The organism is Cohnella phaseoli (assembly GCF_003386235.1).
Taxonomy (GTDB): Bacteria; Bacillota; Bacilli; order Paenibacillales; family Paenibacillaceae; genus Cohnella; species Cohnella phaseoli.
In genome coordinates this window covers 57672-114622 of sequence record NZ_QRDZ01000031.1, presented here as the reverse complement: position 1 = coordinate 114622, position 56951 = coordinate 57672, and the positions used below count along the sequence as shown (strand labels likewise).

The window sequence follows — 56951 nt, the reverse complement described above, 5'->3', positions numbered from 1 at the left end:
GAATGGGTCATGAGTCTAGATGACCGGTCAAAATTCTTCTGGCCGAGAAAGAACGTGAAATAAAGAGCATAACTGCGACATGAGTCGGTTTGATATGGAAGACTCCGGAATTAGGGGGTCGCACCGTAATTGTGCCGAATATTGCCCATCATCTGAAAATAAGGCGGGATATCCGCTTAATTTCAAAAGTAAAGTGCGGCAAGAAAGTCTTGACAACGAATGTGTACTAAGGGCATAATACGCATGTGGTGTATGAACTACTTAGTACACACACTTAAGGCGATTGCGAGGTAGCGGAATGAGAACAGGCGGAGGCTGGGAGGAAGTCGAGTTCAACAGCCGGGAACCGGTCTATCTGCAGGTAGTACGGCATTTCAAAGAGATGATCGTCGCGGGGAAGCTGGGGGCCGGTCAGGTAATCCCTTCGCGGAGAGAACTGGGAACGCTGCTGAAAATCAACCCGAATACGGCGCAGAGATCCTACAAGGAGATGGAGGAACGTAAATTGATCGTAACGGAAGGAAATTCGCCAAGCCGAATTACGCGAGACGACTCCGTGCTACAGGCGATTCGCGCCGAGTTGCTGGGAGAAGCGGTTGACGCCTTCGTCGCGGCGGTCCGCAAGGTCGACGTTCCGGTCGACGAATTGCTTGATCTGGTGAAGAGCAAATACATAGAAGCGTTGTCCGTCAATCCTGCGCATGCCGATAAGGAAGGGAGCGGAGAACGGCTATGATCGAGCTGAAGGAGGTCCGCAAACGGTATCGCGGGCGCAACGTGCTGAACGGACTTAGCTTTACGGCGGAGAAGGGCAGCATCACTTGCCTGATCGGCATGAACGGAGCGGGCAAATCGACGATCATGAAGGCGATTATGGGCCTTGTTCCTATTAAGGAAGGCCAAATTCTCATAGACGGCAAACCGCGGGGAAAATGGATGTACGAGAAAGTCAGCTTCGTTCCGGATCATCTCACGATGCCGCTGGGTATGAAGATGTCGGAAGGGCTGACGTTTATGGCGGATTTCTACGAGAGCTGGAACGCGGAGCGGGCTGCCGAATTGATGCGTTTTTTCCGGCTCGAGCCCAAGGAGAAAATCGGCAATCTGTCGAAAGGGACGGCGGCGAAATACAATCTTGTGCTCGGACTGGCGCTGAATTCGGAATATGTATTGATGGATGAGCCGTTTTCCGGAATCGACTTATTCAGCCGGGAGATGATCGCTGATGTTTTCTCCAGCGAGTTGATTGAAGAACGCGGCGTTCTGTTGACGACGCACGAGATCGACGAGGTGGAGTATCTGATCGACAAAGCGGTCATTTTGCAGGACGGGAAAGCGGGTTTGGAATTCGACTGCGAAACGATGCGCAGCGAACAAGGCAAGTCGATCGTCGACGTGATGAGAGAGGTGTATTCGCGTTGAGGAACTACCTGAAGCTTCTGCATATAGAAATTCATCGGTTTCGATCTATATTGTTTGTTCTTATGGGGTTGACCGCGCTGGTCCAGATCTGCGCGATCGCGTTTAGTACCATTGGAGAGATAAATGAAAGAAACGCCTATTTTCAGCAAACGGGAAAACCGGCCGAGACTTTTTTCGCCGCTATGTCCTTCACCCGCATGGTGCAAAACACGCAATTCTGGTTTGCCGTTCCCGTCGGGCTCAGCATCGCCGTTCTGGTCATTTATGCGTTTCTAATCTGGTATCGCGATTGGTTCGGAAGAAGCACGTTCGCGTTTCGGCTTCTGGCGCTTCCTTCTGAACGCAGGAATGTTTATTTCGCGAAGCTGACCGCTATTTTAACATTTATATTCGCAATGCTCGGCTTTCAACTTCTGCTTATGCCCATCTGCAGAGCGGTCTTTACGATGATCGCGCCGGCCGATCAAATACAGCCTTCCTTTATCGCGGATGCGATTTTCGCCAATCAGGCGTTTAAGATTTTGCTGCCGCGTTCGTTTGGGGAATTTTTCGCCAACTATGGCTTGGGCATCATCGCGCTGCTTATTCTGTTCGCGTCGATTTTGCTGGAACGGAGCTATCGTTGGCTTGGCATCGCATTGGGGCTTGCCTACGCCGGCCTATGCGCCGCGTTAATGTTTTTTCCGCCTCTGGCGCTTGGCGCGGAATACTCTGTAGGTTATCTGTATACCGAAGAAATTTATGCGATTCAGATCGCGATTGACCTATTGATAGCTATCGTCTCGGTCTGGTTGGGATTGTATTTGTTGAAGAAAAAAGTATCGGTGTAAGGGGAGACGGCGAACGATGAAACGTTACATTTTGTCGATGGCGCTTGGCGTATTCGCTGTCGGCGCGATCGGGACGTATTACGCGTCCGGCACGGAAGGGGATGCGCCCCTATACAAGCTGGTTACGCTGGAAGGCGATGTTCAGGAAGCCGCCAATATGCAGCTGGGCGGCCACTATATTGGCGGAGTCGGATCAAAGGCTCTTGAGCTTACCGTCGCAGGAACGAAATACCAATTAGCGCCGTCGTTTTACGAGAAATATTTGCAGGATAACCGGTTTTTGACGACGCAGTACGAGGACATGAAGGCGTTGAAGCAGGAGCATCGGAATTTTATGCGAGGGAGAAGCAGCATCGACAGCTTCTATAGGGATTCGGATTGGGTCATCTATGCCGACGCCGTTCTTTACGATCCCAGCAGCGAATATGATTGGCGGTCGGAGCTAAGAATGGACGTCCTGGAAGAGGCCACAGGTAAAGTCGCCAAGCATCGGATCGATCTGGACGAATCGAATATCGAATGGTTCCGCGTGAACGACGTTCAGCGTATCGGCGACGAGGTGCATATTCTGGCTCAGGTGAGACAAAGAGCCAAGCTCCCCGAAGGAGGCTGGAAAAGTCTCTCTGAGGAATTTCGCGATTATGTCGTCGATCTCGGCAGCGGCAAGCTGCTTCGTCGGGACGTATTAATGTCGGAGCAACTGAAAGCGACTGCCGGCACCTCTGGAACCTCGGAGGCAGAGCCCGCGGCGAACGTGATCAGGAGCGACCTCAGCCTCTCCATCGCTCCCAGCGAGAGGACCTCCCAGCCTTCGGAATACGTCGTATTGCAGATGAGCCGAAGCAGTACAACTGGCGGCGAAGGAGTCAAAGAAAAGACGACACTCGTTCGCAAGTACGCAGTATACTCTTACCGAACCGGCAAGCTGACTCCGCTGCCCGAGTCTTCTACCGATATTAGTGCGTATTCGCACAGCCAGAGCGAACTTAACGGGGATATACTCACTGTTATGTATTTTGATAATCGGAGCTTGGCGATTGCTCGCTATAATGTCGCGACAGAAACGCTGGATCCAGACGAGCTTACGTTGACGGCGAAGCAGGCGGGCGGGCAGTCGATTAAGAGCGTAACTTTGGCGCAAGACCGCGTGTATGCTTTGCTTTCCTCGGAGGACTCGAGTAAGGCTGGCCTTGCCGACAGCAGACAGATTACGGCCGTCGTGCTGGATGCGGGCAGCGGAAAGACGTTGTACAGAGGAGAAGCCGCATACGAGGGGCCGGCAGACAAAGCCGAAGAGTTCCGCAAAAAACTGTGGTTGACCAACATTTATGCGAACCGTTCGTAACCTGAGAGGCACGCAGAGTTGGGAAGAGAGGATCGCGCTGCTTAGAAGGCTGGAGGAGGTCGGCTATTCGATCGCTTACTACGTACTGCGCTGCGAGGAGCTTGCCGAGGAAGCGACCCGGGCAGCGCTCCTACAGGCGGGCTCGGACCGAGAAATCAGCGAATTGCCAGCTGAGGCGCAGAGAGAGAAATTCTCCCGGCTGGCGATGAGCACGGCGATAGCGGTAAGGCGCGAGAAGCTGCTTCGCGAGGCCAAATAACGACCGTTTGGAAATTTACCGGAAATTTTATGGATTTACAATATGATTCGTATGAAATAGTTCGTATTAACGGTAACTTTATAGTTCGTCCGAGCGGTAACTGTATAGTTTGTATAAACGGCAACTTTATTGTTGTAGGAACGAGCGCATATTGTACGAATTCTTCATATAAGTGAGGTTCGAATAGCGCCTGTGGTTCGAATAGCGCCGGATTTCTGAAGTTTGTACGATACGTCATACAAATCGGTCGAGAGTGACGGCCAAAGGGTTGATTTTATACGATTTATCGCACAAAGTACCATAAACGGGGGCTCGAAACCGGACTTTTATACAAAGAATCGTACAAAAGGCTCGGAGGCCAAGCCCGCCAATGCAGAAAAGAGACTGTTCCCTAAGCAGAGTTGCTTATGGGACAGTCTCTTTTGTTTTATTGCTTGCGAATATGATAGACGCATTTGCGGTCGCCGGAGGCGAGGCAGTCGGAGCGAGTGACTTCCGCACCGAGCAGCGATTCGAACAGCTTAAGCTCGCAGGCGCAAGCCTGCTTGTATTTACCCGCGACCTGCGAAATCGGGCAATTGTACTCGGTGAGCCTGAACTCGTCTTCCGAATCCTGCTCCCAGGTTGCCATGTATCCGTTCTCGTTCTGAATGTCCGACAACGCGGCAACCTTCGCATCGAGCTCTTTGCCCGCCATCTTCGTTTCATACCGTTTCAACAGAGTCGCCTTGCGGCGCTCGAAGAGGAGGTTCACCATCGACTCTCCGGCTTCGTCTTCCAATTCCGTGAGCAAGTCGAGGGCAACGGTATGGTATTTCTTCGGAAAATAGTCGTCCGCCCGAGCGGTAAGACGATAGACGGCCGCAGGGCGTCCCATCGGCAGCCGGATCGTCGTCGATTCAATCAGATCGTCCCGCTCGAGATTGGAAATATGCCGCCTTACGGCCATGCCGGTAATGCCAAGCTGATCGGTCAGCTCTTTGGCGGTCAGCTCTCCGGACGTTTTCAGCATTTGCATAATTCGGTTGCGGGTAGACTGATCCAGATCTTCCTTCAATACGTCACCTCCCGGATCAACCGGCCGATCCGGCTGCGGTCAAATCATGTTCGGCGCAAGCCGACGAGCAGTATCCGCGATGCTCCTCTTCGCACTTGTCGCATACGAGATGCTGCAGATGGCAGGTATCGTCCGCACAATTGATATAGCGGTCCGTCTTCGTTCCGCAGTGATGGCATTCTCCGACAACCGTATGCTCGTCGGTCTGATTGATGCGCACCGAAATTCGTTCATCGAACACGTAACAGTTGCCGTCGAAGCCGCGCCCTTGCACTTCCGGATCCTTCCCGTAGGTCACGATTCCGCCGTCAAGCTGATAGACGTCGTTAAAGCCTTCGTTCTTGAGCACGGCGGTTAGCATCTCGCAGCGAATGCCACCCGTGCAATAGGTGAGAATCGGCTTGTCCTTGTGCTCGGTCAGATTGCTGCGAATCCATTCCGGAAATTCCCGGAACGTCTTGAGGTCCGGCTTGATCGCGCCGTGGAAGTGGCCGAGATCGAATTCGTAGTTGCTGCGGCCGTCGAGGATGATCACGTCGTCCTGCTGCATTTTCTCATGGAACTGCTTCGGCGTAAGACGCGCGCCTCCGTCAACGTTCGGATCGAGCTCCTTATCGTAACGCAAGGTGACAAGCTCTTTTTTATAGCGAACGAATATTTTCTGGAACGCATGCTCGTCGACTTCATCGATCTTGAACAGCAAATCAGAGAAGAGCGGGTGGGCATGCATGGCGGCAATATAGGCGTCGGTCTGCTCCGTCGTGCCGGAGAGCGTTCCGTTGATTCCTTGATCCGCGATCAGAATCCGGCCTTTAATGCCGAGCTCTTTGCAAAATTGCAGATGCTCCGCAGTGAACGCTTCGGCGTCCGGAATTTGAACATATTTATAGAACAAAAGAATGCGATAAGCTTTGGTAGACATGGTTAACACCTTTCCGTCGACTATTGCAATTAGCCGTTAGTATATTTATCGTAGCGGTTCCCTGCCACTTAGTCAACATATGCGTTTAATAAGTGGCATGGATGAATTTTCTGATCTAGGGAATAATTCGCGTATGTTATTTCGATACAGCCTGCCTTATGAGGAGGAAGATTCCATTGACCAAGCGACAATCGAAGCAGCCGGTGGACGAGTCGCGCCGCAAGTTCCTCAAGTACTCGGGCGCGGCGCTTGGCGGAGCGGTCGTCGGCGGCGTGATCGGCGGTCTTGTCGGCTCGAATCTGAACAAATCCGCGAAGGAAGCGCCGACCCCGCAAGAGTCGGAGGAGACTCCTACCGCTCGGGATCAGGATTACAATCATGCGCTTATGTTTTTCTCGCAAGAGCAGTTTCAGACGACGGAAGCCGCGGCCGAGCGCATTTACCCGAAGGACGACAACGGCCCGGGAGCTCAGGAGCTCGGCGTCGCCTTCTTCATCGATCACCAGATGGCCGGCGCATACGGCTTTAACGCACGGGAGTATATGTCGCCCCCGTTCTATAAGGCCGAGGCTTCTCAGGGCTACCAACTGACATTCAAACGGCGGGAGCTTCTGGCCCTCGGTCTGGACGCGCTCAACGAATACAGCGAACAGAAGCATAATAAGAAGTTCTACAAGCTGTCGCCGGAGGAGCAGGATGCCGTATTGACCGCTTTTGAGAAGGACGAGGTCGATTTGAAGGACGTGCCGGCTTCCGCCTTTTTTGCGATGCTGCGCAATTTGACCATCGAAGGCGCGTACGCCGATCCGCTTTACGGCGGCAATCGCAACATGGACGGCTGGAGAATGCGCAATTACCCCGGCAACCAGATGAGCTTTACGGAGGAGATCGAGAAGGAAGAGTTTATCAAAATGGAACCGCTCAGTCTGCGCGATCATCTGCAAACAAGTTAAGGAGAGAAGTTATGGCGAACAAGCTTCCTAAAGTCCCCGTCGTCATCGTCGGCATGGGGTGGGTGGGCGGCATTATCGCAGCCGAGCTGACCAAAGCGGGTATTTCCGTCGTCGGCCTGGAAAGAGGCAAAAGCCGCAGTACGCAGGATTATTACCACGTCCACGACGAGCTTCGCTACGCCTCGCGCTATGAGCTGATGCAGGATCTGTCCAAGGAGACGGTCACTTTCCGCAACACGGAGAAAATGCGGGCGCTGCCGATGCGTTCCTACGGCTCGTTTCTGATGGGAGATGGAGTGGGCGGAGCGGGCGTGCACTGGAACGGTCAATCCTACCGGTTTCTGCCGTACGACTTCGAAATTTACACGAAGACGGCGGAACGCTACGGCAAAAATAAAATTCCGCAGGACATGACGATCCGGGACTGGGGCGTCACTTACGACCAGCTTGAGCCGTATTTTGTCAAGTATGAGCAGATGGCGGGAATTTCGGGTCCTGCCGAGCTTCCCGAGCATCTTGGGAAAATGTCCAAGCCGTTTCCAACCCCGCCAATGAAAACGACGCCGGCGATGAAGCTGTTCACGGACGCGGCGACAAAGCTCGGCCTGCACCCGTACATCATCCCGTCGGCCAACCTGTCGCAGGATTATACGAATCCCGACGGAATCGAACGAGCGGTCTGCCAATATTGCGGCTTCTGCGAGCGCTTCGGCTGCGAATACGGCGCGAAGGCGGACCCGGTCGTCACCGTGCTGCCAGTTGCTCAGAAGAGCGGCAAGTTCGAGCTGCGCACGTATTGTAACGTGACGGAGATTATGCATGACGGGAAGAAGGCGACGGGAGTCAAATACGTCAATACGCTGACAGGCCAGGAATCGGTGCAACCAGCCGACGTCGTGGTGCTGGCCGGCTACGTATTTACCAATGTCCGTCTATTGCTGATGTCCAAGCTTGGGCAGCCGTACGATCCGAAGACGCAAAAGGGTGCGGTCGGCCGCAATTACGCCTATCAGACGAACGGGGCCGGCAGCTCCGTCTATTATGAGGACCGGGAGTTCAATTTGGCGATGGGCGCCGGATCGCTAGGCAGCTGTCTGGACGATTATAACGGCGACAACTTCGATCACGGCGACTTGAAGTTCCTTCACGGAGCGAACATCCGGTTTACGCAGACCGGACTGCGCCCGATTCAGTATCAACCCGCTCCGGCGGACGGACCGAGATGGGGACAGGCGTTCAAACAGGCAACGCTCCATAACGCCAACCGCATCCTCGGCATTTCGGGTCAAGGGGCAAGTATGCCTAACCGCTATCACTATCTGGATCTCGATCCGGAGTATAAGGACTCGCTTGGCTTGCCTCTCATTAGAATGACCTTCGATTTTCTCGATCACGATCGCGAGCTGGTGAAGTTCATCGCGAGCAAAACGAAGGAAATCGCCGATCAAATGGGCGGAACGAAAACGACGGTAAACGATACGATCAAACAGTACAATATCGTGCCGTACCAATCGACGCACAATACCGGGGGAACGATTATGGGCGCCGATCCGGATACGTCCGTCGTTAACAGCTATTTGCAGATGTGGGATGCGGAAAATGTGTTTATTTGCGGAGCGTCCAACTTTCCGCACAATGGCGGCTACAATCCGACGTCAACGGTAGGCGCGCTCGCCTACAGAGTCGCGGAGGGCATCGAGAAGTACATGAACAAAGGCGGTTCTCTCGTATGAGCGCCTCTCGGGGCGGGGAGACGGGGGAGCGCGCCGGGGCCGAATGGGTCGCGCATCTGACGGAGCTGCGCAGGCGGCTCATCTATGTCGCGGCCTGGTTCGTCGCTTCTCTCTGCCTGGGGCTGTATGTTTCTCCGCGCGTGCTCGGTTACGTGAAGGGTCATGTCGGGTCCGTAGAGGTAGATTGGAGCGTATTTTCGCTTACCGACGGTCTGGTCGTGTACATGAAATGCGCGCTGCTCGTCGGCGTTGTCCTGACGCTGCCGATGCTGCTCTACCATTTGTGGGCGTTCTCTCGCCCAGGCATGACCGAATCGGAGGCGAAGGGCACGCTCCTCTATGTTCCGGCATCGTTCGCCCTGTTCGTGGCGGGAGTCGGATTCGGATACGCCGTTGCGATTCCGATGATGATCCGCTTTATGATGAAACTGAACCAGAGTATCGGAGCGACGGAGGTATACGGCATTCACCATTACGTCAGCTTTCTTGTCAGCTTCCTGCTCCCGATGGGCATTGCGTTCGAGATGCCGCTGGCGATGCTGTTCCTGACGCGGCTCGGCTTATTGACGCCGGATAAGCTCAAATCTGCGCGCAAATATTCTTACGTCGGTCTGGCCATTCTCGGCTCGCTGATTTCGCCGCCGGACTTCGCTTCGCATCTGTCGGTTACGATTCCATTGATTGCGCTGTTCGAGATCAGTGCGTTTATCTCCGTCCGATATTACCGACGAAGAAGCTCGCTTATCTCGCTCGGTCAGGTCTAACCGCATATCGTTTCTATTCGATTACACAGGAGGGAGGTGTAGCCATGTTCAACAACATCGGCGTCTCGGGGCTGATCATCATTCTGGTCATCGCCTTGATCGTGTTCGGCCCGGCCAAGCTTCCGCAGCTTGGCAGAGCCTTCGGCGACACGCTGCGCGAATTCAGAAATTCCACCAAAGGGATCGTGGACGAGGACCTTGCGGACAAGCCCGCCGTTATCGAGATCGATAAAGCCAAAAGCTAGATAAACGACCTGCGCCGTTGCCGGGGCAGTCCCGATAGTCATGTTCAGTGACTAGGGGGCTGCCCTTTTACTTTTTTATCGTCGGCGATTTGTATAGAAATCTTTCAGATTTGCATTGTAGAATATTATGGGGGATTTTTGCCTTATCAGCTATTCAATCTTTTCCGAGCTTTACCGATGAGAGATGGAGAGAGCCGTTCGGCAGCTGTCTCGCATTCATTTTTACACTCCATATTAAAGGCAGGTAGTTGCATGCAGCATGTTCACGGTTCTTACGACACGGCCCTTGTTGTTTTTTCTTACATCGTTGCGGTAGTCGCTTCGTATACGGTATTGGATTTGGCGGGACGCGTGAGCGAATCGTCCGGCTTCAGCCGTTCAGTGTGGCTTGTGTTCGGCGGCGCTGCGATGGGAATGGGCATCTGGTCGATGCACTTCGTCGGGATGCTGGCGTTTACGCTAGACGTTCCCGTAGCCTACGACCTCACGCTTGTCATCGTTTCCGTTCTCGTTGCCATCCTTGCCTCCTACATCGCTCTTAAGATCGTAGGGCGAAAGCAACTGACGACGGGAAGCCTGATAGTCGGAGGGGTGCTGTTGGCAACCGGCATTTCGGCTATGCATTATATCGGCATGGCGGCTATGCTGATCGATATTACCTACGATCCGCTCTGGTTCGCGGCGTCTATACTCATCGCCCTGGTCGCATCGATCGCGGCTTTATGGCTTGCTTTCTATTTTCGCAAAGGGGGCGAAAGAGGGGCGGTCTGGAAAAAGCTCGGCAGCGGACTCATTATGGGCGGCGCCATCGTGGGGATGCACTATACGGGCATGTTTGCCGCGCAGTTCCATATCGGCAGCCATTCGGAGCTTGCCTCCGGTCTGCTGCTCGATCAGAAGCGGCTTCCTTATTTCATATCGGGAGGCACGCTGTTTACCCTTGGGCTTTCGCTGCTTGGCATCTATATCTCCAAACGCTTTTCCCACAAGGATTCGGAGCTCGAGTTGAAGTCGCACGAAATCCATCTTAAAAATCAGGAGCTGCAGCGCTTGAACGACCACCTGGAAGAGCTTGTCCGCGAACGTACGGCGCAGTTGGAGAAGGCGCACGACGAAGCGATACAGGCGAACCGGATCAAGAGCCAGTTTCTGGCCAATATGAGCCACGAGCTCAGAACGCCTTTGAATGCGATTATCGGCTACAGCGAGATGCTGGTCGAGGAAGCGGAAGAGCTCGGAGAGCCGGCCTTCGCCGCAGATCTGGAGAAGATCGGCAAGTCGGGCAAGCATTTGCTTGCGCTGATCAACGACGTTCTCGACATTTCCAAGATTGAAGCCGGCAAAATGGATGTTTATCTGGAAACGTGCGAGATTGGCGGCGTGCTCCAAGAGGTGCTGTCCACGGTTAAGCCGCTGGTTGAAAGCAACGGCAACCGGCTTGAGACGCAATGGGAAGAAGCAGCCATGACGACCGATGTTACAAAGCTGCGCCAAATCTTGCTTAATCTGCTTAGCAACGCCGCCAAGTTTACCAGCGAAGGTACGATTCGGATCGAGGGCCGCTGTATGGAGAAAAACGGGATTCAGGGCTATTCGATCCGCGTGACGGATTCCGGAATCGGGATGACGGAGGAGCAGATGGCCAAGCTGTTCCAGCCGTTTATGCAGGCGGACTCGTCCACGACGCGCAAGTACGGAGGGACGGGGCTTGGTCTGGCGATCACGCAGCGCTTCTGCGAGCTGCTTGGCGGCGACATTGCGGTGGAGAGCAAGCTCGCTGAAGGCAGCGCGTTCATCTGCTGGTTCCCGCTCTCGGCAGGCGGCGAAAGCCAACAGGCGGCATTGCAGTTGGATAAGCTGGAGGAGATGAGCGGCGAAGCCGAATTTATTGCCAATCAACAGCCGAGCATTCTGTTGATCGATGACGAGCCGGTCAACGGGCAGCTGATGCAGAAATATCTTGTCGACGAAGGCTGGTCGCTGGTGTTTGCCGAGAGCGGTGCGGAGGGCTTGCGGCTGACGAGGAAACTGAAGCCGAAGCTGATCTGCCTCGACATTCTGATGCCCAGCATGGACGGCTGGAGTGTGCTGTCGGAGCTTAAGAGGGATCCCGAGCTGCGGGACATCCCCGTCATCATTCTGTCGATGACCGACGACAAGCCGCTTGGCTATTCGCTAGGCGCTTCGGAATTTCTGACGAAGCCGCTGGACCGGGAACAGCTTGTGACCGTAATCGACAAATATTTATCGGATTCGGCAGGGAGATCCGTGCTTGTTGTCGAAGACGATGCGACGACAAGCGAGATGATGGTCAAGCTGCTGGGCAAGGACGGCTATTCCGTCGTAACGGCAGGCAATGGCAGACTTGCGCTGCAGCAGTTGGCGGCCGAAATGCCGGGGTTGATTTTGCTGGACCTGATGATGCCCGAGATGGACGGCTATCAATTTCTGGCCGAGCTTAGAAAACATAAAGAGTGGTCTACCATCCCCGTCGTTGTCGTGACCGCGAAATCGATGGGGGCGGAAGATAGCATGAGGCTTAACGGCTATGTAAAAGGGGTGCTGCAAAAAGGCTCGTTCGAGCCCAAGCAGCTGCTTGCGGAAGTTCGCCGGTATATGAACGATCAACAGGAGGTGGTTTGATGCATACGATTCTTCTGGTGGAGGACAACGAGCTGAATCGGGATATGTTATCCAGAAGACTCGTTCGCAAAGGCTACCGCGTCCTGACGGCCGAAGACGGACAAGTCGGCGTCGACCTTGCGACCGCCGAGCTGCCGGATGTCGTGCTCATGGACATGAGCCTGCCGGTCATGGACGGCTGGGAGGCGACGCGGACGTTGAAGAGCAACCCCAAGACGCGCTCTATTCCGGTCATCGCGCTGACGGCCCATGCGATGTCGGGAGACGAGAAAAAAGCCTACGAGGCCGGATGCGACGACTTCGATACGAAGCCGGTCGAACTTCCGCGGCTGCTCGGCAAGATCGAAGCGGCCCTGATCAAGACAGAATAGAATGGAGTGCGTGCGCCCATGGAGGCCAGCTCAGACGCGAAAATATTGATCGTTGACGATCAAGAGTATAATGTAAGCTTGCTGGAGCGCATATTGACCCGTGCGGGGTTTCGCCGCATACATAGTACGCTCGATCCGCTTGAGGTGCAGCGCATGGTTGCAGAAGTCGAGCCGGACATCGTCCTGCTTGATCTGCATATGCCCGGCATGGACGGTCTGGAGGTGCTGAGGCGAATCCGCGAGCAGGTAGGCAAAGACCAGTACTTGCCGGTTCTCATGCTGACCGCGGACACGACGTCCGAAGTGAAGCAGCAGGGACTCCAGGCCGGAGTCAACGATTTTCTCGCCAAGCCGTACGATCGGACGGAAGTTGTGCTGCGCATACGCAACCTGCTTCAGACGAGACAGCTGCATCTGCAGCTGCAGGAGCACAATCGAACGCTGGAAGAGAAGGTGGAAGAGCGGACGATGGAGCTTAGCAAAGCCCGGCTGGAGATGATTCTGCTCCTCGGGCGGGCGGCGGAATATCGCGACGATATGACCGGTCAGCATACGCAGAGAGTCGGCGAGCTATCGGCCCTAATCGCCAGGCGGCTGGGGTTCCCGGACAAGGACGTCGATCTGATCCGCAGGGCGGCGCCGCTGCACGATATCGGCAAGATCGGCATCCCCGACGATATTTTGCTTAAGCCCGGCCGCTTCGAGCCCCACGAATTCGAGCGGATGAAGACGCACACGACGATCGGCGCGGACATTCTCGAAGGCAGCTATTTCAATATTTTGCAATTGGCTCGCGTCATTGCGCTGTCCCACCACGAGAAATGGGACGGGTCCGGTTATCCCGAGGGCTTAGCCGGTGAGGGAATTCCGATCGAGGCGCGAATCGTCGCTTTAGCCGACTTCTACGACGCGCTTACGCACGAGCGTCCGTACAAACGAGCGTGGACGCCGCAGGAGACGCTGGAGGAAATCGTTCGTCAGCGTGGCGTTCACTTTGATCCCCAAATCGTCGACACGTTCGTGGAGCTGTTCCGCGAATGCGATCTCCATCAACTTATCGAGCTATCATCCTAACCTTAGCGGCCGATCCGGCCGCTTTTTTTTCATCGAATTGTAAGGAAACTGGCGCCCGGTCGTCTAATCTATGAGCAGTGAGCCGTTTGGGAGAGGAGGAGCAGCCATGGACGACAAAGCGCGAATCGAGCAGTGGTTTACAACATACGGGTCGGACATTCATCATTTTCTCGTGTATTACACGGGAAGGAGTCAAGCGGAGGATCTGGTGCAGGAGGTTTTCGTCAAGGCGCTTAAAGGAAGCCGGAAGTATCAGGGGCGGGCCAATCCGAAAACATGGCTCATCTCGATCGCCCGGAGAGTCGCAATCGACGAGTACCGAAAACGGCGAAGAAGCAGACTGCTGCCGCTGCGGCTGCTCGGCGAACGAAAGGCATCGGAAGCGACTCCGGAGGATTTGGCGATCCATCGTCAGGACATCGCGGATGTGTACCGAACGGTCATGAAGCTGAAACGGACGTACAGAGACGTATTGCTGCTGCGCATCATGCAGCAGCTGTCCACGACCGAGACGGCGGAGGTGCTCGGCTGGACGACGGCGCAAGTCGACGTGACGCTGCATCGCGCGATCCGCAAGGCAAGAAGCATTCACGGAGCGCTGGAAGGAGGCGTTAAACATGCAGAGACTATCAAACGGAGATAGCCGGATCGATCTGCTCAAGGAGCTGCCGCGAAGACCGCTCGAGCCGGCAGCGGAGCAAGCGATTTTACAAGCTCTTAGAGAGGAGGAGAAGCGAGGGACCGTCAAGCGAAAGCGAAGGACACGGCGCTATGCACTGCTGGCCGTTCCGGCTGTAGCGGCGTTGATCGCCTGGGGGCTGCTCTCCGGGGTAGTTAATCGTGCGGCCGACGGGCTCTTCGGGTCGCGGCCCGCCGTCATGCATACCGTAGAGCTCAGCCCGCTGTTCGACTTGCTGGATAAGGATGGGAGCGTCGTTTATCCGGACCGGTTAAGAGGGATACAAGGGAAAATTGCGTATTCCGAGTATTGGGGGGACTTCGTTGCGAATTCGGGTCACGCATTGTCCAAAATATTCTGGTACGTCTGGGGCGATCCCCAGCGATTAAACGGCGCTACGCTGGTCGCCACCGGGGTCGATCTCTCCACAGGCAAACAATTTCTGGTTAACGAAACGAAGCTGTCGGGTCCGATCTACGGCGCCGATGCTCATACGGTCACGCGGTTCAACAAATTCCCGAGCAAAGGGACGTGGCGAATCGACGTTGAAATCGACGGGGAGCCGTACGGTTCAATCGTCATTCATGTGAAGGATGAGTACATTCATACGAAATCCTCCAGCTTCCTCTTGTCGAAGGACGATGCGAAGGCGGGCTCGACGGAGACGACTTTGACCGTTAACGGGCACGATCTGGCGGATACCCTGGACGTTATCGTTCAGCCTGTCGGACGAACCGGCGAGGCGCGCAGACTTCATTTCGTCAAAACAGAGGAATATGTGCAGTCGGATGGCCTCGTTCCGGTTACCGAATATTCCGGCAGCCTGATCTTCGACGCCCCGGGCGAGTGGCGGATTGAGGTTCTCGGAGAGAAAACGGTTGTTGAAGTGCGTTCTTAGCCAGTGCCAATGTCCGGCATTGTTGCAGCTTTTGATTGACAACCGGCTCATTCCGGTTCTAAAATGTGAGTAAACACTCACTTTTATTGAGGGCGGAGGCTGAGCATATGGGGATTGCCGTTCAGGTGGAACAAGTCGGCAAAAGCTACGGCAAGAAGACGGTGCTTCAGGACGTGTCGCTGCAAATGCGACAAGGCCAGATTTACGGTTTGATCGGTCCGTCGGGAGCGGGGAAGACGACGCTGGTCAAAATGCTGGTCGGCATGGAGCGCGCCGATACGGGAGCGGTGAACGTACTGGGCCAAGCCAAGCCGAATCTGAAGCTGCTTCAGGACATCGGCTACATGGCGCAATCCGATGCGCTCTACACGGAGCTGACGGGTGAAGAGAATTTGAAGTTTTTCGCCTCCTTGTTCAAGCTGGGCAAGGAAGCAAGAAAAGAGAGGATCCAATATGCGGCGGGGTTGGTCAACCTGGCGGGGGAGCTGGGCAAGCGAGTGTCCGCCTATTCCGGGGGAATGAAACGGAGACTGTCGCTCGCCGTCGCCCTTATTCAGAACCCGCGTTTGCTCATTCTGGACGAACCGACGGTTGGCATCGATCCCCAGCTTCGCGTGTCGATCTGGAACGAGCTGCTGCGGTTAAAGCGGGAAGAGGGGAAGACGATCGTCGTTACGACGCACGTCATGGACGAAGCGGCCAGATGCGATTACCTTGCATTGGTTCGCGACGGTCGCATTCTCGCTTCGGGAACGCCGCAGGAGCTGTTGGCGCAGTACAAGGTGGACAATTTAGAAGGCGTATTTCTGGCGGCGGGAGGCTCGGGCCGATGAGAACGAGAGCGCTGATCGCCAGAATTTGCCGTCAGATGGTCAGGGACAAGCGAACGCTGGCGCTACTATTCGTTGCGCCGCTGCTTGTATTAACGCTGATGTATTATATACTGAACGGAGGAGAGGCGAACGAGCCGAGACTGGGGATCGTTCATGGGGACTCTGCTCTTCAGGGAATGCTGGAGAAGGCGGGAATCGTCGTTGTGCCGGTGTCCGACGCTTCCGCCGGAACAATCGAGGAGCACAATCTGGATGCCGTGTTGACGGTGGATGGCGGCCGTCCCGCCCTGACGCTGGAAAATGCGGATCCGACGCAGGCGAAGGCACTGCGGATGAAGATTGGACAGATCGCCGCGCTGCAGTCGCTGGCCGGTCTCGGACTTCCGATGGAGGCGGCCGGCCAGTCGGAGATCGAAACGAGCTATATTTTCGGAGGTCCGGAGTCGTCGTTTTTCGATGTGCTTAGTCCGATTCTTGTCGGGTTTTTCGTTTTCTTTTTCGTCTTTCTTATTTCTGGCATCGGACTGCTCAGAGAGCGCACGACCGGTACGCTGGAGCGGCTGCTGTCCACGCCGATCCGCAGAGGAGAAGTGTTGACCGGTTACTTGGCCGGATACGGCATTTTCGCCGTCATCCAGACGGTGATCGTCGTCGTGTACGCGGTGAACGTGCTCGACATTCCGCTGGCGGGCTCGATCTGGAACGTTCTGCTCGTGAATCTGCTCGTCGCGCTCGTTGCGCTGTCGCTCGGCATTTTGCTGTCCACGTTCGCTTCGTCGGAATTTCAGATGGTGCAGTTTATTCCGGTCGTCGTCATTCCGCAAGTTTTTTTCGCGGGTATCCTGCCGCTGGACGGGATGGCGGACTGGCTGCAGGCGCTGGCGGTCGTAATGCCGCTCTATTACGCGGGAGACGCGCTGACGGGCGTCATGTATCGGGGCGAGGGCATCGGAGACATCGTGTCCAATTTGCTTGTGTTGGCCGCATTCGCCGCCGTCTTTATCGCCCTGAACGTATTTGCGCTGAAGAAATACCGTAAGTAAAGGAATGAGTGTATGTCTTCCAACAGTATTTTTGATCGAATGATCGCTTCCGCCAAGCAGTCGAAGAAGGAGACGGCCAAACAGCAGCGCATTGTGCAGAGCGCCATTGCGCTGTTCGCGGAGAAGGGGTACGCCAATACGTCGACAAGCGAGATCGCCAAGCATTCCGGAGTTGCGGAAGGGACGATTTTCCGCCATTACGGCACGAAGGAAAATCTGCTGCTGGCGATGATCGTGCCGTTTCTGAAGGAGTCGCTTCCGGCGATCGCGCAGGAGGTGTTCGAGGAGGTTCATCCGGCCAAACACGACCGCTTGGAGCAATTTCTTCGCGTCATGTTTTTGAATCGGCTGCGTTTTCTAAGGGAGAACAAGGAGATATTTCGCGTTGTCGTCAAGGAATTCGTCTACCGTGATGAGTTGCGCAGCGAGCTGATGGGGCATATCAACCGCGAGCTAGTCGGTTATCTGTTTCAGGCGATCGATCATTTCAAGGCGAAGGGGGAGTTGCCCGAGCTGCCGAACGAACGGCTGCTGCAACTGATCTTCCCCTTTATTTTCAGCAGATTTGTGCTGCGCTTTGCGTTGGCCCCGGAGGAGCCGCCCGGCAGCGACGAGGAGGAAGCGGATCTTGTTGTCGGTTTTATTATGCGGGGCATCGAGTCGCTTCGCTAAAATGAGGAACAGCCCAAGACGGCGGCGGGGAAGCCGGCCGACTTGGGCTGTTTCCTTTTACATCGTATCAAGAGCGCGAACGAATCTCCTGCCGCATGAACAGCAGATAGGTCGCGGCGAACGATAGCGAGGTTTCGGCGATCAGCGCCACGATATGCGGCCAGACGAGCAGCGTGCTCTGCCCGAACGACAGCGGCGTCGAGATGGCGAGGTATGCCTGCTCCTGTGTCACGAACGGATTCAGCGTGCGCACGTCCGGCAGCAGCAGCGTCGAGGCTGCCTCCTGGAACAGGTGAGCCGGGGAAATCCGCGACAGCAGCGTGAGCAGATTTTGCGCGTCCATATAACCTTGCACGTCGTTCGGATCGCTCGGCGTGAGCGCATTGCCGATCAGGTTGACGATCATGCCGTAGAACACGAGAAAGAAAATCCATACTGCGATGCCGCTAAGCGCGGACGTCGCCGCCTGCTTGAACCTGACCGAGAACAGCAGCGACAGGTTCAGCCATAGACCGACGTAGACGGTCGTTATGAGCAGCATCACGATAACGCGGCCGAATTCCTCGGGAGTCGGCGGATAGCCGATCGTGTACAGGCCCGTACCCATGACGAGAAAACCGAGCGAGAAGACGACGACGGCGATCAGCAGCAGACCGGCAACGAACTTGGCGACGAGGAAATCATCGCGATGAACCGGCTGCGACATCACCCGGCTGAGCGTTCCCTTGCTCCGCTCCGAATTGACCGCGTCAAAGCCGATGGCGATGCCGATCAGCGGGGCCAGGAAGGAGAGGAACGTCAGGAAGTTCGGCAGGCCGCTTGAAGATACCGTGAACATGCTCAGGAACAGGAAATTGGCGTCGCCGCCGGACGTCTGCGCTCCATCCTTCAGCGCCGTGACGGCCGTGTAGAGCGAGCCGATGCAGGCCAAGGTGACAATGCCGAGCAGGATGACGAACCGCCAGCTGCGAATATGGTCTCCGAACTCCTTCTGCACCATGACCCAGAAGGGGCTTGCGGTGCGCGGCGCGCCGGAGGAGACAGATGTTTTGCCCTCCGCCGCGCCCGTCTTGCCCGCCGTTCCCCGCAATTTGTTAACCCAGACGCTCACGCGACTCGCCTCCTTCGAAATAACGATGATAAATGTCGTCCAGCCCGTAGCGAAGAGGGCGCACGCCGAACAGGGATGCGCCGGCGTCGATGACAGCCTTCGTCAGCCCTGCGGTCGTGTCCTCCGTTCCGGAGACGACAACGGTCGCCAGCTCGGCGTTCGGGCTGTTGCTGTCCGAGAGACCTCCTCCGGGTGTGAGCTGCACGTCCGTTACGCCGTCTACGCCTCGCAATGCGGTCTCAAGCGATTCATTCCATGGCAGGACGTCCAGCTCGATCCGGTATGCCGGCGCACCGTCAAGCTGCCGCGACAACGTATCGATATCTCCGGAGGCAATCAGCCTGCCCTGAACGAACAAGCCGACGCGGTCGCAAATTTGCTGCACCTGATGCAGATGATGGGACGACAGCAGCACGGTTATCCCCTCGTTGCGGCTCAGATCGCGAATGAGCGCAAGCAGCTCGCGGACCCCTTCGGGGTCGATGCCGAGCGTCGGCTCGTCGAGGATGATCACCTGCGGATTTTTGATCAGAACGTCGGCCAATCCGAGCCGTTGACGCATCCCGCGCGAGAACGTGCCGGTCCGCTTGTGCGCGACCTCCGCCAATCCGACCCGCTCAAGCAGCAGCAGCGCGCGGCTCCGCGCCTCGGCCTCGGGGATACGATTCAACCTCGCCGTATAGACGAGATTGTCAAGCGCCGACCGATCCTCGTAAAATCCGACGTCGTCCGGCATGTATCCGACTTTGCGCTTGACCTGCATTGGATTTCGGGTCGCGTCAAGGCCGCATACGAGCGCCTCTCCCGAGGCGGGCTCCGTGAGGCCGAGCATCATCAGGATGGTCGTCGTTTTACCGGCGCCGTTAGGGCCGAGCAGGCCGTAAATTTCTCCCGGATAGATGTTCAGATTCAGACGGTCGACAGCGGTAAAGTCGCCGTACGTTTTCGACAGGTTTTTAAGCTGAATGACCGGTTCCGCCGCTTCGATCGTAGTCACTTTTACCGCCTCCCATATTTCCGGAACAGTCCGTAGATGCCGGCCAGCACGACAAGCACGATCAGCACGCCGATCCAGCCCCACAACACGGACGTTTCGACGGTGATGCGGAACGTGGCGGAAGCCGTTTTCTCGGGCGAGCTTGCGGTCAGGTTGGCGACGTAGTCGCCGGACAGCGCTTTGTCGGAAGCTTTGACGGTAGCGGTGACCGGAACGGATTGGCCGGCCGCAATGGAGCGGATCGTCTTCGGTTCGAACGTCACCTCCCAATTGGCGGGAAGCTGTCCGCTAAGGCTGACGTCGGTCACCTCCGCAGAACCCGTGTTTTGGACGACAAGCTCAAGATTGCGCGTTTTGCCGGCGGTAATGTCGGCGCTGAGCCGCTCGTCGACGGTCGTAAGCGAGAGGCCGTAAGATCCGGTAATAGCGGCTTCCACCTGAGCCTGCGCCGAAGAGCTTCCGCTTGCCGCATGAACGACGATCGGATACGTGTCTGCGGCTGCATTTTCCGCAGGGGTTACGTCGAGACTGACTGATTTGGAGCTGCCCGGCTCCACGTCAACGGAAGTAATGTTGCTGCCGCTTACGGAGAAGCGCACGTCCCAGCCTGACGGAGCTTCCGCAGTTAATGCGTACTGCTGCTTGGAAGCTGTTCGGTTGTCGAGCGTCAGACTGTAGGTGAACTTGGAATCCGAATGGCCTTCGCGATTGGGCTGATCGACCGACAGCTCGGATTTGTAGGAGCCTTGCTCAGCCACGTTAACCTTAAGCGGAAGCGTACCGAAATCGCCGGCGTTGAGCTTGAACGCATAATCGCCCTTATTGACCTCGAGCGGGACGGTCAGGCTAAGACTGAGTGATTGCGACTCCCCGGGCTTCACGGAAATTTGCCGGACGCGGTTGCCGCCCGCCGTCAGCTCGTATTTCCAGCCGAGACTTCCGACATCGAACGCGACGTCGGCCGAACGGATTTCGTCGGAGTCGTTGATGACGTCGATGGCGTAAGAGATCGTTTCGCCGGGAGAGACGGACAGGTACGTGTACGGCGTAAACAGCTTTAGCGGCGCCGCCGCAGCGAGCGACGCTCCGCCCATGAGCGCGCCTAGCAGCAGCATTAAGGCAAGCGCTCCGGATAATGATCTGGTCGATTTCTTCATGACAACCATTCCCCCTCAACTCCAAAAATTGATTTTCACCCCTATTACGTCCGGCCTTGGCGAACGGATTTAGCCGAAAGTTAAAAAATTGCTTAGCAGAAGCTTAAAGGAAGATAAAAAACGAATCGACCGGTTTTCATGAGGGCGGCTTTTTGATAATTTAGTTTCGAAAAGGGGTTGTGTGGGAGCAGCGCATTTTTTTGAACAACCTCTTAAATATGCGCGGAGGTGCGATGAACATGGGAACAAACTCTGGCAGACCGGGGTGCCAGGATCTGTTCGAGCTGTTTGCGCTCATGCGGGACGGCTCGATGGAGGCGTTCGATCGCTTCTACGGGCAGGCGGCTCCTTTGGTGATGGGAATTGCCGGGAAGCTGCTCGGCGGCGATCGGATGGAGATGGAGGACGTATGCCACGACGTGCTGCTGACCGTCATTTCGCAGCCGGAAAAGTACTCGCCCGAGAGAGGCTCGGTCGAAGCATGGCTGGCTGTGCTGACAAAAAGCCGCTGTATGGACCGATTGCGCAAACGCAGAAGGATCGTACTGGAGCAGAGAGAAGCTCCGTTCGAGCAAAGGTATGCCTGGGCAGGAGAAACAGCGCTTCCGGAGCAGCGCGTAATGGCGAAAATGGAAGGGGAGGCGCTTCGGCAGGCGCTGTCGGAGCTGGACGGCGTGCAGAGGCGGACGCTGGCCGAAGTGTATTACAGCCACCGCACCCGCAAGGAGCTGGCGGAAGCATGGCAGGTCCCGGTCGGAACGATCAAGTCGCGCGTGCGCTACGGTCTGAATCATCTCTCCAAGGCCATGGAGCGCCTCGGCTGGTCGAACGGCTCGAAAGGAGGGGGCTGACATGTTGGGCATAGATTGCGGCATACCGGACGAGCGCTGGGTAGATTACCACCTCGGCCAATTGGGCGCAGCCTCCTTAGAGGCGTTGGATAGACATGCTGAGAGCTGCTCCGCCTGCCGCAGCGCCTGTCTGCGCTGGGCCGAGCTGCTCGGAGTGTCGACGGAGCGCAGAAATGTTACCCGGAAGGCGTCGGCCAGCGATAAAGCGATGCGCGGTGTCGATTGGGACTCGACGGATGCAAACGCGATGGCGACTACGGATCAAGGGTTTGCGAGGGACGAGGAGTTGCCGTCAGCGCAAGTGTACCGCTCGCTGCGCCGACGGATGGCGATGCGGTCTCTGTTCCGCAAAGCGAAACGAAGACCGGGGAGAGCGGCGGCCAGTGTAATCGCGGCGCTGCTTGCCGTTGTTTTGATTGGGCTGTTCAAGTATTCGACAGCGCCGAATGAGCCGGCAGCTGCAGCTCCCCTGGCGGCGCAGCATTATGCACAACTGCACGAGCCTGAGGGGGCGAGGCTGATGGAGCTTCCCGGCACGCGCGTCATCATGTCTCCGGATATTGCCGAGTGGACGGCTTCAGCTTCCTCAGGCAGGCCGCGTCAAAGTTTGACGGTATGGGTCAATGACGATACCGAGGAACTGTTCGTGCTGATGGAGGGTGTGCTTGAATCGGATACGAGCGACGTTCAGGCATGGGCGGACAGCAGAAGCCGGCTTTCGAACTTGGGTTTGCTGGAGTTTCACAGCGGACAAGGCCATTTGTACTCGCGTTTTCGCGAAATGGCGGCGCTGGAGTCCTTGCGCTTTACAATCGAACCGAAAGGCGGAAGCGAGCTGCCGACGACTCCGGACAGCGCGCTAGTGCGGCTTGCGAGCGAATGATGGCATTTAGATAGTTAATGACATTAAGGATGCGACTCTCTTCGGGAGACGCATCTTTTTTTCTAAATTACGACGAAATTATGTCAAACGCGGCTTTACATAAGAACAGTTTGTCAAAATGTGATTTAATTCACAAACTGGATCGGAGTTCAAGATTATACTGGGATCAAGAAGAGGAAGGGAAGTGATCCCGTAATGAAACTACATGTTTCTATCCATGACATCCCAGTTACCGAGAATACGAATGATCTGCAATTGGAAACGTCCGTCGCCCGCGCCAGAGAAGAGCACGAAGCGTTGAAAAACGAGCTGAGAAGCATTTACGAGCAAGCTTGCGTTGTTCGCAACGACCCCGAGGAGAAGCGGCTCAATCGCGAAATCAGGCAGCTTCACGATTGCGTCAAGCTGTTCATGAAGCACTGGGCCGCGCATACCCAGTGGGAAGAGTCCGAATTGTTCCCGCAGGCGGCGACCTTTCTGGGAGCCGAGCCCGATTTGTTCTTGCTGATGGAGCAGGAATACGAGCTGGCCGATCAGTATTTGCGCACATTCATGCGAGCATTGGAGAAGGCCCGGTATCCGATCGGGCATGAAGAGGCAAGCAAGATGGCCTCGTACCTGATTCAAGCTTATGCGGTTCTGAACAATCGGTTCAGGGAAGAGGACGAAATCATGCTTGACCTGACGGATCGTTCCAATGCTTACGGCTTTTAGCCGAAGCGATCCATTTTCTTGCGAAAGGAGTGATTAAGATGCCCCAAGCGGTCAACTCCCCGTTGTACGAGCTGTACATGAGGTACGACCAGTGGAAGGAAGGACACGACGCGCTTTACGACAGGTTGTTGGAATTGTGCAGGTTAATGCGATGGAATCCCGGCAATTTCGATTACCCGTTCTGGGAAATCCATCATCGCGGCGTGCATGAGAAGTTCGTCGCCTTTATGGACGATTGGCAGAAGCATCTCTCTAAGGAAAAGCAGATCATTTACCCGTTTGCCAAAACCGCCATCTGCGGCGGAAAAATCGGCCCGGCAGCCGTGCTAGAGCAGGAGGACGCCATCGCCCGGCAGTTTTACGAAGCGTATCTGACGGCTGTCGCCGGCGGAGAGTCCCCTGAGGATTGTCTGTCGCGCCTTCTTCAAGTACTTATGATTATCACCGAGCATTTCAGAGTGGAGAATGAGACGATTGTTCCGGCGGCAGAGCGGTTGATGGACTCAATCGAATATATCGGATCTTAAACAACCAAGGGGAGGCTCGCATATATGGCAGCCAATGAGAAAGTTCAAGAAACGTTTGTTACCGCGCAGAAGGAAGTCAACCTGCTGACGGAGAGAGCGAAGCAGGCTCAGGAAGAATTTATGCTGCTCGATCAAGACGCCGTAAACCAAATTGTTCAGAAAATGGCGCTGGCCGGTCTGGATAAGCACATGCTGCTGGCGAAAATGGCGGTGGAGGAAACCGGACGGGGCGTATACGAGGACAAAATAACGAAAAACATCTTTGCCACCGAGTACATCTACCACAGCATCAAGAACGAGAAGACGGTCGGCGTCGTCGAAGACAACCCGTATGAGAACTACCGCGTCGTCGCCGAGCCGGTCGGCGTCATCGCCGGCATTACGCCGGTGACCAACCCGACGTCCACGACGATGTTCAAGGCGTTGATTGCGACCAAGACGCGCAACCCGATCATTTTCGCCTTCCATCCGTCGGCGCAGAAATCGAGCCGCGAGGCGGCAAAAACGCTGCTGGAAGCGGCGGTGGCGGCAGGCGCGCCGGAGCACTGCATTCAGTGGATCGATCATCCTTCGGTCGAAGCGACGCAGCAGCTTATGAACCACAAAGACGTGGCGCTTGTGCTGGCAACCGGCGGTTCGGCAATGGTTAAATCGGCGTACAGCACCGGCAAACCGGCGCTTGGCGTCGGTCCCGGCAACGTTCCGTGCTTTATCGAGCGGACGGCCGATCTCGACCAAGCGGTCACCGACCTGATTTTGTCGAAGACCTTCGACAACGGCATGATTTGCGCATCGGAGCAGGCAGTCATTCTCGACGAAGCGATCTATACGGCGGCCAAGAAGAAAATGACGCAGCTCGGCTGTTACTTCCTGAACAAGGAAGAGACCGAGAAAGTATCGGGCCTGGTCATCAACTCGGAGAAATGCGCGGTAAACGCGGTCATCGTCGGCCAACCGGCGGTGAAAATCGCGGAGATGGCGGGAATTACGGTGCCGCAGGGTACGAAAATTTTGGTAGCCGAGCTGGCCGGAGTCGGTGACAAGTACCCGCTGTCGGCGGAGAAGCTGAGCCCTGTGCTGGCCTGCTACAAAGTCAAAAGCGCCGAGCAAGGCATCGAGCGCGCTGCGCAAGTCGTCGCCTTCGGCGGCATGGGCCACTCGTCGGTCATTCATTCGAACGACCAAGCGGTGATCGCAGCGTTCGCCGCTCGCCTGCAAACCGGCCGGATCATCGTCAACTCGCCTTCGACGCACGGCGCAATCGGGGATCTCTACAACACGAACCTGCCTTCGCTGACCCTGGGCTGCGGCTCGTACGGCCACAACTCGACGACCTCGAACGTCACGGCCGTCAACCTGATCAACCTGAAGCGAGTCGCTTATCGCACGCTGAACATGCAGTGGTTCAAGGTGCCGCCGAAAGTGTACTTCGAGCGCGGATCGACGCAGTATTTGGAGAAAATGCCGGACATTACACGGGTCATGATCGTCACCGACGCCGCGATGGTCAGCCTCGGCTACGTCGAGAAGGTCGAGTACTATTTGCGCAAACGGAAGCTGCCGGTCGCCATCGAAGTGTTCTCGGACGTCGAGCCCGACCCGTCGACGGATACGGTGGAACGCGGCACGAGGATGATGGCGCAATTCAAGCCGGACTGCATCATCGCGCTCGGCGGCGGTTCGCCGATGGATGCGGCGAAAGCGATGTGGCTGTTCTACGAATATCCGGACACCAGCTTCGATTCGCTGAAGATGAAGTTCCTGGACATTCGCAAACGGATTTACAAATATCCGCGGCTAGGCCGCAAAGCGAAATTCGTCGCGATTCCGACGACGTCGGGAACCGGCTCGGAGGTTACATCGTTCGCCGTTATTACCGATAAAAATAAAGGGAACACGAAATATCCGCTCGCCGATTACGAGCTGACGCCGGACGTCGCGATTATCGATCCGGATTACGTGTACAGCTTGCCGAAGACGGCGGTCGCCGACACCGGCATGGACGTGCTGACGCATGCGATCGAAGCGTACGTATCGGTCATGGCCAACGATTACACGGACGGCTTGGCGCTTAAGGCGATTCAGCTTGTATTCGAAAACCTGGAAGACTCGTATCATAAGGCCGATCCGAAGGCCCGCGAGAAAATGCACAACGCTTCGACAATCGCAGGCATGGCGTTCGCCAACGCGTTCCTCGGCATCAACCACAGCTTGGCGCATAAGTGGGGCGGACAGTACCATACGGCGCACGGTCGTACGAACGCGATCCTGATGCCGCATGTCATTCGCTACAATGCGGAGAAGCCGACGAAGTTCGCCTCGTTCCCGAAATACGACCACTTTGTCGCCGACAAGCGCTATGCGGACATCGCCAGATTGCTCGGCTTGCCTTGCGGCACGACCGAGGAGGGCGTGAACAGCCTGATCGACGCGATCCGCAAGCTGAACAGCGCGCTCGGTATACCGGAATCGTTCCAAGCCCTCGGCTTTGAAGCGAACGATTTCGAAAGTAAGGTCGACTACTTGGCCGACAGAGCCTTCGAGGATCAATGCACGACCGCCAACCCGCGCATGCCGCTCGTGACTGAGCTGGCCGACGTGTACCGCAACGCGTTTTACGGAAAATTCGCTTAATAGAACGAGCTTTGTGAACACACCTTATATCACCTTGGGAGGGTACCAACATGGCGACTACAGAGAAGCACCTGAACGAAGCGGCGGTCGCCGCCGCTTCGTCCGACGGCTGGCGGGGCTTCCGCCTCGGCCGCTGGCAGCGTCACGTCGACGTGAACGAATTTATCGGATTGAACCTGATGCCTTACGAAGGAGACGAGTCCTTCCTGGCGGAGCCGACGGAAGCGACGCTGGAGCTGTGGCAGAACGTGCTGGAGCTGATGAAGCAAGAGCGGCAAAACGGGGGCGTGCTCGATATCGATACCGAGACCATATCGACGATCGTGTCGCACGGGCCGGGTTACATTAAGCGGGAATTGGAGAAGATCGTGGGGCTGCAGACCGACGCGCCGCTTAAACGTTCGGTTCAGCCGTTCGGCGGCATTCGCATGGTGGACGACGCCTGCAAAGCGTACGGCTACGAGCTGCCGGAAGCGACGCGCCGAGTATTTACCGATATTCGCAAGACGCACAACCAAGGCGTATTCGACGCTTACACGACCGAGATGAAGCTAGCGCGCAAAGCGGGCATCATTACCGGACTGCCTGACGCTTACGGTCGCGGACGCATTATCGGAGACTATCGCAGAGTCGCTCTGTATGGGGTTGACCGGCTGATCGAAGCCAAGAAGGAAGATCTGCTGCAATTGGAAACCGACGTCATCTCCGAAGATGTGATTCGGGCGAGGGAGGAGCTGTCCGAGCAAATCCGCAGCCTTGGAGAGCTGAAGCAGATGGCTGCATCCTACGGCTACGATATTTCCCGCCCGGCGGCAACCGCCCGCGAAGCGGTGCAATGGCTGTACTTCGCTTACTTGGCGGCGATCAAGGAACAGAACGGAGCGGCGATGAGCCTTGGCCGCGTATCGAGCTTCCTCGACATCTATATCGAGCGCGACAAGCGGGAGGGCAAGCTGACCGAAGCCGAGGCGCAGGAGCTGATCGACCATCTCGTTATGAAGCTGCGCATGGTTAAGTTCCTCCGTACGCCGGACTACAACGAGCTGTTCAGCGGCGACCCGACATGGGTCACCGAATCGATCGGCGGCATGGGCAACGACGGCAGCACAAGGGTGACGCGCAACTCGTTCCGGTTCCTGCATACGCTGTACAACCTGGGACCGGCGCCGGAGCCGAACCTAACGGTACTCTGGTCGACTCGTCTGCCGGAGGGCTTCAAAAACTACTGCGCCAAAGTATCGGTAGACACCAGCTCGATCCAGTACGAGAACGACGATCTGATGCGGTCGGAGTTCGGCGACGATTACGGTATCGCCTGCTGCGTATCGGCGATGCGGATCGGCAAGCAAATGCAGTTCTTCGGAGCGCGGGCGAACTTGGGTAAGGCGCTGCTGTACGCGATCAACGGCGGCAAGGACGAGAAGCTCGGCCTTCAGGTCGGTCCGGCGCTGGCGCCGCTGGCGGGAGATACGCTCGATTACGCCGAGGTTGCGGAACGGTTCGACCGCGTGATGGATTGGCTGGCCCGACTGTATATGAACACACTGAACGTTATCCACTATATGCACGATAAATACAGTTACGAGCGCATTGAGATGGCGCTGCACGACCGCGAAATTCTGCGCACGATGGCTTGCGGCATCGCCGGTTTGTCGGTCGTCGCCGACTCGCTTAGCGCAATCAAGTACGCCAAGGTCAAGCCGATTCGCAATGAGCATGGACTGGCCGTCGACTTTGAGATCGAAGGCGAATATCCGCAGTACGGCAACAACGACGCCAGAGTGGACGACATCGCCGTCGCTTTGACCGAGACGTTCATGAATAAGCTGCGTAAGCACCCGACTTATCGCAACGCATTGCCGACGATGTCGGTGCTGACGATTACGTCCAACGTCGTCTACGGCAAGAAAACCGGCAGCACGCCGGACGGCCGCAAAGCCGGCGAGCCGTTCGCTCCGGGCGCCAACCCGATGCACGGACGCGACCGCAAAGGCGCGCTCGCTTCTCTGAACTCGGTCGCCAAGCTGCCTTACTCCAGCTGTCTGGACGGTATTTCGAACACGTTCTCGATCATTCCGAAGGCGCTTGGCCGCGAAGCCGACACGCGTGTTCGCAACCTCGTATCGCTGCTGGACGGCTACGCCGCCAGCAAAGGGCATCACCTGAACGTCAACGTCTTTAACCGGGAACAGCTGCTAGATGCCATGGAGCATCCGGAGCAATATCCGCAGCTGACGATCCGCGTCTCGGGCTATGCGGTCAACTTTATTAAGCTGACTCGCGAGCAGCAGCTCGACGTGCTGAACCGGACGTTCCACGGATCGGTCTAATCGGGCAAGGGCGAGCGGCGGTCGATCAACAGTCAAGAGAGGGAGGCGGAGAGCATGCATACAGGGAGAATCCACTCTCTTGAAACGTTCGGGACGGTGGACGGGCCGGGAATCCGGTTCGTCCTGTTCCTTCAAGGCTGCGCGCTGCAGTGTCGCTATTGCCACAACCCCGATTCGTGGGACACGCAGACCGGCGCGCTGCGGAGCGTAGACGATATTTTGCGGGAGATCGAGCCTTACGTCGAATACTACCGCCGTTCCGGCGGAGGCATTACGGTGACGGGAGGAGAGCCGACGCTGCAAGCGCCGTTCGTGGCCGAGCTGTTCAGAGCGTGCAAGGAACGATGGGGGCTGCACACCGCGCTCGACTCCTCCGGCTTCTGCGAACCTAGCCATGCCGAGGCTTTGCTCGAAGTGACCGACCTCGTGCTGCTCGATTTGAAGCGCATGGATCGCGAAGGGCACAGGGAGCTCACGAGCCAGCCGAACGATCGCATCTTGAGATTTGCGCGGCATCTATCGGACCGCGGGACGAAAATGTGGATCAGAAGAGTGCTGATCCCCGGCTGGACGGACGGGCAGGAGGAACTGCTTGAGCTGGGGCGTTTTATCGGCGGCCTGGAAGGCGTGGAGAAGTTGGAAGTGCTGCCGTACCACCGGATGGGCGTGTACAAGTGGCACCAGCTAGGCAAAGCGTATCCGTTGGAGGGCGTGCTCGAGCCCGGGCCGGAAGAAGTCGCGAGAGCGAACCGGTTGATCGAGCAAGGGAGGACGGAGGGCAGCTTGATCTCACAATGTCCTCAGGGGTGAGTTGCACGGGCTTATAAGAGGTTGTAAAACCGTAATAATAACAAAAAGGTGCTGTCTCCTAGGTAGAGTTGCTTAAGATGATTGATATATAAAGTAAGGTATATACACCTTGCACCTTTATCATCGATTATCTTTTAGAGCAATTCGAAGAGCCTAGGAGACAGCCCCTTTATTTTTAAACGTCCAATTATCGCGAATTATTTAGCTTATACTCCTGCGGCGTAACTCCGACGTTTTTTTTGAAAAACTTGGTGAAATAAGACACGCTATCGAAGCCGAGTTCGACGGCTACGTCTTGAATTTTCATTCCTTCGATCAGCAGCAATTCCTTAGAGCGAGCCGTCTTGAGCTGTTTAATTCGTTCGGACAAGGTGATTCCTTTCTCGGAATGATAGAGTCGCGATAGATAATAAGGACTAAGATGGAATACGCTGGACAACTGGTCAAGCGAAATATCCTTATTCAACGATCTGATGACAAAGGCATCCACTTTATCAATGATTTCTTTCTTCTGATCCTTCCTCTCGGTTTCAGTATTCGAAAATAGCGACGTCGCAAGCAGAGAGCAGTACTCTTCGAAGGCCGCCCAATTGGCGAACATCGCGTAGTTGGCCAAGTATTTTAACTCGATGGTTTGGCCAATCGTTTTCGTTATTTTTCTTGCGTTCATGTACGAAATAAATATGGTGGATAGATGTAAAAATATTTCCATTTGAAGGTTGTAATCTAGAAAAACGCTTTTCTGCACGGAGCGGAAAAATCCCGTCATGCCGTCATGAAAAGACACGCTGTCTCCGGATTCCAGCGAATGGAGCAATTGATTCATATTTCTTCGGATTTCCTGAGGGGAGAGCTCATTCTCGGCATAATGCGATAGCAGCAGATCGGCATGCTCAACTAGGATGATCTTCTCATCCAGCCCAATCCCGCGACGCATCCATTCGCACATCTCATCGTATGTAATTGGAATGCCCGTCCAGGTTACGTCCGACTTGGACAGCACGAACGATACGGGGAGATGGATAAATTGTTGAATGGATTGCTGTATTTTCTCCATGAGTTGGCCGATGTACCAATGAAGCTTGGGCAAGTCTCTGATTTCCTCGGCATCTTCCTGCGGCACAACGGGCTCCCGGAGCTGAATGAACCAGATCATATAACGTTGCTCGCTATAGGTTGCAATACGGCAGAAGCGCTGCAAATAATCTTCCACGATGTTATTAACGGCGTATTCCAACAGCATTTTATCCTTTAATTGCGACCCGGTCGGCCAGCGATCTACTCTACCGATCATCAAGATGAGAGGTTGATCGGGTGAGAGCGGAATTTGAAAATGTTGAATGTGTTCGGCAATGGATTTCAAGGTCAGCTTTTTATGGCCAAGCACATTTTTGAAGAAGTCCTTTTGCAACAAAGTTTGCGCTTGCTGCATATGAAGCTCCGCCTGCGCGATGACGTTCTGTTCTTGCCATTCGGCTTGAATACTATAAATCACGCGTTGCAGCGTATCCAGAATGGTGTCATAATTGGCCGGCTTCATTAAGTAATCGAAGGCGCCTTGACGGAACGCGTTTTGCAAATACTCGTAATCGGAATATCCGGATAGGAAGACGACCTTACAGTGATGCCAGTGCTTCCTCACATGCCCGATCAGTTCAATGCCTGACATCCCCGGCATGCGGACATCCGTAATGAGAATGTCGATACGATTATTTTGCATGACCTGAATGGCCTCCATCGCGGAATGGGCCTTCCAAACGATAAGCTCCAGTTCCTCGATTCGGTTTAACAGGTTGTAAAGTCCCTCGACGATCATCGGCTCGTCATCGACCAACAGTACATGGTTCAACTCAATCCACTCCTTCTCTGAAGACGATCAGGGTAACGGTCGTTCCGCCATAGCAGTTCGCTTGCAAGTGGATTCCGCTCCGACTTCCAAAGCGCAATTGCAGGCGACGATGAACGTTCCACAGCGCATGATCCTCCAGCGCATGGGCGTCGCTGCGTTTATTCTCCCAGTCCTGCAATTGCTTGAGTGTCATCCCTTTGCCGTTATCCTCGATCTCGATCTTTAACGAATCCGGCTCTATGAACAAGCGAACGTTTACGAAACCGCCGGTCATCGTATTTTCATGGCCGTGTATGATTGCGTTTTCAAGAAACGGCTGAATGATGAGACGAGGAACCTCCCAATCGTCAGGCGATCCGGATACTTCGATCTGTAACTTAATCTTGCTGCCGAATCGAAGCTGTTGGATGGAACAGTAGGTTTTGCCGTGTTGGATTTCCTTCTCGAGAGGGATGAAGTCCGCTTTGTTCTGGGTGATAAACTTAAAGTAATCTCCTAAGTGCTCGGACATTTCGGATACGCCCACATAGTTTTCGTCTTGAGCCATCAGGTAAATAATATACAAACTATTGTGCAGAAAATGAGGATTTACTTGGGATTGCAGCTGTTTCAATTCCGCATTCTGACTCCGTTTGGACTGCTCGGCCACTTCCTGAATGAGGATTTTCAGCTTGCCCGCCATCGTATTGAATTTGCGGTACAAATAGTCGAATTCGTCATTGTTCCAATGCTGCAAATTAAGATCGAACTGGCCATTTTCCACCCTTTTGAATCCCAAAATTAATTTATGCAGCGGCTTATGAATAACTCGAAGTAAAGATAGAGACACGATAATGACGATAATAACGGAAATCAGCGACAGTATCCACAACCATTTTTTGAACGAATAGACGGGCTTAAGGATGTGGTTGTCCTCGACAATCGTAACGAAATCCCAATCGGAAAATTGGAACGATTCGATAAAACGCATGTATCGTTTGTCCCCGATTTTCAGTACGTTTCCTTCCATGGCAGTGCTTTGTTCCATGAATCGCACCTTCTCCATGCCGGTCTCCGCAGGGGAAACAATCATCTTCGCGTTAGCCGCATTGTCCCGAACGAGCAAAAACGAAGCTCCGTTTCCGACTTCGTTCGGATCGACGAGCTCGCGGCTAATGGCCGAAACGGACAATTCGATAATGAGCAAATATTGCGTTTTGGTCACGTGCGGGTAACCCAATACGGTGTAGATGCGATTATCCTTCATGTACAATCCGTTCTTGGAAATCGCGTTTGTACGGAAGTTGGCAAGCTCGACGGGATCCATAGGGGACAGACCTGTCGTCGATGAAAGACGCCGATCAATGTTAGGCATGATGACGAAAGCCTCTTTAATATATCGACTGGATTCGGAAAGTGTCAACATCTTGGAATGGAGGTCGTTAATCGCTTTGGTCAATTCATAGCTGCTTAAGGAATCGGGACGGATACTGATATCCTGTAAATCCGTGTCGTTCAGAAAGTTCGTCTGCAGTCTGAAGATACGGTTGAATTCCGAGTCCAAGGAGGTTACGAAGAAGGATGACTTCTGCTCCATTAAGTACAAGATTTGCTGGCGGATAATATTTTCGCCGGATTTATTCATCATGAAGCCGATGAGATAGATCGGGATAAAAATAAACAATAGCGTAAGGAGCAGCTTTAGGAAAATGCCGGAGCGGAACGGGGGGAGCGAAATGATATCCATGAACGGCCAGCCTCCTTTTTTTGTTCATCATACTGGGAAACGCTTGAAAGGACAATCGCGAAATTGTGTGCAACAGACTACAAAGAAATGCAAGATGTTACCCTTGAACGGCAGACCTGTCTACCGTAAAGTTTAGATACACTCGAGTGCAAACATCCGATAGGGGGACTTGAAATGAAGAGAAGCAAGACCGCTCGTTCCGTTTCATTGCTGTTGCTTGCATGTTTGATTGCTTCATTGTTAAGCGCTTGCAGCGACAATAACGAGGAGAAATCGGCGACAGCTGCTCCGTCTGCCTCGCAACCTTCGGGAAGCAATGAAGCAGCAGGGACGGAAACGGAGGAGGTCGTCGATCCGCTCGGTAAATATGAACCGGCTATTCAATTGTCGATTAGCCGCGCCGATGAGGGATTCAAGTTCGAGCCCGGGCAGTCGATAGACAAGAATCTCGTTTACGATTTTTATGAAAGCGATCTCGGCGTCAAGCTGACTAACGAATGGGTTGTTCCGAAGGAGCAGTACGAAGGCAAAGTAAACGTCGCTATTTCCTCCGGAAGCATCCCCGATCTGGTCATGGTTAACGGCACGCAATTGAAGAGCCTGATTGAAGCCGACATGATTGAGGATTTAACCGAAGCGATTGGGAAGTACGCAAGCGAGGCTACGCGCGAGAAATTGAATTCCGATGGCGGGTTGGCGCTTAATGCGGCATCGGTTGACGGGAAGATTTACGCAGTGCCCGCGATGACGCAAGGGTATTGGGAGTCGTCGATGATCTGGGTTCGCCAGGATTGGCTGGACAAGCTGGGACTGCAGCCGCCGAAAACGATGGACGATGTCATCAATATCGCGACCGCATTCGCGAAAAACGATCCTGACGGAAATAACGTCGACGATACGTATGGACTGGGATTAAGCAAGGAACTGGTATCCAGCTCGGGAGTGCAGTCCAACTTGTTCGGATTCATGAATAGTTACCATGCTTATCCCGGCAAATGGATTAAAGACGGGAGCGGCAATGCGGTATACGGGAGCGTCCAACCGGAAATGAGAGAGCCGCTCTTGAAGCTCGCCGAATTGTACAAAAGCGGAGTCATCGATAAGGAATTCGGCGTAAAGGACATCAGCAAAATGAAGGAAGCGATCATCGCCGGGAAATTAGGCTTGTTCTACAATATGTTCGCGGCTCCGTTCGACGGGATTAAGGATATGATCGTCAACAATCCGGACGCGGTCTTGAATGCGTACCCGATTGTTTCCTTCGACGATGCACCGGCCAAAACGTACCTTGGGCCGACAGCCATCAATTACTGGGTCGTCAAAAAGGGCTATAAAAATCCGGAAGTCGTCGTGAAGCTCGCTAACTTCTTCCAAGAGCATTGGCTTGTTCATCCTAAGCTTGAATACTCGACGAATCAGGAAACGGGCATCATGTACTCCCAATACTCGATTGTTGGATTCGATTCACCGATGGCGCACATTATCGAGCATGATGCGGTCAAAGCCGCCTTTGACGCGAATATTCAGCCGGACGAAAAGACGATGACCGCCAATGTTTTCGGCTATCTCCGAGGGATTTATCGTTATGCCGAGGATCCCAAGAACACGAAGGACCCGGAAGTCGCGACCAGTTGGATCTATTATCAAACATTCGGTACTCCTCATAGCGGGACGTCCGTTCTAAAGCACTATTTCGACAACGACTTGCTGACGCCTACGGCATTGAAGGTCGCGTCCACACCAACGATGACCGAAAAAATGTCTACTCTGATCAAGATGGAAAACGTCATGATGACCAAAATTATTCTCGGCGAAGTCGGGATTGAAGAATTCGATAAGTACGTTGCGAATTGGAAAAAACAAGGCGGAGATCAAATTACGCAGGAAGTGAACGAATAGTTAGCTGGCCGAAGGGAGGCTATTGCTTGCCGGTAGTCTTCCTCCCAAGCGAATTTCGGGGCCAGAAGGGATGTATTTATGAAATTCAGAATATTCAGAAAAAATTTTTCCTTTCACTTGATGCTGTTGCCGGGTATAGTTTTTGCGCTCATGTTCGCTTATGCGCCAATGGCCGGACTTGTCATTGCCTTTCAAAAGTTTATTCCCAATCGGGGTTTTTTTCAGTCGAAATGGGTCGGATGGGATAACTTCGTCTACATGATGAATATGCCCGATATTTACCAGGTGATCTACAATACCGTGTTCATCGCCCTTATGAAAATTATAGCGGGGCTTCTCGTACCGATTATCGTCGCCTTATTGCTGAATGAATTGAAAAACAAATACTTAACCAGATCGGTTCAGACGCTGATCTATTTGCCCCATTTTCTATCCTGGGTCATTCTCGGCGGTATTCTAATGGACATCCTTTCGATCGAGGGAGGCGTCGTTAATCGGCTCATCCAATTGATCGGCTTGGATCCGATTTTCTTTCTCGGAAGCAATCAGTGGTTCCCGTTTACGCTCGTGATATCGGATGTCTGGAAAGAGTTCGGGTTTGCTACGATCGTCTATTTGGCTGCGCTCACGGGGATAAATCCGGCTTTGTATGAGGCAGCGAATATCGATGGGGCAAGCCGCTGGAAACAGACGATCCACGTCACGCTTCCGGGAATGCTGCCCATCATCGTGTTGATGGGGGTGCTCAGCTTGGGCAATGTTCTGAATGCGGGCTTCGAGCAGGTGTTTATTTTATACAGCCCATCGGTATATGAATCCGGCGATATTATCGACACTATGCTCTATCGCGTCGGATTTTTGGATGCCCAGTACGGCGTGTCGACGGCAGTCGGACTTTTCAAATCGGTTATTAGCACAATTTTAATTACGACATCCTACTGGTTGGCTTATCGGTTCGCCAGCTATCGCATTTTCTGAGAGGGGGCGAGAAGGTGCACAAGAAAAAACGAAACTCCCTTAATAAGGTCGGGCTGGCAATCCCCATTGTTATGATTTTGTTGGCAATTCTGTGCATTCTGCCTTTTATTCATGTGTTGGCTTTTTCCCTAAGCAGTCCGGCAAAGGCCAATGCGGGTCTTGTTACCTTGTGGCCATTGGAGTTTAATTTGGACGCCTATCGTTACATCATGAAAGAGCCGAAGTTTATAGCTTCGTTCTGGGTTTCGATACAGCGGGCTGTGCTTGGCGTATCGCTAGGTTGCTTGTTAACCGTAATAACCGCCTATCCGCTTTCGAAGGAAACGCGAAGCTTTCGCACCAGAACCGCGTACGTATGGTTTTTTGTCGTCACGATGCTTTTTAGCGGCGGACTTGTTCCTACTTATATTATCGTGAAAACCTACGGGCTGATCGATTCGCTAGGGGCGCTTATTTTTCCTGCGGCACTCAACGTTTTTTTCGTTACGCTGATGCTGAACTTCTTTCGCGGTCTGCCTCTCGAACTGGAGGAATCCGCTGTCGTGGACGGGGCCGGTCAATGGCGGATTCTGTTTCGGATCTATGTGCCGTTGTCGTTGCCTTCCTTGGCGACGATCGCCTTGTTTACGATTGTCTTTCACTGGAACAGCTGGTTCGATGGGCTCATCTATATGAATAAATCGAGTCATTATCCGCTGCAAACTTACTTGCAAACGATCGTGACGAATCCGGACATGAGCAGGGTGGCGAATATCGGAGAAGTATTGGCGGTATCTTCGAGAACGGTAAAAACGGCTCAATTGTTTGTCGGCATGCTCCCGGTAATTATTGTTTACCCGTTTCTGCAGCGTTATTTCGTAAAAGGCATGGTCATTGGCAGCGTGAAAGGATAAGGAGTGGTAGTAGATGAGTACGCATGCGAACAGGCTGCAAGTCGGCAGCAGCCGAATCGATATAACGCCGGGGAAGGACGTTATTCTGGGAGGCGCCACGATCAGCGGTAAAATATATGTGGATTATATTAAAGACCCGCTTTACGTCAAGACGGTCGTCATTGCCGAAGGGAACCGCAAGCTATGTATTATCGCGTTGGATCTATTGATGATTATTCGCAGGTACGTGGAGGAAATCCGCGACGAGCTGGAGCGAAGATGGGGCTTCGACCGGGATGCGGTCTTGCTTCACGCGACGCAAAATCATAAAGCCCCTTCCCTTGGGCACTTCAAGATTAGCGAGGAATATACGGAGATTCCGGAAGAATTCGATTGGCTCAGAGGGGGAGACGAAGGCTACCATTCCTTCGCCGTAAGCCGGATTATCGCTTCCGTCGAACAGGCCATTGAAGCGATGGAGCCAGTCAAGATCGGGGTATCCAGCGCAGTGGAGGGCAGACTCGCTTTTAATCGCCGGATGATTATGAAGGACGGTTCAATTGGGATGCCGGGTGCGGCGGGGCCGGCCGATTTGTTATCCCGCTGCCTGGAAGGTCCGATGGACCCGGAATTGGGCGTCGTCAGTTTCCAGTCGCAATCGGGTCAACCCGCTGCCTTATTGCTCAGTTATACTTGCCATCCCGTACATCAGCTTGGAGAGTTTTTCATTTCGGCCGATTGGCCGGGCGCATGGTCGGACGGCCTGCAAAAAAACTACGGCGATTCCTGCGTTCCGCTTGTACTTAACGGAGCTTGCGGAAACATCAATCCGTGGGATCCTTACGCCGATGCACCGAACAACGATGCAAGGATAATGGGAGAGCGGTTGGCGCAGAAGACGCTGCAGGTGATGAATAGAATGCGCTACCAGGATCAAGTGGTTTTGGATTGGCGCGTTCATGTCATCGACATTCCCTTGAGGCAGCTAAACGATGTAGAAGTAGAAGCGGCTAAGCGATATATTGCCGAGCATCCGACTCCGCGCGCGATTGACGAAATTTTCGTCGACGATCGATGGGTGTACGCATCCGGATTGCTGGATCTGCACGAGCAGTATAAGCGCAACCCGCTATACCATTATGAAATCCAAGTGCTTCGAATCGGGGATGCCGCGTTCGTCGGTTTACCGGGCGAGCCGTTCGCCGAAGGCGGGATGCAGATTAAGCTGGATTCTCCTGCTGAATTCACGTATATCGTGCATAATACCCAATTTGCCGGCTACATTCCCACGAGTCAGGCATTCGAACGTGGCGGTTACGAAGTCAATACGGCTAATTGGTCCAAGTTCGCGCCTGAAGCATGGGAGATGATCGCGTCGGAGGCTGTGCGCATTTTGCAATCCTTGTTTGTCAAAAATCCAATCGAACGCGCTTCTATAGATGCGAATTTTTAATAGAAGAAACTGATGGCTTGGATTGGCACATCTTAGGCTGTCCCATAAGCGGAATTGCTTGAAATGGGGCAGCCTCTTCCTTATGAAGATCGAAAGCTTAGGTTGAAATCTTGGAAACATAAATAAGCGGAGGTGTTTGGGTTGTTCAAAAAATGGATATCCACATTAACAGCTCTAGTTCTAATTGTTTCAACATTTAATGTAATGGCGGTTCCCGCTGTATCTTACGCGGAAGAAAGCCCGTTTGAGTACGTAGGGCAGGATTCGTTGTTTTATACATACGATACGCCGGATACTCTATTCGGTGTAGCAGATGAAACGGCATCAGACGGTTTGACTGCGAAAAAATTCATTAAAGCGGTAAATACGTGGGATTTTCAACTGCGCATGACGAACGGAATATTTACCAACGACAAATTCGGCAATGCAACCGGAGTGTCGCCTTTCGTTCCAGGAAAGGCGTATGACCTTTATGCAAGGGTGAAAGTGGAGTTTAACAATGAAAATGCCCCGGGCTACGCTTTTTCTGTCGGCGTATATTCCATATCCCAGAACAACTTCCCGCTTCCCGGAATTCGCGTTCCATTATCCCAGTTGAATTCGAATGAATGGGCCGATATTAAGGTGGGCACCTACATCCCCTCTTTGAACGGGATGGATACCGTTTATCTGTATTCCGCCGACGGAATGGAAAATATCCTTTCGGCTATTTCTGTTGACAAGTTTTATTATTTGGAGGCGCCGGACGATGTTCCGGCCATCAATCTGGGCTGGGAGTTCCAGACCTCACCGGTATCGCATTCGGGAGAAACATTATCGATCCCCGTTACGACCGTTAACATCGCAGATGAAGAGCCGTTGGATGTGAAAATAACAAATAGCAATGGCGAGCAGCAAAGCTTTGAAGTTCGATCCAATATCGTTCGCGGAAATCAAGCGAATATTAAGATCATTGTTCCTCAGCGCACCAAAGGCGGGATTTACACCGTCGAAGCCAGCTATCGGAATGCCGCGACCGGCAGAGCGGCCTTTGAAGTCACGAACGCTCCTTTAATCATGATCGACAATGTACAAGGAACGCCCGTTTCTTACAATGGCGGCACATTAAATGTAAGCGCAACCACTCTGAATATCGAAGATTCGGAGACGGTAGTCGCGCAAGTTTACGATGCGAATGGAAATGACGTGACCCAAACTTCAGGCATCGCATTCACCGGGAACTTCGTTTCAGGGAATGCCGTGCAAATGGCTGTTCAAATTCCGCCGTTCACGGAAGCCGGCACATACACCCTCCAAGTGGCTTATGGGAGCACGACTCATCAAGGAACTTTTGTTGTACAGCATGCCCCTGTAATTTCCGTCGAGACAATAACCGGAGACCCCGTCGCCGCTGCAATCGGCGGAGCAGTCGTCATCCCTGTGACTACGCACAATATCGCGGATAATGAAAGCGTTATCGTCGTTATTCGAAATGAACAGGGGCAAGAACAAAGCTTCTCGATAACGGGGACTACAGTTGTTTCCGGTCAGGCGAATATTCAGGTGGAAATCCCGCCTGCAACATCGGATGGCAACTATACCGCGGAAATTAAATACGCGAATATCCCGTCCAGCACGATTGCATTTACCGTGACGGAAGTCCCTTATCTTAAAGTGGGCGAAGTTAGGAACAGCCCAATCTCTAACAAGGGCGGGGAAATCCGTTTATCCGTTTCTTCTGCCAACATCGCCGATGGATCCGTATTGGCCGTAACGATTAAAGATCAGGAAGAAGCCGATGTGACAGAGACTTTATCGTTTGCCGTCTCGGGAAATACGATCGAGGCTAATGCGGCCCAGGTCGCGATCCTAGTTCCGAACGGCACGCCGGAAGGCGTCTATACGATCGAACTGGAAGCTTCGGACGGCGCGAAAACCGAAACGAGCTTTGCCGTGCAGGGGATCCCCGCAGCCGTAATGCTGCCGATTACGGGAAACCCAATGTCTTATTCCGGAGGAGCTCTGGTGATTCCGATCGCGACGACGAATATCGGGGATAACGAAGATTTGTCGATTACTGTTATCGATAGCACCGGAGCGGATCGGACTTCCCAGTTCGCGATTACGGGCAATAAGGTGGTCGCGAATCAAGCGAACATCAAGGTTGTCGTGCCGGAAACAAATGCCGCGCAAGATATCGTTTACACGATAAACATCCATTATGACGGCTCCCAACTGAACAGTTCCCAGTTTCGCGTAAGGGCTCGTCCCCTCGGCGTCACCGGCGACTTCACTATTGAAGATAGTAGCTTTCAATACGGCAATAACGCCGCAAGCGCAACTGACGGGACGGCCTCGGATGGATTCTCGGCAACGATGGCAGGAGATAGCGCAAGCAGGGATATCGTATATAGGGATTGGGACTTCAGTATGCTTAAGCATGCTGCCCCGTACGATGTTTATTTCAAGCTGAAAATCGACCGCGGCACAAGCACCGGCGGCGGTGTCGTCAAAATCGGCGTCTATGACTCCACTCAACAAAAGGATTTGATCCCGTCCCGAACGATCGACGTGTCCGATACAACGGAGGGTCAGTGGGGAGAGTTCAGAGTAGGGACGATAAATCCGAATTACGGCGTCAATCGGCTTGAGTTCTACGTGGAAGGACTGGGAAATAGCGGGGTCTCCGGTATTTATGTGGATCGTATCGTGTTAAAAGAAGTCGTACTCTATGTGATCCAGAATGACGGGTTTACGCTCGGCGCCAACGCTTCGAATATTCCCGACGGATTAACCCCCGATAACAGGGCTACGAGAGTAATGAACGGGGTGAACGAAGATGCGCCTTCTTTGGAAATCCCGATCGATGGAAGCAGCTTCGTTGCCGGCGATTATACGTTGCAATTGCTGGTGAACCCCGACCGCGTACCTGGCTCGGATTGGGATCTTGCCGTCGGGGATGTCATGGGCGTCTCCTTGCATGATGCGACGACAGGCCAAGCGTTGATGGCCAAGAAAATCTATAGCACGGCGCAGGCCCCTTTTACGATGAAGCTTGAATACTACGGAGGAGGAGGGGTTTTGCTGCCGATTACGATCGATCCTTCCCATGAATATCTCGTCAAAGTTTATTCGACTTCCAATGCGGCGAACTTTCCTTCATTTCGAGTAGACAGCGCAACGCTGACAAGAAAGCTTCCGGAAATCTATTACGATCCGAACAAGTACAACAATGTGTACCCTTACAAAATTTCGCCGGCCAATCAAGATGGCATTAACGATACGGCCACCATTTATTACAGCATCCACGGGTTGTATGAGCCTGGGAAAACCATTGATGTTAAGGTTTATGACGATCAAGGAAACACGATTAAGAAGATTGTAGAGGCTAGGGCGGATTGGACGTACGCGAAAGAGCAGTGGGACGGCACCAACGATCAGGGCCACAGGGTGGCTAACGGACTTTATACGATCGAAGTGAAACGGTCGGACGGTCGAATCTTTATGAGGAAAAACGTTCAGGTCATAAGCGGCGTGCAACTGACGAAAGCAGCTGTGAATCCCGCGCTCGACGACTATCCTAAAGGCGTCTGGTATGAAGCTTGGAATATTCCGTATATCCCGGCGGATGCCGCCGCCTATTTGGATCGAACGTTTGCGGATTTAGTAGAAGCGGGAGTCGACACTGTATTTCTCGCAAACTGGCTCAAAAAGCCGGATATCTACGAGATCACGTTGGAAAAGGCGGCGGAATACGGACTTAAGCTAATCGGTTTACCAGACTCGCATGAGCTGTTCAAGTTCTGGGAGGGTTACCACTACGATTCGGAAGCGATGTACGGAAACGATGAAGTTGCGATGTACGAAGCATTGGAAAAACACGCTAACAAAGCGTTGCAATCCGAACATGCGGACCAACTGATCGGCTACCTTTTGTTCGACGAGCCGCGAAGTATGTATGTCCGTAACAAGGAACGATTCAGGGACAATCTGTCCGTGATGAGAAGGATGCTGGAAAGCATAGATCCGGAACGGTTTACGGTTATCGATTATGCGATGCCCGAGGATGCGGAATATTTCTATCCTTCCAACCTGACTCAGGCGATGAGTCTGGATCTGTATCCCGCTGCCAGTCCTTATCCTACACCGGGCAATTTCAAGCATATTGGAGCATACCCGAATGCTTCCTATGAAGAGAGCCTGGATGTATCGACTTTACAAATCCGCAAAAATCTAACGAACAATGCGCCGGTTTGGATGATTTTGCAAGCGTTTGGAGACGGAGGCGTGTTCAGGGATCCAACGCCTGCGGAAGTCAGGGCGATGACCTACGAAGCGATTGGCAGAGGCGCAAGAGGATTTACTTATTTTATGTACCAATCGACGATTCTCTGGAAAGGGATGGTCGACTACGACTATACGCGACGACCGGAAGATTACGATACGATCAAGCAATTGCTTGGCGAAGTCGAAGCGCTGAAACCGACTATCCTCGATATGCGCAGAATCGCTAACGTCGCTACGACAACGGGCGGCGGGGGCGGGGCGACAGTTCAGCCGTTCGATCCGGGATACCCGAGCGCCGACGTGACGACTCATGAGAGCGTAAGCACCCCGAACAAGTATATCGTGGTCGTCAACCATAACGCGGAGTCCGAGGATAACGTGACGATTGCCATCGATCGCAAGAAGCTCGGAATGAATGTCAAGTCGATCTTAGAAGTGAGCAAATCGGACGGCAGCGAATCGGAAGTCGAATTTCGGACGACGGCGGACAGTTACATTCTGTCCGATGTGAATTTTGCGGCCGGCGACGGAAAAATATTCAAGCTCGTCAGAAACGGGGAACAGATTGTCAAAGAGGTTCAGGACCAGCTTTTCGGAACATGGGCATCCGGCAGCAGCAAAGGCGTGGCCGACTATTCTGCGTCCGACGGCACAACGGCCATGAAGGTTATCGGCGATAGCAATTCTCCGATGGACTTCTACAGCTATACGAGCGATGCGAATCTTACCCTAGGTCAAACTTACGATGTGTATGCAAGAGTTAAGGTCAATTACACAACGGCGTTAATGGCCGATGTGGTCAACGGGCCGTCCTTTCCGAAGCCCGAGGGGGATGCCTTTACCGTAGGTATGGATTATGGCGCAGGCGGTACGATCCTGTCTCCGACAATCGTTCCCGCGAGCAGCATGGAAAACATGTTTTGGACGGACGTAAAAGTTGGACAATTCACGGCAACGGCGGATAATATCGCTGAACAAGCCGTGTACGCTTATGTGTCTCCCGCGAACAACAAGACGAATATCGAATCCATTTACGTTGATAGCTTCTACTTCGTTGAAGCGGGAGAACAGGTATCTATCGAGCTGGGCGAGCCGATTCCCCAGGCTTTAGTTAAGGGCACTGCGGGTACCGTTACGATTCCGATTACGACCGCCGGCATCGTGGCGGGTGAAAGCTTGTCGGTGGCCGTAAAAAACAGCTCCGGCAGCGTACAAAGCTTTACCCTATCGGGAGGGACAGTAGACTCCAATAAATCGACCGTGTCGATCTCCGTCCCGGCCTCAGCCGATAAAGGAGCGTATAACGTCGAGGTTAGTTACGGCCAAACGAAGGGAACGGCAATGTTTCAGGTTACGGAAAATGAACCGGAACCAGAGACTAGGCCGGGTACTTCATCTCCTATTCCTAATGAGAAGGACATCGACAAAGAAGTTAAAGGCGCCCTCAGTCTGAAAGCTTCGCTTTCGCCTCAGAAGCTGAAGGAATTGCTCGCAGCCGCTAAGCCGAATGAGAACGGGACTGTCGACCTTGTGTTGGACTATACCAATAATGAAACGATGAAGGAGATTCAAGTAACCCTAACGGACATCACTGAATGGCTATCCAATTCGGATAAACTGGCAAGCCTATCAATAAGGACCGACTTTGGTTCGCTAAAGGTCAATAGAGAATCGATTCGGAAGCTAGCAACGAGTTCTGCCGATCGAATCGCTTTTGTCATTCGGAAAGGGAGCTTTATCATCGAATGTCTGGTCAATGATAAACCAATGGATTGGAAGGACGAGGAGTACCCTCTAGAAGTCGAATTGAACTGGGCTCTCAAGCCGGGAGAGAACGGCGATTACGTCGTTGCATATCGCAAGAGTGGCGAGACAATCAGCTTGATTCCCCAAAGTCAGTACGCAAATGGCAAAATGATGTTCCGGACCGCGCAAAGCGGAACTTTCGATGTCCTGTATCGGGAGAAGGTTTTTGCGGATGCGAAAGGCCATTGGTCCGAGCGAGCGGTGAAATATATGGCAGCGCGGGATGTCATTAAAGGCAAGGGGAATAACACTTTCTCGCCGGAGGCCACGACCACTCGCGCGGATTTCGTAACGATGTTCATTCGTATATTGGGGCTGAGCGGCACGGAGACGGATTCTTTCAGCGACGTGAGCAAGGGCGATTACTACGCTGAAGAGGTGGCAATAGCCAAGTCGTTACAGCTCATAAATGGCACCGGACAAAACGAATTCAAACCGAAAGATCAAATCACCCGGCAGGAAATGTTCACCATTGCTGAACGCGCATTGAGAAAGCTGGAGCTGTTGAACGATAAATCGGGCAATGCCGATCTCAGCTCCTTTAAGGATGCCGATGCAATATCCGGTTATGCTCGGGATAGTATTTCGGCTTTGTATGAGATGGGGATGGTTAACGGAACGCAAGGTCGTTTATATCCTGCAAAGTATGCAACGAGAGCAGAAGCAGCGCAGTTTCTCATGAATGTGCTTGTAGAAATAACCCAAAGGGATTAGCTTACCACATATTTAGTCGAAGGGGACGCGAATAGGAGCGTCCTCTTCGCCAGGAGGCATCACGGCATGCAAAATGAAAGGGTATACGCGGAAACCCATCGGAAGAGGGTTATCGTCGTCGATGGCCAATCCTCAGCGGCCATTGTCGTTACAGACGATTCCGATCAACAGACCTTGGACGCAGCGAAAAAATTGAGCGAATATGTGGAGAGAGCAACCGGGGCTAAGCTGTCAATCGGGACTAGCGAACGTGCGAACTCGGAAATTCATATCCATGTAGGCACTTATCCGACAGAAGATGCGGATAGGCTGGGAAAACTTCTGCAGGCGATGAATGATGGCGACGGTTACGTGATCGACGTTCGCGAGGATGGGAGGAGCCTGTCGATCGTCGGACCGACCAGCTGGGGAACCGAATTTGGCGTCATCGAGTTTCTGGAGCGTTATGTCGGCGTACGTTGGCTGATGCCGGGTCCGGACGGAGTTGACGTTCCGCAATCGACGATGCTGTCCGTTCCGTTCGGCACGGTATCGGAAGAGCCTGCTACGATCTCGCGGCATTTTTTTGGAATGGAACGCCCGGTGGAGTGGACGGAATGGACGAAGAACAATCGCATGCATGACAAGATTCAATTTCATCACAATCTGATGAATTTGTTCGATACGAACAAGTTCCGCGATCATCCGGAATACTATCCGAACAATACAGTGCCCGCACAGCACGATCACTGGCAGCCTTGCTTTAATGACGCCACCGCTGCAGTTGCCATCAACGAAATTATCGCTTTTTTTGATGCGCATCCGGAAGAAATATCCTATTCCTTGGGAATTAACGATTATCCGAATTTTTGCGAGCTGGATCCGCGCAGCCCCAACTACACCGGCGGAGGATTAAACTCGTTGGGTCTGCCGAATATGTCGGACGTGTATTACCCTTGGGTCAACAAAGTGGCGGAGGGCGTGCTTGCGGTACACCCCGATAAATACTTCGGTTTGCTGGCGTACGCGTGGGTATATGACGTGCCGACTAATCTACGATTAAATCCGAGAGTTATCCCCTATATTACGGATGATCGCATGACTTGGAACGATCGGGACCTCGGCGACACTGGAATGCGGCATACGCAGCTTTGGCAACAGCACGCGACGCAACTGGGCTGGTATGAATATCTGTACGGCTCGCCGTATGCGCTGCCGCGCGTCTATCCCCATGTCATGGCGGAAAATTACAAGTATGCGCAACATCATAACGTGACTGCCCATGCCGCGGAGTTGTACCCGAATTTCGGTGAAGGTCCGAAGCCGTGGGTATCGGCGAAGCTGCAGTGGAATCCCGATTTGGACGTCGACGAGCTGTTGACTGAATGGTACGTACGGGCGGTTGGGGACGAAGCGGCTCCCTATCTAAAGTCTTACTACGAGCTATATGAAAAGTTCTGGACGATGCGAATATGGGAAACCTCGTGGTATGCGACCTGGAAGGGGCAAACGAGAAGACATACCTTTTTGGATTTCTTAAGTCCAAGCTATCTCAGAAATATAACGAAGGAAGAACTTGTCGAGAGTCGCGATTTGCTGGAGCAGGTCGTCTTAAAGACGCATACCGATCGACAGAAAAAACGCGCCAGACTCTTATTGCGAGCCTTCGAGTATTATGAAATTTCGGCACTCAGTTTTCCTTCTGAAGAGGCGGTAAATCCGCCGCGGAGCGAAGAAGAGGCGCTCGTTCTGATAGAGAACAGCGTACATAACATAGGGCTAGCCGATCAAAGACGACGATTGCTTGCTGAATTCGACGGCGATCTTATGCTGAGACAACCGCTTGCGACGACATCTTGGAACGGGCTGTCGAGCGGGGCTTTCGGGGGGCTGGAAGATTGGTTGAAGAAGGAAGCCGCGGGCGGTGCGGTAAGAATGCGTTTGACCGAGATCGTGGCGACAACCGAGACGGAGCTCGTAAGAGATTTGTTCGCCGTATTGATTGATTCCGGAGACAAAGAGAATTTGCTTAGAAGCGCGAGCTTCGAAGACGGGGAGTATACGGAAGGAGACTGGTCGTACGAGAAAGATAATGAATCTGCTACTTGCATAGAGCGCTCAAATGAACAATCGCGTTCCGGCCAATATGGCATGAAAATAAAAGGGGCATATCCTAACGGCGGCGCTGCCCAGAATATCCCGCTTACCGGAGGCAGATATGCCGCCATCGTCTATTATTACGTGCCCTTAGATTCGCAAACGCGCGGAGAGATCGGTTTTTACCACTACATCCGGTCGGAAAGCAAAGAAATGCTAGGCGTTGCGATATCCGATCGCAAGAGGCTTGATCAGACGAAAGGGCGCTGGGCCAGCTTGGAATTTATTTTTGAAATTAACGATTACGTTGGAACAGTGAATCCGCTTAAAGTGGAAAATCTATTATTTTTTATCGTCGTCTGGAACCAAGAACCTGAAGATGTCGTTTATTTGGATGATTTCGCTTTGTACAAATTGGAATAGATCATCCCGCTTACTAGGATTGCGCGGCATTTAAGTACGCAATCATATAGTCCAGAAACCGTTGACATGCGAGAGAACGAGTCCTGTCTTGACGCTCGATCCAGAGAAGCTGGCGCTGTAGCGGAGGATCGATCGGAACGATGGCAAGCTCATTCCCGATGCCCGTCTCTGTTTTTTTCCACATTCGATAAGCATTGACGGGAACCAGGGCAACGCCGAGATTTGCCCTAACGAGTTCCTTGATCACGTCGTATTGATGGACGACGAGACGCACATGAGGTTGAATCGCCAATTGCTTGAATAACGGCAAAATGAAGCTCTCGTACCAACGATTCAAGGTAGAGAGAATGAGAGGCTGCTGATGAAGCTCCACTAGCGGTACGCAGTCCCTGCCCGACCAAGGATGATCGGCGGAGACCAGCAAACCGAATTCTTCCACATGCAACGGCTGCTCGCGCAATTGCGGGTGATGAACGGGAGCGGTGACGATGCCCGCTTCCATATGATGCCCGAGAACCCAATCCAGGATCGGTTCATTCAATCCTTGCTCGATTTCCAAATCGATCGAGTCGTTGTTGCGCACGAACTCAGGCAAAAAATGCGGCAGCATATACCATACGAATGTCGGGTACATAGCCAATCTTACAAAGCCGCGTCCCGACAGTCCTAGATCCTGGATGCTCCGAGCCGCTATCTTCCAATCCGCCAAAATCCGCTCGCAGTGAAACAGAAGTCTGTTTCCCGCCTCCGTAAGCTTGATTCCCCTGCCCGTCCGAATGAAGAGCTCGGCGCCGATTTCGGCTTCCAATCTCGCCATTTGCTTGCTGAGAGCAGGCTGGGCGATATGAAGCTCCTGTGCGGCTTTCGTGAAATTTCCGAGTTTCGCGATACATTGGAAGTACTCCAAAAGCTGAAGCTGCATAATTGCCTCTCCATTCCTAATCTATTATTTCATTGAATAGTTATTTAGCAAGTCGGTTAAGTAATCTATCGCAATTGCGATATTCCATTTTGATTATATCAGTGATGAACATTATATATTGGACGCTGCCGGTCGTCAATTCTAGAATGAGGAGGCAGGCTGCTTGTTGAAACGCCTTATACCCTACATTCTAGGAGGCAAGTCAAATGCCTAAAGTGGAAGCCACACGAATCGACCCCATTACGCTGGAAATCTTGTGGACCCGTCTGATCGCAATTGCGGACGAAACGGCAACGATATTAAAGAGAACGTCCTTCTCTCCGACAGTGCGAGAATCCAACGATTATTCCTGCGTACTGTTCGACGAGAACGGGGACACGGTAGCCGAGAATACGATCGGTATTCCGTCCTTTAATGGGGTCATGTCGCGAGCGTTGAAAAGCATTCTGAACCTCTTTCCCCGACAAAACTGGCGTCCGGGCGACGTTGTCATTACGAACGATCCATGGATCGCGTCCGGTCACCTGCTTGACATCACATGCGTTATTCCGATCTTCTACAGGGATAAGCTGGTCGGTTTCTCTGGCAGCATTGCCCATATGGCGGATATGGGCGGAAGCGGGTGGGCTTCCGACGGCAGGGAGGTATATGAGGAAGGCATCTGCATTCCTCCGTTATTTCTTTATAAGGAAGGCAAGCCGAACGAGGATTTAATAAGAATTTTGCGCGGCAACGTGCGAGTGCCGGACGAAGTGTTGGGAGACGTTCATGCGCAAATCGCGGCGGGCCGCGCCGGCGCTGCGCTTCTTATCGAGTTGCTGGAGGAAAACGGGATCGCGGACATCTCTCCGATATCCCGCGAAATCCAAGATAAAGCCGAGCAAGCGATGCGGAAAGCCGTAGCGGCGATTCCGGACGGCGAATACCGTCACGAAATGCAAACGGACGGATACGACGGCGAACCTATCGAGCTGAAGGTAAAGGTGACGGTAAACGGAGATCAGCTTGTCATCGATTTTACGGGATCGTCGCCGCAAATCGGACACGCGATCAATGTTCCTTATAATTACACGCACGCGTACACTTGTTTTCCGGTTAAATGCGCCATCGATCCGTTGACCCCGCGCAACGAAGGCTCTTACCGCCCGTTTACGGTAGTTGCGCCGGAAGGCAGCATTCTGAATCCTCTGTTCCCCGCTCCGGTGAACGGCAGGCATTTGGTCGGCCATTTCTTGTCCTGCGTCGTCTACGGAGCGCTAGCAAAAGCGATCCCGGATCAAATTATCGCCGATTCCGGAAGCGCGCCTCAGCAGTATACGATATTCAACGGCACTTGGCGGGACAGGCCGTACTCGACGGTGCTGACGATTTGCGGCGGCATGGGTGCGCGGCCGACGGACGACGGACTAAGCTGCACGAGTTTTCCTTCCAACGTCAGCGTCGGTTCCATGGAAATTACCGAAGCGGTTTCTCCTCTGGTCGTCTGGCGGAAAGAATTGCTGCAGGATTCCGGCGGGGCGGGCAAGTATCGAGGCGGGCTTGGCCAAGTGATCGAGCTCGAAATTCGAGGGGAAGGACCGGTACAGATGTCGCTCATGTTCGACCGCGTCGATCATCCGGCGTCGGGGACGGCCGGCGGAGCGGCGGGAGGCGCTGCGCATGCGTCCGTAAACGGTGAATTGGCCGTTTCTCTAAAGGGGCGGAATCAAGTGGGGCCGGGAGATCGAATTCGTCTGCAATATTCCGGCGGGGGCGGCTTCGGCTTTGCGGACGAACGGCAGACGAAGCTTATCGAGAAAGATTTGCTCAATGAATTGATTTCGAAGGAGGCCGCGGTCAATGTCTATCAATACAAAGGATAAGATCGGCAAGTGGATGGTAGGTTCGGATGTCGGCGGAACGTTTACCGATCTGACGATGCTTGACAAAGAAAGCGGTACCGTCCTGACCGGCAAAATACTGACGACGCCGGACGATCCGAGCCGCGCGATTTTCAATGGCTTGGATCAGATGGCGAAGCAATACGGTTTGGATTTGAAGGACGTGGAAACGTTTATCCATGGCACGACGCTGATCGCCAATACGATGATCGAGCGCAAAGGCGTGCCGACGGGGCTTATAACGACGGCGGGATACCGGGACGTGATCGAGATCGGCAATGAAATGCGCTTCGATATTTTCGATCTGTTTATGAAGAAAATGGAACCGCTCGTTCCGAGATTTTTAAGGAGGGAGGTCAGGGAGCGCGTGGACAGCGAGGGAGCCGTTCTGGTCGACTTCCATGAAGAGGATGTTCGTCAAGCGGCTGCGCTGTTCAAGGAGCAGGGAATCCAATCGGTCGCCATCGCTTTTATTAACAGCTATCGCAATCCGGAGCACGAGAAGCTGGCGGAGCGAATTTTACTGGAGGAGATGCCCGAAGTGTCCGTTAGTCTTTCCTCCGATGTCGCGCCCGAAATACGCGAGCTGGAACGCTTCTCGACAACGGTCGCCAACGCTTACGTGAAGCCGCTGCTCCGCACCTATATTGCCAAGCAGGAGCGCAGCCTCGCCGCCTACGGCACGGATGCTTCGGTGAACGTCGTCATGTCCAACGGGGGGTTGACCGATGCCGAATCCGCAGCGGCCTATCCGATTCGACTGATCGAGTCCGGTCCGGCGGCCGGCGTCATCGCCGCGGCGTTTCACGGCAGAATGGCCGGAGAGAACCAAATTATCGCTTTCGATATGGGCGGCACCACGGCCAAGATGTGCCTGGTCCGGGATGGAAGCCCGAATCGGGTTTACGAGTTCGAGGCGGCGCGGATGCAGCGATTCAAGAAAGGGAGCGGCATACAGCTGCGTATTCCGGTCATGGAAATGATCGAAATCGGCGCCGGCGGCGGAAGCATCGCGCACCTCGACAATATGAACATGCTTAAAATCGGACCGGAAAGCGCCGGCTCCGTTCCGGGACCGGCTTGTTACGATCTCGGGGGAGAAGATCCGGTCGTGACGGATGCAGACGTTCTGCTTGGGTATTTGGATCCCGATTATTTTCTCGGAGGAGATATGCAACTGAGCGCCGAGCTCGCAGAGAGAGCTATCGCGAATAAGGTAGCCATACCGCTTGGGATCAGCTCAATAGAAGCCGCAGCGGGTATTCATGAAATCGTGAACCATAATATGGTGTCGGCGGCAAGAATTCATATCGCCGAGAAAGGGACCGATCCGCGCAAATTCAGCTTGGTGGCGACAGGCGGAGCCGGACCGGTTCATGCGTACGGCATAGCCCGTTTGCTCGGACTGGGCCGAATCGTGTGCCCTCCCGCAACAGGAGTCGCATCAGCGGCAGGCATGCTCGTCGCTCCGCCTATGGTGGAACTCGGACGCAGCTATGTTAGCAGCCTGGATGCTTTGGATTGGGCGTACCTTCGCAGTCTTTTCGCGGATATGCGGAAGAACGCGGCGGAAGGCTTGGGCAAGGTGGGGGTCAGGGAAGAAGAGATGGAGACGATGTATACGGCAGAGATGCGATATGCCGGACAAGGTTATGAGATTGCCGTAAAGTTTCCGGAATCGATGCTGATCGATGAGGATACAAGTGTTTTGGAGACGGCTTTTCTGAAGGAATACGAAGCGACGTTCGGCCATTGTCCGCAAGGCGTCTCGCTTGAAATCATCAATTTGCGGTTGCGTTCTTTTGCGCCTGAGCAGGTGTCCAATCTTCGCTTCAATCGTTACGATCCGGATGGCGAGAAGGCGTTGAAGGGCCGCAGGAACGTATATTTTCATGAAATCAAGTCATTTGCCGATACGGCAGTATACGATCGATATCGTTTAGTTCCCGGTACGACCGTCCCGGGGCCGGCGGTTATCGAAGAACGGGAATCGACCGTAGTGGCGGGACCTAACACAACGATTAAGGTGGATGGTCACCTCAACCTGGTCATAGATCTTCATTGATGATGAAATGCGATCGGAGAGACGGCATTATGGGGAGAAACGACCCTTATATCGATCTCGGCACGGACGCGAGGACAGCGCCGACAAGCCGGATGTGGGAGGCCATGCAAGCCGTGGCGCTTAACGCTACCCCGTTCAAAGGCCAAGAGGCGGTGGAGGCGCTCTTGGCCAGAGCTTGCGAATTGACGGGACAAGCTGCGGCATTGCTGCTGCCTTCATGTACGATGGCGAATTTAATTGCGATGATGGCGCATGCGGATCGCGGAGATCAAGTGATTCTAGAGGAAAGCTCCCATATCGCCTGGTCGGAAGGCTGGGGCATGGCATCCATTGCGGGCATTTATCCGAAGCTGCTCAAGGGGCGACGCGGCGCGATCGACCTCGAGGAGATCCTATCCGCCGTAGAGGCATCCGTATTTTCGCATCGGCCTCGCACTAAGCTGCTCTGTTTGGAAAATACGCACAATGCCGGCGGAGGCGCGGTTCTGCCCCAAGCCTATGCGGCGGAAGTTTGCGCGGCAATGAAGGAGCGCGAAATTTACGTTCATTTGGACGGAGCGCGAATCTTTAATGCGGCGGTAGCGCTGGATTTACCGGTGCGGCAAATGACGGAAATGTACGACTCGGTGACGATCAACTTAAACAAAGGGTTATGCGCTTTGGAAGGTGCTTTATTGTGCGGCTCCGCGGCAATGATCCGGAAAGCGTCGCAGTTGGCTCGGGCGCTTGGCGGAGACAGTCAGCATAAGGCCGAAATCATCGCTGCGGCGGGATTGATCGGCTTGAATGAAATGGTGGACGATATCGCAAAAGATCATCGCCGAGCCTACTTGTTCGCATCGGCGGTACAACGGATTCCAGGTATTGGCGTAGAGCTTCAAAGGGTACAAACGAATATCGTCATGGTCGACGTTTCCGGTACGGGTCTTGCCGCGAAAGAAGTTTTGCAGCGTTTGAAGATACGAGGCGTCGCTTCCTACTTATATAGCGATGCCGTCCTGCGCTTCGTCTTCCATCGGGAAATCAACGATGAAGACGCCTTAAGGGCATCTCGATTGTTGGGGGAAGCAATCGGATAGGCAAGGAACGGCGAACGATGATCGAACAGAAACGCCTTAGCTGTTATTTTGACAAGATGTCCAGATCCGTGCTACCTTGTTCTCATCCTCAAACAAGTCAAGGGAGCCGTGATCCCGTGTACGAACAGAAAACAAAGGAAACCGAAAACAGCGTCATCGAGTTTATCGAGAGCGTGGACCATCCTAAGAAGCGAGAAGACGGCTATAAACTGCTCGACATTTTTGCCGAGACGACCGGTTATCCGGGAAAAATGTGGGGACCGAGCATCATCGGCTTCGGATCGTACCATTACAAGTATGCGACAGGTCATGAGGGAGACGCGCCGCTTGTCGGCTTCTCGCCAAGAAAGGCGAAGATCAGCCTTTATTTCGCTCCCGGCGATTCTCAGCGAGAGGAACTGCTGCAGAAGCTCGGCAAACATACGACAGGCAAGGCGTGCGTCTACATCAACAAGCTGGACGACATCGACATTGAGACGCTGAAAACGTTGATCCGACAGTCCGTCGATTTCCTAAAGGTGACATATCCCGAATGATCACCGAAAAAAAGCCCGCGAGAGCTTGGCTGCGTGAAGAGGCCAAACTCCTGCGGGCTTTGTCATATTATAGCTTAAACGCAATCTCCAAGTCGCGGATCTGCTCAGGGCCGATGTGCACGATGTCTCCGAGGCAGCCGGCCGACAGAAGCGCTTTGGCGCTGTATTCGGCGACTTCGAGCCGGTCGAACGCATTAAGCAGATTTTGGCCGGTTACGATGACGCAGTTGTTGTCCACGATAGCGATCGGCGTGTCTTTCGTAAAGCGGGCCGCAGTGCCTTCCGTGTTGCGATAGACGGCGTCGAAAGGAAGCTTGGGCGTCTGCCGCATCAGAATGTAGCTCTCCGGAATCGTACGCGAGTCGAGCTCGCGGTCGGTGACGGCAAAGGCCATCACATTCGGCGGATGCGCGATTATGACGCTGTCGATATGAGGGTGCAGCTCGTAAATGCGCTTATGAAGGTGGACGGAACGGCTCGGCGTTTTGCCGGCTTCGACCGCTCCGCCCTCGATGCGCACAAGGTCCTCCGGCTCCAAGTATTTGCGGTCGACTCCGAAAGGCGTGATGACAAAGGAACCGTCCGCAAGTCTATGCGAGAACGTTCCCTGCGTGCTCGTGAACAGGCGCTGGTCGTAGGCTCGCTTGATCAGCGTGCACATATCCCGGCGAAAGGCAAGCTCGTCCGTGCCGTACGACTGCGGGACGAACTCGCCCAGCTCCGGCTCGTCGCTGTGTGCCATCGCGCCGAACTGATCGTCCGACAGCAGCGTCGGCGTTCCGAGCCTGCGAGCGTTAATTTCCAGCCGCGCGCAGAAATCAAGCGTCTCGAAGCGTTGAAACGCTTGGAACAGATCCGCTCCGCCGACGACAACGCCGTGGTTTTCCAACATGACCGAATCGTTGCCGCGTTGGAACACGGCGGCGATATTTTCGCCCAGTTGGCTGCTGCCGGGGAGGGCGTATTCCGCCATGCCGATTTCTCCGCAAATCTGCCGCTCGTTAGGCAGCAGCCGCGTGTCGGGAATGCGCCTGACGATGCTGAACGAGACGAGAGCGGGGGGATGGGCGTGCACGACGGCCCGCAAGTCCGGCCGAGCGGCGTAGATGAGCCGGTGGAACGGAAACTCGCTTGACGGGCGATGATGGCCGACGACCGTACCGTCGGGTTTGACGCATACGATATCGTTTCGCGTCAACGTGCCTTTATCTACGCCTGCGGGCGTAATCCAAATTTGATTTTGTTCGTCAAGAATCGACAGATTGCCGCCGGACGTCGTCGTCATACCATAACCGTAAATCCGGTCCATCATCAGAAGTATTTGATCCGCGGGGTGAAGTAGATCGTAGCGCATATAAGCTCCTCCTAGTCCTGTTTCCCTCTATTGTACATAAAAACCGGTTTTCCGACTGTAAAGAAAGTCATAATTCCTCGCAAATTTCGGCTTTATGCCCAAATGTGAGAAACGCTACAGAAATTCGGGGCGAGGAGTATATACTATAAGTACGCATTCGGAAAGGGAGGGGAACGGATGACCTATCATCACGTATTGGCCGCATTCGATGGCTCCAAAGCGTCGGCCAAAGCGCTCGCCCACGCCGTCAAGCTCGTCGATAGCCGCCCGGGTAGCAAGCTGACCGTCGCTCACGTCACCGCGAGGCCGCCTTATGCTTTTGCCGGGTTTGGCATGGTTGTGCCGAGCGGCTACGAGGAACGGATGAAAGAGTATCAGGTTAGTCTAGTTCGCCAAGCGGAGGATGCGATCAAAGAGCTGCCCTACGCGAAAGTCGCTGTTCTCGAAGGCGTTCCTTCCTCGGCAATCTTGCAATATGCCAAGGAATATTGCTGCGACTTGATCGTAATCGGCAACAGAGGGCTCGGACCGATTCGGGAGTGGATGCTTGGTAGCGTCAGCCATCATGTCGTGCAGCAAGCGCAAATTCCGGTGCTGGTCGTCAAATGAAGGCACAACGCAAAGAGCCCGCAACGAATGCGGACTCCGGAACGAATGAGGATCGAGCTCACAGCCAGGATCTCGGATAGCAGCAGAAGCCTTTGTGGCTGTAATCCTTCTTGCCTTCGCTTTTGTGATGGCCTTCGCTGCGCTTGCCACAGCTCTTATGCTGCTCGCCGGACTTGTGCATACCGCCAGACTTGTGCATGCCGCACGATTTGTGACCGTGAGACTTGTGGTGACCATGGGACTTGTGATGGCCATGGGATCTGTGCTCACCGCATTTGTCCTTCTCGCAGCCTTTGCTCTTAGGGGGAGATTTGTGTTTACAGCAGGACTTATGTTTATCATGGGATTTGTGCTTGTCCTGACATTCACGACTCATTAGGGCTCACCTCGATTCTTTGGATAATACTAGAGTGTATGAGGGAGCCGCACGCATTGCTTGTACCTTTGGCTGGACAAGAGAAAAATGGAGAAGAGCGTAGTCGCAAATGCGGCGAAAAAGAAAGAACACCCGGCAGCAGTCCGCCCGAAGGCGGCAGCGCAGGGTGTTCTTCTATGATTTGCGTTCAATCAGAATCGTCAGGCTGACGAGCGTGACGAAGACGGTTGCGCCCATGTCGGACAGAATCGCGAACCATAACGTGAGCCAGCCCGGAAGCGTAAGCAACAGCGCGGCCAGCTTCAATCCGA

General features: G+C 53.9%; 45 protein-coding genes (1 of these 45 only partly in view). 35 read left to right on the top strand and 10 right to left on the bottom strand.

The features are described from left to right. Positions 1 to 298: 298 nt before the first annotated feature. Genes DFP98_RS30040 through DFP98_RS30020 form a run of 5 tightly spaced genes read left to right on the top strand, consistent with a single transcriptional unit; the run spans position 299 to position 3856 of the window. Positions 299 to 736 carry a GntR family transcriptional regulator gene (locus DFP98_RS30040; protein WP_116064327.1) on the top strand — a complete coding sequence of 146 codons (438 nt, stop codon included), beginning with the start codon at positions 299 to 301 and terminating at the stop codon, positions 734 to 736. Further along, positions 733 to 1422, top strand: a complete 690-nt coding sequence (locus DFP98_RS30035) for an ATP-binding cassette domain-containing protein (RefSeq protein WP_116064326.1) — start codon at positions 733 to 735, stop codon at positions 1420 to 1422. The genes DFP98_RS30040 and DFP98_RS30035 overlap by 4 nt, the downstream gene beginning before the upstream one ends. After that, positions 1419 to 2252 (top strand): hypothetical protein, encoded by an 834-nt coding sequence (locus tag DFP98_RS30030; protein WP_116064325.1) that lies wholly within the window; start codon positions 1419 to 1421, stop codon positions 2250 to 2252. The genes DFP98_RS30035 and DFP98_RS30030 overlap by 4 nt, the downstream gene beginning before the upstream one ends. Positions 2253 to 2268: 16 nt before the next feature. Beyond that, a complete protein-coding gene (locus DFP98_RS30025; RefSeq protein ID WP_116064324.1) occupies positions 2269 to 3597 on the top strand; it encodes a hypothetical protein in 1329 nt (442 codons plus the stop codon). After that, positions 3581 to 3856 (top strand): hypothetical protein, encoded by a 276-nt coding sequence (locus DFP98_RS30020; protein WP_116064323.1) that lies wholly within the window; start codon positions 3581 to 3583, stop codon positions 3854 to 3856. Before DFP98_RS30025 ends, DFP98_RS30020 begins: the two co-directional genes overlap by 17 nt. 427 nt (positions 3857 to 4283) lie before the next feature. On the opposite strand, the gene DFP98_RS30015 is transcribed toward DFP98_RS30020, so the two are convergent. Then, positions 4284 to 4913 (bottom strand): helix-turn-helix transcriptional regulator, encoded by a 630-nt coding sequence (locus DFP98_RS30015; RefSeq protein ID WP_116064322.1) that lies wholly within the window; start codon positions 4911 to 4913, stop codon positions 4284 to 4286. 16 nt (positions 4914 to 4929) lie between these two features. After that, positions 4930 to 5835, bottom strand: a complete 906-nt coding sequence (gene trhO / locus DFP98_RS30010) for an oxygen-dependent tRNA uridine(34) hydroxylase TrhO (protein WP_116064321.1) — start codon at positions 5833 to 5835, stop codon at positions 4930 to 4932. 176 nt (positions 5836 to 6011) lie between these two features. Between trhO and DFP98_RS30005 the strand changes: the two genes are divergently transcribed. From DFP98_RS30005 to DFP98_RS29950, 12 genes are all read left to right on the top strand, one after another. Beyond that, the gene (locus tag DFP98_RS30005) at positions 6012 to 6788 is read left to right on the top strand and encodes a gluconate 2-dehydrogenase subunit 3 family protein (protein ID WP_246016889.1); all 777 of its coding nucleotides are present in this window, start codon (positions 6012 to 6014) and stop codon (positions 6786 to 6788) included. Between the two features lie 11 nt (positions 6789 to 6799). Beyond that, a complete protein-coding gene (locus DFP98_RS30000; RefSeq protein ID WP_116064319.1) occupies positions 6800 to 8521 on the top strand; it encodes a GMC family oxidoreductase in 1722 nt (573 codons plus the stop codon). After that, a complete protein-coding gene (gene tatC, locus DFP98_RS29995) occupies positions 8518 to 9285 on the top strand; it encodes a twin-arginine translocase subunit TatC (RefSeq protein WP_116064318.1) in 768 nt (255 codons plus the stop codon). Before DFP98_RS30000 ends, tatC begins: the two co-directional genes overlap by 4 nt. A 44-nt stretch (positions 9286 to 9329) precedes the next feature. Then, positions 9330 to 9530: a twin-arginine translocase TatA/TatE family subunit gene (gene tatA, locus DFP98_RS29990; protein WP_116064317.1), complete on the top strand. Its 201-nt coding sequence runs from the start codon at positions 9330 to 9332 to the stop codon at positions 9528 to 9530. 252 nt (positions 9531 to 9782) lie between these two features. Further along, positions 9783 to 12173 carry a response regulator gene (locus DFP98_RS29985; RefSeq protein WP_181918023.1) on the top strand — a complete coding sequence of 797 codons (2391 nt, stop codon included), beginning with the start codon at positions 9783 to 9785 and terminating at the stop codon, positions 12171 to 12173. Continuing rightward, a complete protein-coding gene (locus tag DFP98_RS29980) occupies positions 12173 to 12544 on the top strand; it encodes a response regulator (protein ID WP_116064315.1) in 372 nt (123 codons plus the stop codon). Before DFP98_RS29985 ends, DFP98_RS29980 begins: the two co-directional genes overlap by 1 nt. 18 nt (positions 12545 to 12562) lie before the next feature. Then, positions 12563 to 13618, top strand: coding sequence for an HD-GYP domain-containing protein (locus DFP98_RS29975; protein WP_116064314.1), 1056 nt, complete (start codon positions 12563 to 12565; stop codon positions 13616 to 13618). 106 nt (positions 13619 to 13724) lie between these two features. After that, positions 13725 to 14261, top strand: a complete 537-nt coding sequence (locus tag DFP98_RS29970; RefSeq protein ID WP_116064313.1) for an RNA polymerase sigma factor — start codon at positions 13725 to 13727, stop codon at positions 14259 to 14261. After that, entirely contained in the window at positions 14236 to 15195 is a 960-nt protein-coding gene (locus DFP98_RS29965) for a hypothetical protein (RefSeq protein ID WP_116064312.1), read from the top strand. Before DFP98_RS29970 ends, DFP98_RS29965 begins: the two co-directional genes overlap by 26 nt. Positions 15196 to 15302: 107 nt before the next feature. Next, the gene (locus DFP98_RS29960) at positions 15303 to 16028 is read left to right on the top strand and encodes an ABC transporter ATP-binding protein (protein WP_116064311.1); all 726 of its coding nucleotides are present in this window, start codon (positions 15303 to 15305) and stop codon (positions 16026 to 16028) included. Further along, the gene (locus DFP98_RS29955) at positions 16025 to 17071 is read left to right on the top strand and encodes an ABC transporter permease (RefSeq protein ID WP_116064310.1); all 1047 of its coding nucleotides are present in this window, start codon (positions 16025 to 16027) and stop codon (positions 17069 to 17071) included. Before DFP98_RS29960 ends, DFP98_RS29955 begins: the two co-directional genes overlap by 4 nt. A gap of 12 nt (positions 17072 to 17083) precedes the next feature. After that, entirely contained in the window at positions 17084 to 17743 is a 660-nt protein-coding gene (locus tag DFP98_RS29950; RefSeq protein WP_116064309.1) for a TetR/AcrR family transcriptional regulator, read from the top strand. A 67-nt stretch (positions 17744 to 17810) separates the two neighbouring features. On the opposite strand, the gene DFP98_RS29945 is transcribed toward DFP98_RS29950, so the two are convergent. From DFP98_RS29945 to DFP98_RS29935, 3 genes are read right to left on the bottom strand one after another with little or no spacing between them, the layout of a single operon-like run. Beyond that, positions 17811 to 18854 carry an ABC transporter permease gene (locus tag DFP98_RS29945; protein WP_246016887.1) on the bottom strand — a complete coding sequence of 348 codons (1044 nt, stop codon included), beginning with the start codon at positions 18852 to 18854 and terminating at the stop codon, positions 17811 to 17813. Beyond that, positions 18838 to 19851 carry an ABC transporter ATP-binding protein gene (locus DFP98_RS29940; RefSeq protein WP_116064308.1) on the bottom strand — a complete coding sequence of 338 codons (1014 nt, stop codon included), beginning with the start codon at positions 19849 to 19851 and terminating at the stop codon, positions 18838 to 18840. Before DFP98_RS29940 ends, DFP98_RS29945 begins: the two co-directional genes overlap by 17 nt. A 2-nt stretch (positions 19852 to 19853) precedes the next feature. Beyond that, the gene (locus DFP98_RS29935) at positions 19854 to 21008 is read right to left on the bottom strand and encodes a COG1470 family protein (protein ID WP_116064307.1); all 1155 of its coding nucleotides are present in this window, start codon (positions 21006 to 21008) and stop codon (positions 19854 to 19856) included. 239 nt (positions 21009 to 21247) lie between these two features. Here DFP98_RS29935 and DFP98_RS29930 point away from each other — a divergent pair, with 239 nt between their 5' ends. The 7 genes from DFP98_RS29930 (at position 21248) to pflA (ending at position 29757) form a co-directional block, all read left to right on the top strand. After that, entirely contained in the window at positions 21248 to 21859 is a 612-nt protein-coding gene (locus tag DFP98_RS29930; RefSeq protein WP_246016885.1) for an RNA polymerase sigma factor, read from the top strand. Position 21860: 1 nt separating this feature from the next. Then, on the top strand, positions 21861 to 22742 hold the full coding sequence (locus tag DFP98_RS29925) for an anti-sigma factor (RefSeq protein WP_116064306.1): 882 nt from the start codon (positions 21861 to 21863) through the stop codon (positions 22740 to 22742). 195 nt (positions 22743 to 22937) lie between these two features. Beyond that, positions 22938 to 23456: a hemerythrin domain-containing protein gene (locus DFP98_RS29920; protein WP_116064305.1), complete on the top strand. Its 519-nt coding sequence runs from the start codon at positions 22938 to 22940 to the stop codon at positions 23454 to 23456. Positions 23457 to 23494: 38 nt separating this feature from the next. Next, entirely contained in the window at positions 23495 to 23983 is a 489-nt protein-coding gene (locus DFP98_RS29915) for a hemerythrin domain-containing protein (RefSeq protein WP_116064304.1), read from the top strand. A gap of 24 nt (positions 23984 to 24007) precedes the next feature. Further along, complete coding sequence (gene adhE, locus DFP98_RS29910) at positions 24008 to 26617, top strand: bifunctional acetaldehyde-CoA/alcohol dehydrogenase (protein WP_116064303.1); 2610 nt, start codon at positions 24008 to 24010, stop codon at positions 26615 to 26617. Between the two features lie 50 nt (positions 26618 to 26667). Continuing rightward, positions 26668 to 28947 (top strand): formate C-acetyltransferase, encoded by a 2280-nt coding sequence (gene pflB, locus DFP98_RS29905; protein WP_116064302.1) that lies wholly within the window; start codon positions 26668 to 26670, stop codon positions 28945 to 28947. A 54-nt stretch (positions 28948 to 29001) separates the two neighbouring features. Then, the gene (gene pflA, locus DFP98_RS29900; protein WP_116064301.1) at positions 29002 to 29757 is read left to right on the top strand and encodes a pyruvate formate-lyase-activating protein; all 756 of its coding nucleotides are present in this window, start codon (positions 29002 to 29004) and stop codon (positions 29755 to 29757) included. A gap of 187 nt (positions 29758 to 29944) precedes the next feature. Here the strand turns inward: pflA and DFP98_RS29895 are convergent, their stop codons facing one another. Both DFP98_RS29895 and DFP98_RS29890 read right to left on the bottom strand, forming a co-directional pair. Beyond that, positions 29945 to 31606 carry a response regulator gene (locus DFP98_RS29895; RefSeq protein ID WP_116064300.1) on the bottom strand — a complete coding sequence of 554 codons (1662 nt, stop codon included), beginning with the start codon at positions 31604 to 31606 and terminating at the stop codon, positions 29945 to 29947. Between the two features lies 1 nt (position 31607). Continuing rightward, the gene (locus tag DFP98_RS29890) at positions 31608 to 33332 is read right to left on the bottom strand and encodes a sensor histidine kinase (protein WP_116064299.1); all 1725 of its coding nucleotides are present in this window, start codon (positions 33330 to 33332) and stop codon (positions 31608 to 31610) included. Positions 33333 to 33506: 174 nt separating this feature from the next. Between DFP98_RS29890 and DFP98_RS29885 the strand changes: the two genes are divergently transcribed. The 6 genes from DFP98_RS29885 to DFP98_RS29860 all read left to right on the top strand — a co-directional run bounded on the left by DFP98_RS29885 (position 33507) and on the right by DFP98_RS29860 (position 47819). Further along, positions 33507 to 35231 (top strand): extracellular solute-binding protein, encoded by a 1725-nt coding sequence (locus DFP98_RS29885; protein WP_116064298.1) that lies wholly within the window; start codon positions 33507 to 33509, stop codon positions 35229 to 35231. Positions 35232 to 35309: 78 nt separating this feature from the next. Then, entirely contained in the window at positions 35310 to 36209 is a 900-nt protein-coding gene (locus DFP98_RS29880; RefSeq protein ID WP_116064297.1) for an ABC transporter permease, read from the top strand. Positions 36210 to 36280: 71 nt separating this feature from the next. Further along, on the top strand, positions 36281 to 37102 hold the full coding sequence (locus DFP98_RS29875) for a carbohydrate ABC transporter permease (protein ID WP_116064333.1): 822 nt from the start codon (positions 36281 to 36283) through the stop codon (positions 37100 to 37102). Positions 37103 to 37115: 13 nt separating this feature from the next. After that, on the top strand, positions 37116 to 38534 hold the full coding sequence (locus tag DFP98_RS29870) for a hypothetical protein (RefSeq protein ID WP_116064296.1): 1419 nt from the start codon (positions 37116 to 37118) through the stop codon (positions 38532 to 38534). A gap of 141 nt (positions 38535 to 38675) precedes the next feature. Next, entirely contained in the window at positions 38676 to 45320 is a 6645-nt protein-coding gene (locus DFP98_RS29865) for an S-layer homology domain-containing protein (protein ID WP_116064295.1), read from the top strand. 66 nt (positions 45321 to 45386) lie between these two features. Beyond that, complete coding sequence (locus tag DFP98_RS29860) at positions 45387 to 47819, top strand: DUF4838 domain-containing protein (RefSeq protein ID WP_116064294.1); 2433 nt, start codon at positions 45387 to 45389, stop codon at positions 47817 to 47819. Positions 47820 to 47832: 13 nt separating this feature from the next. Here the strand turns inward: DFP98_RS29860 and DFP98_RS29855 are convergent, their stop codons facing one another. Beyond that, positions 47833 to 48741 (bottom strand): LysR family transcriptional regulator, encoded by a 909-nt coding sequence (locus tag DFP98_RS29855; protein WP_116064293.1) that lies wholly within the window; start codon positions 48739 to 48741, stop codon positions 47833 to 47835. 206 nt (positions 48742 to 48947) lie between these two features. Between DFP98_RS29855 and DFP98_RS29850 the strand changes: the two genes are divergently transcribed. The 4 genes from DFP98_RS29850 (at position 48948) to DFP98_RS29835 (ending at position 54301) form a co-directional block, all read left to right on the top strand. Then, a complete protein-coding gene (locus tag DFP98_RS29850) occupies positions 48948 to 50603 on the top strand; it encodes a hydantoinase B/oxoprolinase family protein (RefSeq protein WP_116064292.1) in 1656 nt (551 codons plus the stop codon). Then, positions 50581 to 52686 carry a hydantoinase/oxoprolinase family protein gene (locus tag DFP98_RS29845; RefSeq protein ID WP_116064291.1) on the top strand — a complete coding sequence of 702 codons (2106 nt, stop codon included), beginning with the start codon at positions 50581 to 50583 and terminating at the stop codon, positions 52684 to 52686. The genes DFP98_RS29850 and DFP98_RS29845 overlap by 23 nt, the downstream gene beginning before the upstream one ends. Before the next feature lie 29 nt (positions 52687 to 52715). Then, positions 52716 to 53765: a threonine aldolase family protein gene (locus DFP98_RS29840; protein ID WP_181918021.1), complete on the top strand. Its 1050-nt coding sequence runs from the start codon at positions 52716 to 52718 to the stop codon at positions 53763 to 53765. A gap of 116 nt (positions 53766 to 53881) precedes the next feature. Next, positions 53882 to 54301, top strand: coding sequence for a DUF1801 domain-containing protein (locus DFP98_RS29835; RefSeq protein WP_116064289.1), 420 nt, complete (start codon positions 53882 to 53884; stop codon positions 54299 to 54301). A gap of 67 nt (positions 54302 to 54368) precedes the next feature. Here the strand turns inward: DFP98_RS29835 and DFP98_RS29830 are convergent, their stop codons facing one another. Then, positions 54369 to 55655: a class II aldolase/adducin family protein gene (locus DFP98_RS29830; RefSeq protein ID WP_116064288.1), complete on the bottom strand. Its 1287-nt coding sequence runs from the start codon at positions 55653 to 55655 to the stop codon at positions 54369 to 54371. Positions 55656 to 55832: 177 nt separating this feature from the next. Between DFP98_RS29830 and DFP98_RS29825 the strand changes: the two genes are divergently transcribed. Beyond that, a complete protein-coding gene (locus DFP98_RS29825; protein WP_116064287.1) occupies positions 55833 to 56264 on the top strand; it encodes a universal stress protein in 432 nt (143 codons plus the stop codon). A gap of 550 nt (positions 56265 to 56814) precedes the next feature. Here the strand turns inward: DFP98_RS29825 and DFP98_RS29815 are convergent. Continuing rightward, positions 56815 to 56951, bottom strand: partial view of a heavy metal translocating P-type ATPase gene (locus DFP98_RS29815; protein ID WP_116064285.1) — the 3' end only. It continues 2089 nt past the right edge of the window; the window shows 137 of its 2226 coding nt (coding positions 2090-2226); the start codon falls outside the window, past its right edge; the stop codon is at positions 56815 to 56817.

Coding starts and splice junctions, on each gene's coding strand:
- DFP98_RS29925 (WP_116064306.1), top strand. CDS start 21,861: ATGTTGGGCATAGATTGCGGCATACCGGACGAGCGCTGGGTAGATTAC.
- DFP98_RS30000 (WP_116064319.1), top strand. CDS start 6,800: ATGGCGAACAAGCTTCCTAAAGTCCCCGTCGTCATCGTCGGCATGGGG.
- DFP98_RS29915 (WP_116064304.1), top strand. CDS start 23,495: ATGCCCCAAGCGGTCAACTCCCCGTTGTACGAGCTGTACATGAGGTAC.
- DFP98_RS29965 (WP_116064312.1), top strand. CDS start 14,236: ATGCAGAGACTATCAAACGGAGATAGCCGGATCGATCTGCTCAAGGAG.
- DFP98_RS29960 (WP_116064311.1), top strand. CDS start 15,303: ATGGGGATTGCCGTTCAGGTGGAACAAGTCGGCAAAAGCTACGGCAAG.
- DFP98_RS29880 (WP_116064297.1), top strand. CDS start 35,310: ATGAAATTCAGAATATTCAGAAAAAATTTTTCCTTTCACTTGATGCTG.
- tatA (WP_116064317.1), top strand. CDS start 9,330: ATGTTCAACAACATCGGCGTCTCGGGGCTGATCATCATTCTGGTCATC.
- DFP98_RS29955 (WP_116064310.1), top strand. CDS start 16,025: ATGAGAACGAGAGCGCTGATCGCCAGAATTTGCCGTCAGATGGTCAGG.
- pflB (WP_116064302.1), top strand. CDS start 26,668: ATGGCGACTACAGAGAAGCACCTGAACGAAGCGGCGGTCGCCGCCGCT.
- DFP98_RS29845 (WP_116064291.1), top strand. CDS start 50,581: ATGTCTATCAATACAAAGGATAAGATCGGCAAGTGGATGGTAGGTTCG.
- DFP98_RS30020 (WP_116064323.1), top strand. CDS start 3,581: ATGCGAACCGTTCGTAACCTGAGAGGCACGCAGAGTTGGGAAGAGAGG.
- DFP98_RS29985 (WP_181918023.1), top strand. CDS start 9,783: ATGCAGCATGTTCACGGTTCTTACGACACGGCCCTTGTTGTTTTTTCT.
- DFP98_RS29830 (WP_116064288.1), bottom strand. CDS start 55,655: ATGCGCTACGATCTACTTCACCCCGCGGATCAAATACTTCTGATGATG.
- DFP98_RS30040 (WP_116064327.1), top strand. CDS start 299: ATGAGAACAGGCGGAGGCTGGGAGGAAGTCGAGTTCAACAGCCGGGAA.
- DFP98_RS29840 (WP_181918021.1), top strand. CDS start 52,716: ATGGGGAGAAACGACCCTTATATCGATCTCGGCACGGACGCGAGGACA.
- DFP98_RS29920 (WP_116064305.1), top strand. CDS start 22,938: ATGAAACTACATGTTTCTATCCATGACATCCCAGTTACCGAGAATACG.
- DFP98_RS29885 (WP_116064298.1), top strand. CDS start 33,507: ATGAAGAGAAGCAAGACCGCTCGTTCCGTTTCATTGCTGTTGCTTGCA.
- DFP98_RS30035 (WP_116064326.1), top strand. CDS start 733: ATGATCGAGCTGAAGGAGGTCCGCAAACGGTATCGCGGGCGCAACGTG.
- DFP98_RS29825 (WP_116064287.1), top strand. CDS start 55,833: ATGACCTATCATCACGTATTGGCCGCATTCGATGGCTCCAAAGCGTCG.
- DFP98_RS29980 (WP_116064315.1), top strand. CDS start 12,173: ATGCATACGATTCTTCTGGTGGAGGACAACGAGCTGAATCGGGATATG.
- DFP98_RS29950 (WP_116064309.1), top strand. CDS start 17,084: ATGTCTTCCAACAGTATTTTTGATCGAATGATCGCTTCCGCCAAGCAG.
- DFP98_RS29930 (WP_246016885.1), top strand. CDS start 21,248: ATGGGAACAAACTCTGGCAGACCGGGGTGCCAGGATCTGTTCGAGCTG.
- DFP98_RS29875 (WP_116064333.1), top strand. CDS start 36,281: ATGATTTTGTTGGCAATTCTGTGCATTCTGCCTTTTATTCATGTGTTG.
- DFP98_RS29850 (WP_116064292.1), top strand. CDS start 48,948: ATGCCTAAAGTGGAAGCCACACGAATCGACCCCATTACGCTGGAAATC.
- DFP98_RS29855 (WP_116064293.1), bottom strand. CDS start 48,741: ATGCAGCTTCAGCTTTTGGAGTACTTCCAATGTATCGCGAAACTCGGA.
- DFP98_RS29890 (WP_116064299.1), bottom strand. CDS start 33,332: ATGGATATCATTTCGCTCCCCCCGTTCCGCTCCGGCATTTTCCTAAAG.
- DFP98_RS29935 (WP_116064307.1), bottom strand. CDS start 21,008: ATGAAGAAATCGACCAGATCATTATCCGGAGCGCTTGCCTTAATGCTG.
- pflA (WP_116064301.1), top strand. CDS start 29,002: ATGCATACAGGGAGAATCCACTCTCTTGAAACGTTCGGGACGGTGGAC.
- DFP98_RS29870 (WP_116064296.1), top strand. CDS start 37,116: ATGAGTACGCATGCGAACAGGCTGCAAGTCGGCAGCAGCCGAATCGAT.
- adhE (WP_116064303.1), top strand. CDS start 24,008: ATGGCAGCCAATGAGAAAGTTCAAGAAACGTTTGTTACCGCGCAGAAG.
- DFP98_RS29975 (WP_116064314.1), top strand. CDS start 12,563: ATGGAGGCCAGCTCAGACGCGAAAATATTGATCGTTGACGATCAAGAG.
- DFP98_RS29970 (WP_116064313.1), top strand. CDS start 13,725: ATGGACGACAAAGCGCGAATCGAGCAGTGGTTTACAACATACGGGTCG.
- DFP98_RS30025 (WP_116064324.1), top strand. CDS start 2,269: ATGAAACGTTACATTTTGTCGATGGCGCTTGGCGTATTCGCTGTCGGC.
- tatC (WP_116064318.1), top strand. CDS start 8,518: ATGAGCGCCTCTCGGGGCGGGGAGACGGGGGAGCGCGCCGGGGCCGAA.
- DFP98_RS29860 (WP_116064294.1), top strand. CDS start 45,387: ATGCAAAATGAAAGGGTATACGCGGAAACCCATCGGAAGAGGGTTATC.
- trhO (WP_116064321.1), bottom strand. CDS start 5,835: ATGTCTACCAAAGCTTATCGCATTCTTTTGTTCTATAAATATGTTCAA.